Source organism: Allobosea sp. 05T438, assembly GCF_056396025.1.
Genome location: NZ_JBFTKQ010000018.1, coordinates 1 through 56,564 on the forward strand (window position 1 = coordinate 1; position 56,564 = coordinate 56,564).

At 64.8% G+C, this 56,564-nt stretch carries 49 protein-coding genes and 3 pseudogenes (1 of these 52 running past the window's edge); 17 read left to right on the top strand and 35 right to left on the bottom strand.

All coding sequences use genetic code 11. The features are described 5' to 3' along the window. A pseudogene (locus AC1DIN_RS24700) lies at positions 1 to 217 on the top strand (ABC transporter substrate-binding protein); the annotation flags it as partial. Between the two features lie 379 nt (positions 218 to 596). On the opposite strand, the gene AC1DIN_RS24705 reads toward AC1DIN_RS24700, so the two are convergent. From AC1DIN_RS24705 to AC1DIN_RS24715, 3 genes and pseudogenes are all read right to left on the bottom strand, one after another. Further along, a complete protein-coding gene (locus AC1DIN_RS24705; RefSeq protein WP_476811671.1) occupies positions 597 to 728 on the bottom strand; it encodes a hypothetical protein in 132 nt (43 codons plus the stop codon). A gap of 37 nt (positions 729 to 765) precedes the next feature. Next, positions 766 to 936 (bottom strand): transposase, encoded by a 171-nt coding sequence (locus AC1DIN_RS24710; protein ID WP_476811714.1) that lies wholly within the window; start codon positions 934 to 936, stop codon positions 766 to 768. Next, positions 899 to 1,423, bottom strand: a pseudogene (locus tag AC1DIN_RS24715) (transposase); the annotation flags it as partial. The pseudogene AC1DIN_RS24715 and the gene AC1DIN_RS24710, both read right to left, overlap by 38 nt. On the opposite strand from AC1DIN_RS24715, the gene AC1DIN_RS24720 reads away from it, so the two are divergent. The 4 genes from AC1DIN_RS24720 to argC all read left to right on the top strand — a co-directional run bounded on the left by AC1DIN_RS24720 (position 1,333) and on the right by argC (position 11,544). Then, positions 1,333 to 2,310: a LytTR family transcriptional regulator DNA-binding domain-containing protein gene (locus AC1DIN_RS24720; RefSeq protein WP_476811672.1), complete on the top strand. Its 978-nt coding sequence runs from the start codon at positions 1,333 to 1,335 to the stop codon at positions 2,308 to 2,310. The pseudogene AC1DIN_RS24715 and the gene AC1DIN_RS24720 sit on opposite strands and share 91 nt — an antisense overlap. A 222-nt stretch (positions 2,311 to 2,532) precedes the next feature. Beyond that, positions 2,533 to 3,693 (top strand): D-alanyl-D-alanine-carboxypeptidase/endopeptidase AmpH, encoded by a 1,161-nt coding sequence (gene ampH / locus AC1DIN_RS24725; protein WP_476811673.1) that lies wholly within the window; start codon positions 2,533 to 2,535, stop codon positions 3,691 to 3,693. Between the two features lie 3 nt (positions 3,694 to 3,696). Then, positions 3,697 to 10,182, top strand: a complete 6,486-nt coding sequence (locus AC1DIN_RS24730; RefSeq protein WP_476811674.1) for an autotransporter domain-containing protein — start codon at positions 3,697 to 3,699, stop codon at positions 10,180 to 10,182. Between the two features lie 387 nt (positions 10,183 to 10,569). Then, complete coding sequence (gene argC, locus AC1DIN_RS24735) at positions 10,570 to 11,544, top strand: N-acetyl-gamma-glutamyl-phosphate reductase (protein ID WP_476811675.1); 975 nt, start codon at positions 10,570 to 10,572, stop codon at positions 11,542 to 11,544. A gap of 185 nt (positions 11,545 to 11,729) precedes the next feature. Here argC and AC1DIN_RS24740 read toward each other — a convergent pair whose 3' ends face one another. The 9 genes from AC1DIN_RS24740 to AC1DIN_RS24780 form a co-directional block, all read right to left on the bottom strand. Further along, positions 11,730 to 12,791 carry an ABC transporter ATP-binding protein gene (locus AC1DIN_RS24740; RefSeq protein ID WP_476811676.1) on the bottom strand — a complete coding sequence of 354 codons (1,062 nt, stop codon included), beginning with the start codon at positions 12,789 to 12,791 and terminating at the stop codon, positions 11,730 to 11,732. An 8-nt stretch (positions 12,792 to 12,799) separates the two neighbouring features. Beyond that, complete coding sequence (locus AC1DIN_RS24745) at positions 12,800 to 13,588, bottom strand: ABC transporter permease (RefSeq protein WP_476811677.1); 789 nt, start codon at positions 13,586 to 13,588, stop codon at positions 12,800 to 12,802. A 1-nt stretch (position 13,589) separates the two neighbouring features. Continuing rightward, positions 13,590 to 14,480 (bottom strand): ABC transporter permease, encoded by an 891-nt coding sequence (locus AC1DIN_RS24750; protein WP_441473186.1) that lies wholly within the window; start codon positions 14,478 to 14,480, stop codon positions 13,590 to 13,592. Continuing rightward, positions 14,465 to 15,526, bottom strand: a complete 1,062-nt coding sequence (locus tag AC1DIN_RS24755) for an ABC transporter substrate-binding protein (RefSeq protein WP_476811678.1) — start codon at positions 15,524 to 15,526, stop codon at positions 14,465 to 14,467. The genes AC1DIN_RS24750 and AC1DIN_RS24755 overlap by 16 nt, the downstream gene beginning before the upstream one ends. Positions 15,527 to 15,538: 12 nt before the next feature. Further along, positions 15,539 to 16,504, bottom strand: a complete 966-nt coding sequence (locus AC1DIN_RS24760) for a dipeptidase (protein ID WP_476811679.1) — start codon at positions 16,502 to 16,504, stop codon at positions 15,539 to 15,541. A 12-nt stretch (positions 16,505 to 16,516) separates the two neighbouring features. Continuing rightward, entirely contained in the window at positions 16,517 to 17,212 is a 696-nt protein-coding gene (locus AC1DIN_RS24765) for a hypothetical protein (protein ID WP_476811680.1), read from the bottom strand. After that, a complete protein-coding gene (locus AC1DIN_RS24770) occupies positions 17,209 to 18,939 on the bottom strand; it encodes a hypothetical protein (RefSeq protein ID WP_476811681.1) in 1,731 nt (576 codons plus the stop codon). Before AC1DIN_RS24770 ends, AC1DIN_RS24765 begins: the two co-directional genes overlap by 4 nt. 1 nt (position 18,940) lies before the next feature. After that, positions 18,941 to 19,657 (bottom strand): IclR family transcriptional regulator, encoded by a 717-nt coding sequence (locus AC1DIN_RS24775; RefSeq protein ID WP_441473181.1) that lies wholly within the window; start codon positions 19,655 to 19,657, stop codon positions 18,941 to 18,943. Between the two features lie 501 nt (positions 19,658 to 20,158). Further along, complete coding sequence (locus tag AC1DIN_RS24780; protein ID WP_476811682.1) at positions 20,159 to 20,761, bottom strand: M15 family metallopeptidase; 603 nt, start codon at positions 20,759 to 20,761, stop codon at positions 20,159 to 20,161. A gap of 619 nt (positions 20,762 to 21,380) precedes the next feature. On the opposite strand from AC1DIN_RS24780, the gene AC1DIN_RS24785 reads away from it, so the two are divergent. Continuing rightward, a complete protein-coding gene (locus tag AC1DIN_RS24785; protein ID WP_476811683.1) occupies positions 21,381 to 21,602 on the top strand; it encodes a hypothetical protein in 222 nt (73 codons plus the stop codon). A gap of 854 nt (positions 21,603 to 22,456) precedes the next feature. On the opposite strand, the gene AC1DIN_RS24790 is transcribed toward AC1DIN_RS24785, so the two are convergent. The 7 genes from AC1DIN_RS24790 to AC1DIN_RS24820 all read right to left on the bottom strand — a co-directional run bounded on the left by AC1DIN_RS24790 (position 22,457) and on the right by AC1DIN_RS24820 (position 31,000). Further along, entirely contained in the window at positions 22,457 to 24,784 is a 2,328-nt protein-coding gene (locus AC1DIN_RS24790; protein ID WP_476811684.1) for a xanthine dehydrogenase family protein molybdopterin-binding subunit, read from the bottom strand. Then, positions 24,777 to 25,250, bottom strand: coding sequence for a (2Fe-2S)-binding protein (locus tag AC1DIN_RS24795; protein ID WP_476811685.1), 474 nt, complete (start codon positions 25,248 to 25,250; stop codon positions 24,777 to 24,779). The genes AC1DIN_RS24790 and AC1DIN_RS24795 overlap by 8 nt, the downstream gene beginning before the upstream one ends. Before the next feature lie 13 nt (positions 25,251 to 25,263). Continuing rightward, the gene (locus AC1DIN_RS24800) at positions 25,264 to 26,562 is read right to left on the bottom strand and encodes a cytochrome c (RefSeq protein WP_476811686.1); all 1,299 of its coding nucleotides are present in this window, start codon (positions 26,560 to 26,562) and stop codon (positions 25,264 to 25,266) included. A 499-nt stretch (positions 26,563 to 27,061) separates the two neighbouring features. After that, positions 27,062 to 28,105, bottom strand: a complete 1,044-nt coding sequence (locus AC1DIN_RS24805) for an AI-2E family transporter (RefSeq protein ID WP_476811687.1) — start codon at positions 28,103 to 28,105, stop codon at positions 27,062 to 27,064. 111 nt (positions 28,106 to 28,216) lie between these two features. Continuing rightward, on the bottom strand, positions 28,217 to 29,041 hold the full coding sequence (locus AC1DIN_RS24810; RefSeq protein WP_476811688.1) for an LssY C-terminal domain-containing protein: 825 nt from the start codon (positions 29,039 to 29,041) through the stop codon (positions 28,217 to 28,219). A gap of 279 nt (positions 29,042 to 29,320) precedes the next feature. Next, positions 29,321 to 29,887 (bottom strand): hypothetical protein, encoded by a 567-nt coding sequence (locus AC1DIN_RS24815; protein ID WP_441473173.1) that lies wholly within the window; start codon positions 29,885 to 29,887, stop codon positions 29,321 to 29,323. A gap of 111 nt (positions 29,888 to 29,998) precedes the next feature. Further along, on the bottom strand, positions 29,999 to 31,000 hold the full coding sequence (locus AC1DIN_RS24820; protein ID WP_476811689.1) for an AraC family transcriptional regulator: 1,002 nt from the start codon (positions 30,998 to 31,000) through the stop codon (positions 29,999 to 30,001). Positions 31,001 to 31,389: 389 nt separating this feature from the next. On the opposite strand from AC1DIN_RS24820, the gene AC1DIN_RS24825 reads away from it, so the two are divergent. From AC1DIN_RS24825 to AC1DIN_RS24855, 7 genes are all read left to right on the top strand, one after another. Continuing rightward, a complete protein-coding gene (locus AC1DIN_RS24825) occupies positions 31,390 to 31,665 on the top strand; it encodes a helix-turn-helix domain-containing protein (RefSeq protein ID WP_476811690.1) in 276 nt (91 codons plus the stop codon). An 85-nt stretch (positions 31,666 to 31,750) separates the two neighbouring features. After that, a complete protein-coding gene (locus tag AC1DIN_RS24830) occupies positions 31,751 to 31,972 on the top strand; it encodes a hypothetical protein (RefSeq protein ID WP_476811691.1) in 222 nt (73 codons plus the stop codon). 196 nt (positions 31,973 to 32,168) lie between these two features. Beyond that, positions 32,169 to 32,390 carry a hypothetical protein gene (locus AC1DIN_RS24835; protein ID WP_476811692.1) on the top strand — a complete coding sequence of 74 codons (222 nt, stop codon included), beginning with the start codon at positions 32,169 to 32,171 and terminating at the stop codon, positions 32,388 to 32,390. 112 nt (positions 32,391 to 32,502) lie between these two features. Next, complete coding sequence (locus tag AC1DIN_RS24840; RefSeq protein ID WP_441473169.1) at positions 32,503 to 32,898, top strand: hypothetical protein; 396 nt, start codon at positions 32,503 to 32,505, stop codon at positions 32,896 to 32,898. 124 nt (positions 32,899 to 33,022) lie between these two features. Further along, the gene (locus AC1DIN_RS24845) at positions 33,023 to 33,748 is read left to right on the top strand and encodes an outer membrane protein (protein ID WP_476811693.1); all 726 of its coding nucleotides are present in this window, start codon (positions 33,023 to 33,025) and stop codon (positions 33,746 to 33,748) included. A gap of 147 nt (positions 33,749 to 33,895) precedes the next feature. After that, positions 33,896 to 34,252 carry an HdeA/HdeB family chaperone gene (locus AC1DIN_RS24850; protein ID WP_441473167.1) on the top strand — a complete coding sequence of 119 codons (357 nt, stop codon included), beginning with the start codon at positions 33,896 to 33,898 and terminating at the stop codon, positions 34,250 to 34,252. Positions 34,253 to 34,576: 324 nt separating this feature from the next. Continuing rightward, positions 34,577 to 34,882: a hypothetical protein gene (locus AC1DIN_RS24855; RefSeq protein ID WP_476811715.1), complete on the top strand. Its 306-nt coding sequence runs from the start codon at positions 34,577 to 34,579 to the stop codon at positions 34,880 to 34,882. 198 nt (positions 34,883 to 35,080) lie between these two features. Here AC1DIN_RS24855 and AC1DIN_RS24860 read toward each other — a convergent pair whose 3' ends face one another. The 8 genes from AC1DIN_RS24860 to AC1DIN_RS24895 form a co-directional block, all read right to left on the bottom strand. Further along, entirely contained in the window at positions 35,081 to 36,703 is a 1,623-nt protein-coding gene (locus AC1DIN_RS24860; protein ID WP_476811694.1) for a DUF1254 domain-containing protein, read from the bottom strand. 275 nt (positions 36,704 to 36,978) lie between these two features. Further along, the gene (locus tag AC1DIN_RS24865) at positions 36,979 to 37,818 is read right to left on the bottom strand and encodes a hypothetical protein (RefSeq protein WP_441473164.1); all 840 of its coding nucleotides are present in this window, start codon (positions 37,816 to 37,818) and stop codon (positions 36,979 to 36,981) included. Positions 37,819 to 38,620: 802 nt separating this feature from the next. Continuing rightward, complete coding sequence (locus AC1DIN_RS24870; protein WP_476765746.1) at positions 38,621 to 39,742, bottom strand: ABC transporter ATP-binding protein; 1,122 nt, start codon at positions 39,740 to 39,742, stop codon at positions 38,621 to 38,623. 1 nt (position 39,743) lies between these two features. Further along, positions 39,744 to 40,478: a tyrosine-protein phosphatase gene (locus AC1DIN_RS24875; protein ID WP_476811695.1), complete on the bottom strand. Its 735-nt coding sequence runs from the start codon at positions 40,476 to 40,478 to the stop codon at positions 39,744 to 39,746. Continuing rightward, positions 40,478 to 41,365: a carbohydrate ABC transporter permease gene (locus AC1DIN_RS24880; protein WP_476765745.1), complete on the bottom strand. Its 888-nt coding sequence runs from the start codon at positions 41,363 to 41,365 to the stop codon at positions 40,478 to 40,480. Before AC1DIN_RS24880 ends, AC1DIN_RS24875 begins: the two co-directional genes overlap by 1 nt. Then, positions 41,355 to 42,320 (bottom strand): carbohydrate ABC transporter permease, encoded by a 966-nt coding sequence (locus AC1DIN_RS24885; RefSeq protein ID WP_476811696.1) that lies wholly within the window; start codon positions 42,318 to 42,320, stop codon positions 41,355 to 41,357. The genes AC1DIN_RS24880 and AC1DIN_RS24885 overlap by 11 nt, the downstream gene beginning before the upstream one ends. Before the next feature lie 76 nt (positions 42,321 to 42,396). Then, positions 42,397 to 43,701 carry an ABC transporter substrate-binding protein gene (locus AC1DIN_RS24890; RefSeq protein WP_476811697.1) on the bottom strand — a complete coding sequence of 435 codons (1,305 nt, stop codon included), beginning with the start codon at positions 43,699 to 43,701 and terminating at the stop codon, positions 42,397 to 42,399. 23 nt (positions 43,702 to 43,724) lie between these two features. After that, positions 43,725 to 44,609 (bottom strand): metallophosphoesterase, encoded by an 885-nt coding sequence (locus tag AC1DIN_RS24895; protein WP_441473157.1) that lies wholly within the window; start codon positions 44,607 to 44,609, stop codon positions 43,725 to 43,727. Between the two features lie 113 nt (positions 44,610 to 44,722). On the opposite strand from AC1DIN_RS24895, the gene AC1DIN_RS24900 reads away from it, so the two are divergent. Next, complete coding sequence (locus AC1DIN_RS24900) at positions 44,723 to 45,337, top strand: TetR/AcrR family transcriptional regulator (RefSeq protein ID WP_476811698.1); 615 nt, start codon at positions 44,723 to 44,725, stop codon at positions 45,335 to 45,337. Positions 45,338 to 45,410: 73 nt separating this feature from the next. On the opposite strand, the gene AC1DIN_RS24905 is transcribed toward AC1DIN_RS24900, so the two are convergent. Beyond that, positions 45,411 to 46,313: an AraC family transcriptional regulator gene (locus tag AC1DIN_RS24905; protein ID WP_476811699.1), complete on the bottom strand. Its 903-nt coding sequence runs from the start codon at positions 46,311 to 46,313 to the stop codon at positions 45,411 to 45,413. A gap of 96 nt (positions 46,314 to 46,409) precedes the next feature. Here AC1DIN_RS24905 and AC1DIN_RS24910 point away from each other — a divergent pair, with 96 nt between their 5' ends. Then, positions 46,410 to 47,159: an SDR family oxidoreductase gene (locus AC1DIN_RS24910; RefSeq protein WP_476811716.1), complete on the top strand. Its 750-nt coding sequence runs from the start codon at positions 46,410 to 46,412 to the stop codon at positions 47,157 to 47,159. 102 nt (positions 47,160 to 47,261) lie between these two features. Here AC1DIN_RS24910 and AC1DIN_RS24915 read toward each other — a convergent pair whose 3' ends face one another. Both AC1DIN_RS24915 and AC1DIN_RS24920 read right to left on the bottom strand, forming a co-directional pair. Continuing rightward, entirely contained in the window at positions 47,262 to 47,483 is a 222-nt protein-coding gene (locus AC1DIN_RS24915) for a hypothetical protein (RefSeq protein WP_441473154.1), read from the bottom strand. A 196-nt stretch (positions 47,484 to 47,679) separates the two neighbouring features. Next, complete coding sequence (locus AC1DIN_RS24920) at positions 47,680 to 47,871, bottom strand: hypothetical protein (RefSeq protein WP_441473153.1); 192 nt, start codon at positions 47,869 to 47,871, stop codon at positions 47,680 to 47,682. 502 nt (positions 47,872 to 48,373) lie between these two features. On the opposite strand from AC1DIN_RS24920, the gene AC1DIN_RS24925 reads away from it, so the two are divergent. Next, positions 48,374 to 48,835, top strand: a complete 462-nt coding sequence (locus AC1DIN_RS24925; protein WP_476811700.1) for a Ros/MucR family transcriptional regulator — start codon at positions 48,374 to 48,376, stop codon at positions 48,833 to 48,835. Between the two features lie 579 nt (positions 48,836 to 49,414). Continuing rightward, positions 49,415 to 50,299: pseudogene (locus AC1DIN_RS24930) on the top strand (sulfatase-like hydrolase/transferase). 9 nt (positions 50,300 to 50,308) lie between these two features. Here AC1DIN_RS24930 and AC1DIN_RS24935 read toward each other — a convergent pair. The 5 genes from AC1DIN_RS24935 to AC1DIN_RS24955 all read right to left on the bottom strand — a co-directional run. Next, positions 50,309 to 51,280 carry a M14 family metallopeptidase gene (locus AC1DIN_RS24935; RefSeq protein ID WP_476765740.1) on the bottom strand — a complete coding sequence of 324 codons (972 nt, stop codon included), beginning with the start codon at positions 51,278 to 51,280 and terminating at the stop codon, positions 50,309 to 50,311. A gap of 73 nt (positions 51,281 to 51,353) precedes the next feature. Further along, a complete protein-coding gene (locus tag AC1DIN_RS24940; protein ID WP_441473150.1) occupies positions 51,354 to 52,559 on the bottom strand; it encodes an NAD(P)/FAD-dependent oxidoreductase in 1,206 nt (401 codons plus the stop codon). Between the two features lie 19 nt (positions 52,560 to 52,578). Beyond that, positions 52,579 to 53,679, bottom strand: a complete 1,101-nt coding sequence (locus tag AC1DIN_RS24945) for an ABC transporter ATP-binding protein (RefSeq protein ID WP_441473149.1) — start codon at positions 53,677 to 53,679, stop codon at positions 52,579 to 52,581. Then, positions 53,676 to 55,643 carry a dipeptide/oligopeptide/nickel ABC transporter permease/ATP-binding protein gene (locus AC1DIN_RS24950; RefSeq protein WP_476811701.1) on the bottom strand — a complete coding sequence of 656 codons (1,968 nt, stop codon included), beginning with the start codon at positions 55,641 to 55,643 and terminating at the stop codon, positions 53,676 to 53,678. The genes AC1DIN_RS24945 and AC1DIN_RS24950 overlap by 4 nt, the downstream gene beginning before the upstream one ends. Then, positions 55,640 to 56,564, bottom strand: the 3' portion of a protein-coding gene (locus tag AC1DIN_RS24955) for an ABC transporter permease (protein WP_476811702.1). Its footprint extends 2 nt past the window's final position; the window shows 925 of its 927 coding nt (coding positions 3-927); only part of the start codon is in view: it crosses the right edge, with 1 base visible at position 56,564; it ends in the stop codon at positions 55,640 to 55,642. The genes AC1DIN_RS24950 and AC1DIN_RS24955 overlap by 4 nt, the downstream gene beginning before the upstream one ends.

Consider the following 56,564-nt stretch of genomic DNA (forward strand, 5'->3'; position numbering starts at 1 on the left):
CGCCAAGATGCGCGAATTGCCGATCGAGGACGACGTCGTCCGCAACGCCAAGCTGCGTGTGGACGGTCGCATGGTCCATGATTTCTATGTCTTCCGCGCCAAGCAGCCATCGGAAGCGAAAAGCGAATGGGATCTCTACGATCTCGTCGTCACGCTTCCGGGCGACCAGGCTTTCCGCCCCCTGAGTGAAAGCGCCTGTCCGGCGATCAAACGCTAAGACAAAAGACCGGTGTCGCCGCGGGATTTCTCCCGGTGCGCCTCTCGCGGCGGGTGACGTTGCGGTTCGAGTTACGGCGTTGCAAGACCAAGTGCGTGCCCCCGCGCGAAGGTCCTGTGTGGATGGATCCCGCGTTGCAAGGGTTTGTGACGGTCTGGCGTGCTGGTCGGGTGCAGCCTTGTGTCCGGCCTGTTCGCGCGGTCATCGACCGCTGGCCCTGATGGTTTCCGCGGATAAGGTCCCATTCTGCTTTGCGGGCTTTGACGCCTTCGACATTCGGCGGGTTGTCCTCATCCCCAGTTTGAACGGTGCGCCATCATTTCACATGGTCCTCGCAACCTCCTTCGCGCGGATTGCGCGCAGTTTTGGAGGCTGACTCTCAGGTTGCTGCCGAGCCGAGCGCCGGCATGCGGTAAATCTCGCCGCGAACCATGATGGCCCAGATCGCCCGTGCCGCCCGGTTCGCCAGGGCGACGGTGACGAGCCGAATCTGCTTGCGGGCGAGCAGCACGTTTACGCGAGAATCCCCTGCCTCGGGGTGATACTTGTTACGTCTTACGAGCGACGTCATGCCAGTGACCAGAAGGCGCCACAGGTACTGATCGCCCATTTTTGGAGATGCGGCCGAGGCGCTCCTTGCCGCCGTTGGAGTTGCTGAGCGGCGTCAGTCCCAGCCAGGCCGCTCGCGAACTGGCGCCCGGAGCGGAACTGGGTCGGATCGGTCACAGTGGCCGCCAACGCGCTCGCTCCGAGCAGGCCCACGCCCGGAACGGTGGCAATGCGCCGCGCGAGATCGTTCGAGCGGTACCGGGCCAGCAAGTCTCGTTCGAGCTGGCGGATGCGGTCCTGAGCCTCGATCGCTTGCTCGGCCAAGGTGCCAATCACCTTGGCGGCGAGATCGGGAACCTCGTGCGCCCCGCCGGCGACTGCGCGTCGCACGAAGGCCAGGGCGTCGGTGATCCCCTTCGGGACATCGATGCCGAACTCGGCCAGGAGCCCACGGACCCTGTTCATGAGCTGCGTACGCTGACGAAGATCGCGGCGTTTCCTCCTCAAAGGAAATGACCACACCCATTCAGCAATCCGGTGAGTGTTGATTTTCTGTAGGATAGGCCGTGAGTAGACTTGGTGGCCGACAGCAGGAGGTTCTTTCCAGCATGGAGTATCCGGCTCCCGCGGTCGACGCCGTCTACGAAGTCTATCCATCAGCCGGAAGCGGCGACGGGACGGTGCCGAGCTGGCCTTATCACATGGCCCGGTGGCTGTTTCGGGAGCCGATCGACATTGCGATCACCGCAGCGCTAGCCGAGATCGGCGAGCTCGCCGCAGCGGATCGGGCCTGGATGTTCGAGTATGATGCCGAGTTGCTCCGTTTCCGCAACACGCACGAGTGGAGCAGGCAAGGCGTCCGGTCATTCGTCGAGGATCTGCAGAATACGCCCGTGACGATGATCGCCTGGCTCCACCAGTTTCTGGTGAAGGGCCGGGCGGTGATGATCAACCGCGTCGCCGACCTGCCTCGCCCGGCCCGCGCGCTCCAGGTCGAGATGCTCAGGCAAAACGACAAGAGCGTCCTCAGCGTGCCGGTCTTTCACGAGGGGCGATTGCGCGCCTGCATTGGATTCGATGCGACCACCACGATCCGGCGCTGGCCGCCCGCCGATATCAAGGCGCTCTTTCAGTGCGCCGAGCTGATTGCGCTGGCGCGCTATGGTCCCTTCCAGGACGGGCGCTCCCTTGCCGGTACTTCGAGACCGTTCGTCCCGCTGATCTATCTGCGCCGACCGGGGCAGACCATCGGGGTCGAGCCGCAAACCATCCTCGGCGTCCGGTCTGCGCGTGATTATGTGAAGGTCTGGCTGCACGACGGTTCGGCCGTGCTGGATCTGCGCCCCCTCGCGCTGTGGACGGGCATGCTGCCCTCGGCGTCGTTCCTGCGCATCCATCGCACGGCGATCGTCAACCTGCAGCATGTCAACGGCCTCGACCGACGCGCGGGCGATCGCTGGACCGTTGGCCTCAACCGCGTGGCCGAGGGCTGGCCGGTCTCACGACAATATCGGCAGGAGCTGCGAAAGCGCCTCGGCGTCTGAGAGCCGCGGCCGATTCGCGGGGTCTCCATATTCGGTCATTTAACCGATTCCTCACGATGAGCTCGGCTCGGAGCGTCGTTCGTCGAACCCGCATGTCCGTTCGTCGAACAGGGCTTGCCGCCCGGCGGGCGGGTGATCTCAATGCGGACATCGTTCGACGGACCCGCCCCGCCTATGCCTTTTCGCCGCCCGCCTCGCTTCGACGAACCGAAACCGAGATCCATGCCGGCGCGCAAAATCGCACGGCTCTTGCTTTGCTCCCTGTTTGCGATCGCATCGACCGCGCGCGCGCAGCGGGCGGAAGCCGACGATCTCGCGCTACGCGATGCGGCGTCGATGGCCGGCGTCGGAATGTTCCTCAATGCGCGCGCCCCTGGCCTGATCCTCGCCGTCGTCCGCGGCGAGGACAGCTTCATTGCGGGATATGGCGAGATCGCTCCGGGCAGCGGCAGGGAGCCGGACGGCCGTTCGATCGTCCGCGTCGGCTCGGTCTCGAAGGTTTTCGCGACCGATGTGCTCGCCGCCATGGCGGCGACCGGACAGGTTTCGCTCGATGCGCCGCTTGCCGGCTATGCTCCACCGGGCAAGACGCCGCTGGCTTTCGAAGACAGGCCGGTCACGCTGCTCGACCTTGCGACGCATTCGGCCGGCCTGCCGCGCGAGATGCCCGATCCGGCGGCACCGCCTGACGAGAAGAACCCGTTCGCGGCCTACAAGGCCTCGTATTACTGGGATTGGATGTCGAGCCATCGGCCCGCCTATCGGCCGGGCACGACTGCAATCTACTCGAATTTCGGCTTCGGCCTTCTCAGCGAGGCGCTTGGCAAGGCCGGCGGAAAGCCGTTCGCGGAACTGGTCGGCGAGCGCATCACCAAGCCGCTCGGGATGGCAGATACGACCTTGCGCCTCTCGGAGGCACAGAAGCCTCGGCTGATGACCGGGCTCGACCCGTTCGGAAAGCCCGACCCGAACTGGGAGGCGAGCGAGGTGATGCAGGCCAGCGCGGGCATCTACACCACCGCCGAAGACATGGTGAGGTGGATGCGCTGGCATCTTGCCGACGATGCGGCCGGGCGGCCGGCACGGACGCTCGCGCATGCGCTCTGGCGACCGCATGATGGGCTCTCCCGCCTGGTCGGCGTCGAGGCGACGGACTCTGAGGGGATGGGGCTTGGCTGGATCGTCAGCCGGCCGAAGGACAGGGTGCCTCTCCTCCTCGGCAAAAGCGGCGGAATCGGCGGCTTCATGAGCTATGTCGTGCTCTCGCCCAATCGCAGGCTCGGCATCTTCGTCGTCGCGAGCAAGGTCGATTTCGCCATGTTCGAAGGGCTGAGGACCGCTGTCCGCGATCTGGCGGCGGAACTGGCCCCGGCGAACCCGTAGACGATGGCCGCGTCCCGTCCCGTCCGCGGATCGAGCCACCTCGCCTGCTCGACCGCAATGCTGCGCGTCTGGCTCGCTCTGGCCGGAACAGCCGCTTACTGCGGGCCGCTCGTGCTGGCGCTGCCCGCCTGGGGGCAAGTCAGCGGAAAGGGAGGAGTCGGCGGTGCCCACGGCATCAGTCGCCCCACCACGGGACAGGCAGGTAGCCTCGGTGGCGAATATTCCGGCGGTGGTGGTGGCGGAGGGGGCGGGGCCAATGCCCGGCCGAGCGGCGGATCCACAGGCGGCAAGGGTGGCAGCGGCGTGGCCGGCCATGGTGGCGGCGATGGCGGCGACATCAGCGGCAATTCATCCGTACTCCAGTCGATTCCACCTGGATATCTCGGCCATGTCGGGCAATCCGGATCGGCAGGAGGCTCGCCCTCGCATGGCGCTGCCGGCGCCCCGGGACATGATGGCGGCAGTGGCGGCGGCGGTGGCGGGGGAGCCGTCGGTCTCGATTTCTACGGGGCATTGCTGACGGCAAGCCAGACGATCAACCTGGTCGGCGGCAATGGCGGCAATGGCGGAACCGGAGCGAACGGCGGCAACTCCTACAGAGACCCCTTCATCGGACATGGGGGCGCTGGTGGAGGCGGTGGCGGCGGCGGCGGCGGCGGTGCCGCGGGGTTGTCTTTGCCGGGTCAGGAGCTCGTCTTCAGCCCTTCGCCGGTCGGGTTTCACTGGGTCCCACCGCCCAACCTTGTCGTGACGACCACGAATGCGACTCTGCAGGGCGGCAATGGTGGCCGAGGCGGAGACGGCGGCGACGGAGGATCGGGCTCGGGGGCCTATGTGTCGCAAACCTGCCTTCCGGGAGGTCGGGGCTGTGTGCCGATCCGCATGTATCCGGGCGATGGCGGACCCGGCGGCTCCGCCGGAGACGGTGGTGCCGGCGGCGCCGGTCTGCTCTCGCTCTACGGCCGGCAGATCAGCCTTTTTGCGACGACCGCTCAGGGCGGCAACGGCGGAGACGGCGGCGGCCTCGGAGGCGGGGGCAATGGCGGCTCGAGCTACGGCTATAGCGGCATGACGGATGGCGCTCGCGGCAATTTCGGAACGAGCGGCAACGGCGGCCGTGGCGGGGCCGGCATCGAGGTCGTCGCGACAAGCGGCGGCAGCACGATCATCTCGCTGTCGTCGGATAGCCATGCATTGGGCGGCAAGGGTGGCAGGGCCGGCTATCTTGCTTCGCCCGGCTGGGGAGGCGACGGCATTCGTGTAGCCGGGCCCGCGACCATCACCGTGGGCGGAACTGCGGCCGGCGGCGGCGGTGGCGATGTCAACGGTGCGTGGTTCGGCGGCGGCGGAGGTGCAGGCATTTTCGTCGACGGCCCGGCCAACGTTACGGTCCAGAACGGCGCGCAAGTGTCGGGCGGACGCGGCGGGCTCGGCGAGCAATCATCCGCGGGCCGCGGAGGCGATGGCGGCTCGGGCATCGAGGTGCTGCGCGGCGGGACATCCCTGATTATCGCCGGAGAGGTGCGCGGCGGCGACAGCCAGGGCTTTGTTCCCGGCTCGCAAGGCGCGGCGATTGCCCTCAACGGCAGCGGCAACTCGGTCGAGTTGCAGGCGGGATACGATCTGGTCGGCAAGGTAATCGGAGGCAGCAATGCGACGCTCATTCTCGGCGGCGCGACGAATGCGAGCTTCGATCTCAGCGGGCTGGGTTCGCAATATCTGGGCTTCTCGGATTTCAACAAGGGCGGCGCGAGCACCTGGACCCTGTCGGGTGCTGCGACGGCCTTTCGCGGCGACATGGCTATCAACGCCGGAGCGCTCGCCTTCGCGGCTGGAGCGCAGCTCACGGCGACGAATGCTCAGATCGCAAACGGCGCGGGTTCGACCGCGGCCGTCTCGGTCACGGGGGCTGGAGCGAAATGGACCGTCGACGGTCCGCTTGTCGTTGGCAATCAAGGCCAGGGCGGCCTGACGGTCGCCGACGGAGGCGCCGTTCTCGCCGGCTCGATCAGGGCCGGAACGGCGATCGGCGGGGCCGGCACGATCAGCATCAGGGGCAACGGCTCGCATCTGGGAGCCGGCAGCCTCGTGCTCGGCGATGGTGGCACGGCATCGGCCCTGGTGTCCGGGGCCACGTCGAGCCTGACGGCAGATACGCTTACGATTGCGAACCTCGGCAGTGCCGAACTTACCGTCGCCGACGGCGGCCGAGCCGGCGCTGGCGGGGGCCGTAACATCGAGGTCGCCAAGACCCTGGGCAGCGTCGGCACCATCAATATCGGCGCGGCTGCCGGGCAGGCCGCCAGCGCACCTGGGACACTCGCCAGCGACATCCAGTTCGGTGCCGGCACCGGCAGGCTGGTCTTCAACCACACCTCCAGCGGCTACACATTCACCAAAGCGGTATCGGGCGCAGGCGCGATCGACTTCCGCGCCGGCACGACGATCCTCACGGCCGATAGCGGGGGGTTCTCAGGGCCGACAACAATCGCCGGCAGCACGCTTCGGATGGCAGACAGCGCACGGCTCGGCGGCACCGTCAGCATCGATGGCGGCGGCCGGGTCGAAGGCGGTGGCAACATCGGCGCGACGACCGTCAACAACGGCGGCACGCTCGCGCCTTCCGGCTGGAACGCGCTCACGATCGACGGCGACGTGACCGTCAATGGCGGCGGCACCCTCCGGCCTTCGGATGCTGCCGGCCTCATCGTCGATGGCACGCTCACGCTCAATTCCGGCAGCGCTTACGACTACCGGCTGCATGGCTACGGATCGTCAGCCGTCGGCTCGGCGACGACGCGCGTCAACGGCAACCTGGCCCTCAATGGCGGGACGTTGAATCTCGCCAGCAGATCTCAGCCCGCGCTCGGCTATCACCGCGCCTTCACCTATACGGGAACTCTGTCCGGTGCTGGCCTCCCCGTCGGGACGGTGCCCAACACCGGGCCGTTCGCTTACAATTACAGCGTCGACACCTCGCAAAGCGGCAAGGTCGACGTGCTCGTCGGCGCCAATGGCGTCAACATCCTGCAGCTCTGGGGCACGACATCGGCCGGTGGCGCCAGTGGGAGCTGGACTGCCACCGATCAGAACTGGCTGGACCTCGGCGGCGCAACGCCGACGCAATGGGGCAGCGGCTATGGCGTGTTCCGGGGCCCGGGGGGCGCCGTCACGCTCGACAGCGTCAACGGTGCGCTTGGCGCCGTCGGGCTGCAATTTGCCGGCGGCAGCTACACGCTGACCGGCGACAGCCTCGACCTGCATGGCTATAGCGGCGGCGGCATCACCATCACCACGCCGGAAATCAGGGTGCTCGACGGCGAGACGGCCCGGATCGACGCAACGCTCACCGGCACGGCCGGTTTCGAGAAGACCGGCGACGGCACGCTCATCCTCGGCGGCGCGAACAGCTACAGCGGCGGCACGATCATCTCGGGTGGCAAGTTGCAGGTTTCGGCCGACGCCAATCTCGGCGCGGCCAGCGGCGGGCTGACATTCGACAGCGGTGCGTTGCGCACGACGTCGAACATCCTCTCCACCCGCAACGTCACGCTGCGCGGCACCGGCGCGATCGAGACGGATGCCGGCACCACATTGACTTTGTCCGGCCCGGTCAGCGGCGCCGGCGGGCTGATCAAATGGGGTGACGGCACGCTTCTCCTCACCGGCACCAACAGCTGGACGGGCGGCACCCTGCTCACTGCCGGCACGATCAGGGCTGGCAGCGCCGGTGCCCTGCCGACCATGACCGACTGGATGCTGACCGGCGGCAAGCTCGACCTCGCCGGCCATGATCTCTCGATGGCCTTCCTGGCGAGCACCGGCGGCGAGATCGCGCTGGGCGGCGCTGACCTCACCGTCAATCAGGCGCAGGACAGCCTCCATGCCGGAACCATCACCGGCGCGGGGCGCCTGCTGAAGGATGGCCCCGGCGCATTGCTGCTGACCGGCACGAACAGCTATTCCGGCGGCACGGTGATCCGCGACGGCACGCTCGCCATCGTCGCCGACGCCAATCTCGGCAGCGCTGCTTCCGCCATCGCCTTCGACGGCGGCGGCCGCCTGATGACGCTGGCCGACATCACCAGCGGCCGCTCGGTCACGCTTGCCGGCACCGGCACGATCGAGACCGCTGCCGGCACGCGTTTCGTCCTCGGCGGCTCGACCAGCGGTGGCGGCAACCTGGTCAAGGAGGGTTGGGGAACGCTGACCTTGACCGGCAGCGCTGGCCATGCCGGAGGCACGACGATCGCGGCCGGCACGCTCCAGATCGGCGATGGCGGCACGACGGGCGAACTCGCCGGCGACGTCTCAAACGACGCTGTGCTGCGCTTCAACCGCTCGAACCTGTACAGTTTCGGTGGCGCCATCTCCGGCGCCGGCATCGTCCTTCAGTCCGGCTCCGGGATGACGAGCCTGACCGGCACGAACTCCTATTCCGGCGGCACCTTGATCGAGGCCGGAACCCTGCAGGTCTCGCACGACGCCAATCTGGGCGCCGGCGGAACGGCCGTTACCTTCCTGGGGGGAGCGCTGCGGTTCGGTGCCTCGTTCAATACCGATCGCCCCATGCTGCTGATCGGCAACGGCACGGTCGACACCAACGGCCACGATGCAACGCTGACAGGTGGCGTCTACGGTTATCGCGATCTGATCAAGGCCGGCGCGGGCACGCTGACGCTGAGCGGAACGAACTCTTATCGCAACACGTTTGTTACCGCCGGCACCTTGATCGGCGACGCCGCATCGATCTCCGGCGATATCGCCAATAGCGGCGCGGTCGTCTTCAACCAGCGAAACGATGCCAGCCTGGCGGGCGTGTTGTCCGGCACCGGCAGCTTCACCAAGGCCGGCGGCGGAGCCCTTGCCTTGACCGGCGACAGCTCCGGCTTCTCCGGCTCGACCACGGTGTCCGCCGGCACGCTCATCGTCAACGGCGCGCTCGGCGGCGAGCTCGATGTCCTGTCCGGCGGCCGGTTGCAAGGCAACGGTACCGTCGGGCCGACCACGATCCATGCCGGTGCGACCATCGCCCCGGGCAATTCGATCGGCACGCTCACCGTCTCCGGCGACATCCGCTTCGAGCATGGCGCGACCTATGCGGTCGAGGTCAGTCCGGGCGGCTCGTCGAGCGACCTGATCCGTGCCAGCGGCAAGGCGCGCCTCTCGGGCGGCTCGGTGGTCCATATCGGCGAGGACGGGCCTTACTGGGCGAACCAGCGCTACACCATCCTGACGGCCGGTCAGGGCGTCGAGGGCCGCTTCGACGACGTCAGCTCCAACTTCCTCTTCCTCGATCCGAGGCTGGAATACGACACCAACAATGTCCGGCTGACCCTGCTGCGTAACGACCTGCCGTTCGCCGCGATCGCGCAAACGCGCAACCAGGGCCAGACGGCCCTCGGATTGGAAAGGCTGGGTGATGCCCACCCGTTATGGCTGAGCTTCACGCAACTGCGCGACGAGGGAGAGGCCCGGCGCGCCTATGACAGCCTGTCGGGCGAGATCCATGCCTCGGCCAAGACCGTGCTGATCGAGGGCAGCCAGGCAGTGCGCAATGCGGTGTCGGACCGGATCCGCGCCGCCTTCGACGGAATTGGCGCGCCGCGGATCGCGACACTGGCCTATGCCTCCAGCCACGGGGCGGTCGCGGCGGGGGCGAGCGAGGGGTTTGCCTTGTGGGCGCGTGGCTTCGGCTCCTGGGGCCAGACACGTGGCGACGGCAACGCCGCCTCCCTCACACGCTCGAGCGGCGGCCTCCTTGCCGGTTTCGACATTCCGGTAGCGTCGGAGGCGCGGCTGGGCGTCGTGGCGGGCTACTCGCGCTCGACCTTCGAGGTCGCTCGGCGCCGCTCCCGCGGTGAGGCGGACAATTACCATATCGGCCTCTATGGCGGAACCGAACTCGACCGCTTCCGCTTGAGTGGCGGGCTCACCTATGCCTGGCATGAGCTGGACACCCGGCGCAGCACCGCATTCTTCGGCTTCGGCGAAGAGCTGCGCTCCGACTACGACGCCCGCAGCCTCCAGGCTTTCGGTGAGATCGCTTATCGTTTCGACCTGGGGCGGGCCACCTTCGAGCCCTTCGCCAATCTCGCCTATGTCAACCTCCGCAGCGCCGGCTTCACCGAGACAGGCGGCGTCGCGGCGCTCACCGCCAGGGCGCAGACCACGGCCGTCGCCTTCGCCACGCTCGGGCTGCGCGCTCAGATGAGCTTCGATCTCGGCAGCAGCGTCGCGCGGATCAGCGGCACGCTCGGCTGGCGGCACGCGGCGGGCGACGTTACCCCCTTCTCGCTCCAGGCCTTCTCCGGCGGCGCGCCGTTCTCGATCGCAGGCACTCCGATCGCCCGCGACGCGTTGGTCGTCAGCACCGGCCTCACGCTGAATCTTTCACCGGAAGCCGAAATCGGACTGTCCTATGACGGGCAGCTCGCGTCGCGCGCGACCGATCATGCCTTCAATGCCCGACTCGCAGTGAAGTTCTGATACCATCCGTGGGTCCTGCGACCCGCCGCGAATATCCACGTCATAGCATCAATTGAGTTTCTGCTGATGGCGCGGCGGAGACCGTCACGCCGTAGGCCATGTGCAGTTGGCTGCTTCAGCTTTCAGCCCACATTCCTGTTGACGATGGCTGTGGTGTAGCGACAGTGTCACAGGACATGCTCAGGAACCAGAACCTCTGTGACCGACGCCGACGCTGCTTCACACAAGCGGCGGCTCCTCGGGCTGCGCGCCGATCAGCGTCCTTCCGCATGATGACTGCCTCACCGTAGATTTCATCCGCCGAAGCGGCCCCGGCCCGCGTTCCTGAACCTCCGCAGCCCTCGGCTCCGGGGGTTTTCTTTTGCCCAAACTCAGAAGGACATCACCATGAGCATTCGCGTCGGCATTGTCGGAATCAGTGGCTTCGGCGGCGGCGAAGCGATGCGCTTGATCGCGAGCCACCCGTCTTACGAACTGGTCTACGCTGCGGGCGAGAGCAGCGCCGGCAGCCGGCTAGTGGATCGCTTCCCCGGTGTGCCGGCCAAGCTGGCCGAACTGGTGATCGAGAAGTGGGACCCTGTGACTTTGCCGAAGCTCGACGTACTGTTCGCGTCGCTTCCCACGGGCACCTCGGCCGAGGCGCTGGCGCGCGTCCCCAAGAGCGTGAAGATCGTCGATATCGGCGGCGACCACCGCTACGTCGAGGGTTGGGCGTACGGCCTCGCCGACGTCTGGCCCGCCCAGATCGGCGGTCAGACCCGCATAGCCAACCCCGGCTGCTTCCCTGCAGCGACGCTGAACGCGCTGGCGCCGCTGCTGGTCAACAAGCTGATCGAGCCCAGCAACATCGTGATCGACGTCAAGACGGGCATCTCTCGTGCCGGCCGGGGCGGCGACAGCAAGTTCGGCTACGCTGAGAGCAACGAGAACTTGATGCCCTACGGCCTGCTTAAGCACGTCCACATGCCCGAGATTGCCAAGACGATCGAGCGGTTGAGTGACGGCAGCGCGGCCGGGCTGGTGTTTACACCACACTTGGTGCCGATGACCCGCGGCATACTCGCCACCATTTACTGCCGCGGCCGCGCCACCACGGGCCAGTGCTTGGAAGCGGCCCGGCACTTTTACGCCGGGCGGGCGTTCGTCCGCGTGACCGAAAAGCCACCGCAGACCAAATGGGCGACCGGCTCGAACCTCGCGTTCGTCAGTTATGCGGCCGATCCGGAGCGCAACCTGGTGATCGCGATGGGCGTGGTCGACAATCTCGGCAAGGGAGCGGCAGGTCAGGCGGTACAGAATGCGAACCTGATCTGCGGCCTGCCAGAAACCACGGGGCTGGACGGCATACCTGTCTGGCCATGATGAGGTCGGAGCTTCAACAGCTGATCAATCCGCTTCGAGGGTCCGCTAAGGCCGCCAGCAGACGGCGATGGCGAGCGCCCGCCAACATCCGCTTTCCGGCTGTTGGCCAATGTCCGGAACTGGTGCGTATCGGATAGCTTCAGAATGACCTCAGGCGTCGGTCTCCGGGCTCTGCCGGACTGAGATCATCTTGGAACGACGTGCACACGCTCTTTGGGCCAACTGATACCGCAACGCTCCCCCCGGGAGAGCGCGGGCATATCTAGGCCTGGCACGCGGGCGCGCAGCTCCTGTCCACCACTCTTGCCGATGATCAGAAAGCTGTCCCCGTAATTCACGATCTCGTCGACGGTGAAAGCGAAGCCATCAGATAGCGCGCCTCCCTTGGAGAGCCGAATGATCTCGGGCCGCACGAGCACGTCAACCGGTGAGCCCGCGGCGAGATCGCTGCGGCCGGTCGCGACCGGACCGAAGCAGGCCAGCTCGACAATTCCGTCGCGGGCAACAACGCCTCCGATGAGATTGCTGTCGCCGATGAACGATGCGACGAAGCGCGTCTGCGGCCTGGCATAGACCTCGGCCGGGCTACCGACCTGCTCGATCCGCCCGCGGTTGAACACCGCGATGCGGTCCGACATCGCCATCGCCTCGCCCTGGTCATGCGTGACATAGACCATGGTCACTCCGAGCTCGCGATGGATGCGCTTTAGCTCGATCTGCATCTGCTCGCGCAGCGCCTTGTCGAGTGCGCCGAGCGGCTCGTCGAGCAGCACGACATCAGGCTCGAAGACGAGCGCCCGCGCCAGCGCGACGCGCTGCTGCTGCCCGCCGGAGAGCTCGGCCGGCTTGCGGCCGGAGAAATCGGCGAGGCCGACCATCGCGAGCGCCTCCGTGACGCGTTTCGCGGCCTGTGCTTTCGGGACATGGCGCATCCGCAAGGGAAAGCCGACATTGTCGGTGACGCTCATATGGGGAAACAGGGCGTAGTTCTGGAAAACCATGCCAATATTGCGATCATAGGGCTCGACGCTGCCGATCTTGCGCCCGCCGATCGCGATCTCGCCGCTGCTCGGCTTGGCGAAGCCGGCAATCATCATCAGCGTCGTCGTCTTGCCGGAGCCGGACGGGCCGAGGAAGGAGACGAACTCGCCGGGCTTGATTTCCAGATCGATGCTGTCGACGGCGTTCTGGCCGGCAAGGTAGCTCTTCGACAGGGCACGCAGGGAGAGGGCGCGGGCGTTCTTCATGATCTGTCCTAGGCTTTCGCGCGGGCAGGCTGCGGTTTGACGAGGCGCGCGGCCCAGCGCGCGCCGATGACGACGAGCACGGCGGCGAGCAGCAGCGAGGAGGCGGCGGAGATCGCCGGGTCCGCCTCCATCTGGAAGCTGTTGAACATCTGCCGCGGCAGGGTCGCGCTGTCGCGGCCCGAGATGAAGATCGCGATCACGGTCTCGTCGAAGGAATGGATGAAGGCGAACAAGGCCGCGACCAGGAAGGCCGGGCGCAGGATCGGGAAGGTCACCAGCCGGAAGGTGGTGAGCGGGCGCGCGCCCAGACCGGCGGCCGCATTCTCGACCCGGCGGTCGAAATTGGCGAGTGCCGAGGTCAGCGTCAGCACCACCACGGGGATGGTCAGGCAGGTGTGGGCGAGGATGACTCCGGTCATGCTCTGCACCAGTCCGAGCGAGCCGAAATAGCTGTAGTAGCCGAGCGCCATCACGATATGCGGGACGATCAGTGGCGACAGCACGAGCATCCGGAAGACGCCGCGGAATCGAAAACGATGCCGCATCAGCGCGAAGGAGGCGGGCGCCCCGAAGAGCATCGCCAGCACCATGGTCCCGAAGCCGATGGCGAAGCTGTTGAACAGCGGCCCGGTCCAGTTCGGATCGGAGAAGAAGCGCCGGTAATAGCCGAGCCAGAAGCCCGGCGGCGGGAATTCGAGTGAGGGCGCCGTGCTGAACGACATCGGCACAACGATGAACATCGGCCCCGCGAGCAGGATCGCGATCAGAACCGCCAGGACGATCGTGGAGCGGGACATGCTACCTCCACATCCTGTCGATGCCGAAAAAGCGATCGTAAAGCGCAAACAGCGCGAGCGCGGCGGCGAGCAGGATCATCGAGGTCGCCGAGGCCGCGCCGAAATCGAGCAATTGCTCGATCTCCTGCCCGATCCGTCCGGCGATCATCTTGTCCTGCGGGCTGCCGATCAGGGTCGGCGTCACGTAGAAGCCGAGGCAGGTTATGAAGACGAGTGTCGCGCCGTTGACCACGCCGGGCAGGCTCTGCGGGAAATAGACCGTGAGGAAGGCTCGCAGGGGCCGGGCGCCGAGGCTTGCAGCGGCGCGCATGTAGCTCTCGTCGATCCGCTTCATCACGGCATAGAGCGCGAGCACCATGAAGGGCACGAGCATATGCGCCATCGCGAAGGTGGCGGCGAAGGTGGTGAAGAGCAGGCGAGGGGGCGGGCTGACGCCTAGCGCCGTCAAGAGCCCGACGACCGGCCCCTTGGCTCCGAGGATCACCATCCAGGCATAGGTCCGCACCAGGAAGCTGGTCCAGAAGCTGAGTGCCACGACGCCGAGCAGGAAGCCGCCGACGGCGCCGCCGCGCCGGGCCGCGACGTAGGCGATCGGGTAGGCGAAGACGAGGCTCGCGAGCGTGACCACGAAGGCGGTCTGGAAGGTCCGCGCCAGCACGGCGAGGTCGTAGCGCGAGGCGAAGAATGTGGTGTAGTTGCCGAAGCCGAATTCCGGGTCGCTGACGCTCGTCCAGACGACGAGGCCGAGCGGGACGAGAAAGAAGGCGGTGAGGAACAGCGCTGCCGGCACATAGAGGATGAAGGGCGGGCGCAGGAGCGCAGCCAGAGGCGCCCGCGCAGGGAGCGCGGAAGCCTCGGCCGCGAGTGCGGGGCGCGTCAGCTCGACAGCCATTGCTCGAAACGCTTCGCCATGATGTCGAATTGCGGGCCGAGCTTTTCGGCGTTCAGGACGACGGCCTTGGCCAGATTTTCCGGCGAAGTCGGCATGCGCGCGACCACATCCGGCGGCAGACTCTTGAACGAGGCCGGGTTCATCGGGCCGTAATTGTTGCGCTGGGCGAACTGCGCCAGCCGCTCCGGCTGCACGGCGAACTCGATGAAGCGCCAGGCATTGCGCGTCCGCGGCGTGCCGCGTGCGACGACCCAGGCCGCGACGTCGATCACCGCCTGGTCGTAGTTCAGCGCGATCGGCACCTTCTGGTCGATGAGCTGCTGGGCGCTGGTGTTCCACATGCCGATCAGCTCGATCTCGCCGTCCCGCAGCAATTGCTGGGATTGCGGGCTTTGGCTCCACCAGACGCGGACATCCTTCTTGATTCGGTCGAGGGATTTGAAGGCGCGGTCGAGGTCGTAGGGGAAGAGATCGGCCGGGGCGACGCCGTCGGCCATCAGGGCGAAGGCGAGGACGCGGGCAGGGTAGTTCTGCAGGCAGCGCGAGCCCGGAAACCTGTTCGTGTCCCAGAACTCGGCCCAGTTCTTCGGGCCGCCTGTGGGGAACTTGTCCTTGCGATAGGCGATGATGTTGGCGAAGGCGTGCGAATTGACGCCGTTGAGCGTCACCGCGCCCGACCAGAGCGATGCGGCCGGGATTTTGCTCTCGTCATATTTGTCGAGAAGATTGGCGTGATTGGCGCGGGCGAGTTCCGAGACGCCGAGCGTCGTCACGTCGAACTCATAGACGCCGGTGCGCACCTGCGCCGCGAGCTTGGCGAAGGAGACCGGGGCGATCGTCTTGATCTCAATCCCCGTCGCCTGCGTGAAGGGATCGAAGAGCACGGCGCGCGCCGCCTCCTCCCAGGGGCCGCCCCAAGTGTTGACATAGATCGCTTCCGCCGCCCGGGCGCGATGGACGAAGGGCATGGACAAGCTGCCCGCGCCGGCGGCGACGAGCAGTTTCCGTCGTGAGAGCCGTAGGCTCGAAGCGTAGTCGCCGCTCATGGTTCTCTCCTATCAGCCGAACACCGTGCGATAGACCCGCAGCCAATTCCCGGAGGTGATTTTGTCGACTTCTTCCGGGTTGAAGCCTTGTTTCGCCAGCGCCGGCGCCACGGCGGCGAGGCCGCTGATCTTCTTGAGCCAGGCCGGTTTCTCGCTCGGAGCGGTATTCGTCGCGGAGCCCGCGCCGTACTGGGCTGTCCGCGTCCAGCGCCCCTTGCGCATCCAATCGAGATAGGTCTGGCTGGTGTGGTGGCTGAAATCGGTGCCGAGGCCGACATGGTCGATGCCGGCGATGTCGACGGTCCGCGCCACCATTTCGGCCCAGGCGTCGACGCGATCGCAGGCCTCGACCGGCGTGATGTTGCGATAGGCGGCGCAGCCGATCATGCCGCCCTTCGCGGCGAGGGCCTTGATCACCTCGTCGCTTTTGTTGCGCTTGTGCGGGAAGACCGACGAAGGGTTGGCGTGGGTAATCGCGATCGGCTTATGCGAGCATTCGATGGCGTCGAGTGTCGTCCGGTCGCCGACATGCGAGCAATCGACCAGCATGCCGCACTGGTTCATCTCGCGCACGACCTCGCGGCCGAAGCGGGAGAGGCCGGGGTCGATCGCCTCGTAGCAGCTCGAGCCGATATCGTTCTGGTTATTGTAGGTCAGTTGCAGGACGCGCACGCCGAGATCGGCGAAGAGCTCGACATAGCGGATGCGGCCGTCGAGCAGGTTGGTGTTCTGATAGCCGAGCAGCAGCGCGGTCTTGCCGTCGCGATTGGCTGCGAGGATGTCGTCGGTCTTGAGCGCGATGGTGACGAGGTCGCTGTTGGCGCGCGCCATGTCGCGCCATTTGCCGATCGCGTCGAAGGATTCGATCGCACCTTCCCAGAAGCCCAGCGTCGGCGTGACGCAAGTGAAGCCGCCCGCCTTCAGCTCCTCGAACACGTCGCGGCCATAGAAGCCGCATTGCAAGCCGTCAATCAGCATCGGTTTGAACCTTTACGGGATGGAAGCGGGGTGCAGCCGCGAGGGATCGGCGGCGAGCATGGCGAGATCGGTCTCGTCCTCGTCGTTGCGGCCGATGATGCGGCCATCGGCCTCGACGCGGATGGTGCCGGCATGGCGGCGGCTCTCGAAGGAATCGGGAGCCAGTGCCGCATGCGAGGCGTGATAGAGCGGCCACCACAGGCCGACTTCGACGGTGCAGCCTTCGTACCGAATGCGATCGAGCAGACTTATGGCCTGTGCCGGGCGCGGCCGGATTTGCAAGAGCATGCCGCCCGCCGTCTCGGAGCAGGTTGCGGCCAGGCCATATTTTTCGGCGAGCCCCTTGACCACGCCGAACTCGCGCGGGCTCACGGCACCGCGTGCCAGAACCTCGCCACGCCCCGTCAGCCGGAACCGCTCGACCGCTAGATCGAGCAGGGCCTCGGCGACGAGCCAGGGATGCTGGCCGGCGACATCGACGTGCAGGACGCCGTCTTCGCCTTCGCTCAGCCTCGCGGGCTTTGCGGTCGAAGCGGCCAGCGCGGCGATTTCCGTTGAGAGGTTCGCAAAGCCTGCGACAGGCAGGACCGCCGACACCACCGCGGCATCGCGCGCGGCGAAGAGCAGGCCCGGCGTGACGCCTGCCGCCTGGACCATGCGTTCGATGATCAGGCGCATCTCGCGCAGGGTGAGGCGCAGCTCCGTCATGTGCGGGGCTCCGAAGGATAGAACCAGTGGGGATCGGCCGTTCCTGCCGCCAGATCGGCCGGTGTCGGCGCGCCATGGAAGATCACGCCGCGCAGGTTGCGGTTGAGGAAGTCGCGCGCCTTGTCGATGCCGTGGATGCCGACATTCAGCAGGCGGGTGATCTGCGCCGGCACGAAATCCTCGCTCATGATGTCGGCATGCGGCGAATGGAACGGCAGCCCGGCCAGCGCCTGGACGCGCGTCGCGACGAGTCGATGCTCCGGGTGCTGGAGCAGGAAGCGGGCGACGCTGGTTTGCGGATTGGCCTCGCGCAGGTCGCGATCCAGGGCGACGATCAGCCGGGGCAGGTCGAGGCCGAGATTATGGGCTTCGCCGATTTCCTCGCGCGGTCCGCGCCGCGGCTCCTCGGCGGTGCGCGATTTGTACCAGACGTAACGCTGCGAGCGCTCGGAGGTGAGGTCGAGGTCGAAGGCCCAGCGATAGTCGCTGCGGACGATCTCGCGTAGCCGCCCGAGCCGCATTTCCGGCCGCCCGGTCAGCTCCTCGTCGAGGATCAGCGTTTCCGACAGGCTGTCGGCGACATCCGGAACCAGCTCGATCACGAGCGAGAGCAGCGTCTCGAAGGCTTCGTCATGGACGCGGCCGTTCAGCGAGGCCGTGAAGGCGACGAGCGGCGCAGCCTCCGACTCGCCGGCCTGGACGCGCCCGATCAGCGCTTCGAGCTCGCGGCGAATGACGATTAAGTCCTCAGCGACCTGCAGGCTCGGCGTGAAGGACTCGTATTCGGACCGGTCCTGCTGGCGCGCCAGAATTGCCTTGTCCAGCAGGGCCGCGAGCGTCCGCAGCGGCGCTGCGTCCAGTCCCACTGGCACCAGTTTGCCATGGGCGATTGCCGTCTCGCGGATTGTCAGCCACTGGTTGATCAGGCGCGGATGGTTGTTGACGAAGAACATCAGGCCGAGCGCCGAGCCGTTGCCGACGCCGAGGAAGCGGGCGAGCTCCGGCGCGAAGCCGACCGCTTTCGCTCCCCCGTGCAGTCGGGCGAAGTGCTGGACCAGATCGAGGGCGAAGACCCGCATCATATAGGCGGTCAGCATCTGCGCCTGAAGCGAGGCGCGCAGGGGGTGATCCTTCTCATAGGCCAGGAAGGACTTGGTCCCGAACGTGCCGTTGCCGTCGATGCCGGTGTTGCGCATCAGGTAGCAGGTGCCACCTAACGCTTCCACGGCCGGTTGATAGCCCCTGGCCAGGGCATTGACCGCGAGGTCGAACAGGCGTCCCGAGCGGTTCGAGCGCGCCCAGGTCAGGGTGTCGGGCGTAGCGCGCCCTTCGTAGAGCTTCGGCAATTCGCCCTGCAGCGCCGCGATTGCCGCCGCCGACATCTCACCTTCGACAAGGGCGCCCATCATGTCCCAGGCGCGGCCGATGATGCGCCCGGTGCGTTCGCGCGCCGAGGGCTCGAAGGAGAAGATCGGGAAGGAGAAGCGCGAGCACCCTGCCTCGATCGCATAGCGCGCGTGGCCGCGGCCCTTCTCGTCGATATCGAAGGCCTTTTGCGTGATCGTCCAGCGCTCGCGCGACGCCCGCGCGATCAGGTTGCGCGAGGCGCTGACGCGCGAGGGCTGGATGGCGGCAAGCCGCTCCGGCCGCATCAGTTCCTCTGGGCCGCGCATCAGCGCATGCGGCAGCAGCGGGCCTTCCGTGGCGAGAAGGGCGGAAACCGTCATGTCACGAATGTCCAAACTGCGCGCTGAGGCGCCGTGCGCCGGCGACGACGATGGGGCCACAGCGGTCGTGGTCGAAGCGGAAGATCGGCCCGGAGATAGCGAGCACCGCCACGCATTGGCGCGCGGCGTCGAAGACGGGGGCGGCGACGGCGGCGACGAAATGTGGGTCTGTTGGCGCGAAGACGGCATAGCCCCGCTCGCGGACCGCCTGCAATTCGGCTTCCGGCGGTAGCGTGACGCCCTGCTGGCGCAGGCTCTCGCGCATCTCCTCCGAACCGAAGGCGACCAACACGGCGCCCGAGGCGCTGCCGCCGAGCGTCAGCTTGGCGCCCACGCGCAGATCGGCCCGCAGAACCTGCCGGGACTCGACGCGGTTGATGATGACGGCGTGATAGCCATCGGCGACCGAAATCGTGGCGGTCTCGCCGCTTTCATTGACGATGCCCTGGAGCAACTCGCTGCTGCGCTCGCCGAGATTGGCCTGCTCCAGCGCGCGTACCGCATAGAACTGGAAGCGCAGCGCCAGCCGGAAGGCGCCGTCCTCGGTCTGGTCGAGCAGGCCGGCCTCCACCAGCGTCCGCAGCCGCTGATAGACGACCGCCCGCGCATCGCCGCTGGCCCGCACGACATCGGCCAGCCGTAGCGGCTTCGGCGAAGCCGCGACGATATCGCAGACCGCGAGTGTCTTGAGCGTGGAGGAGAGGGAGCGAACCGCCATTTGTATTCTTATAGAAGACAACGTATGATATAAAAATCATACCGCGCGAGCCCCATGTCAAGCGCGAAATTGCGAGTTCGGCTCGGATGGACGAATTGCGATGCTGGTTTGATTTATGGTGGCGCGATCGCGAGAATCGTCTGTTTGCTCAGGAAGTCTTTTTTGAGGGCTCTTCGAAGCGCGATTGATCGCTTGCCCCGCCGTTCAGGTCGTTAAATGCGGCCCCTGCATGACGTCGGACCAGAGGCAAGTCAGCGCAAAAGTCCAAACTCCGAGCTGGCTCGCTTTTGGCGGCACAAGCCACCAATCGGAGGTCCGCTTTCGGGCTGAGAGGCAAGTTCGCTCCTGGCGCAGCCTGGACGCGGCCCATGAAAATAATGAGCTTGGCTGAATTACTGAACCTCAGGGCCCAAACAGCTTCTCGAAAATGTTCTTCTGGCGTTCGGTGCGCTGCAGGGATTAGGGGCCGGCGACGGCTGCGCCGATCACCGCTTGCCGGCGCTACGGCGAGACGAGCTCGAAATGGGAGCGGTCCATGTGCTTGTAGCCGTGGAAATGACCACCCCATCGTAGCGATACGCCCAATTCACGTCCGGCCCGCTCCAGCGCGTCAGCAATCCGGTTCTGAACTTCCGGATCGAAGATGATCTGTCCCGTCTGATCGAGCGGCCATAGGTCCACTGCCTTGCCCAACCGGTGCGAACTGGCACGTGTCATGGACCAGCCCCAGGCAACCGCCATGCGTTGCTGTTTGCGGTCACGTTTCCCGGAACCAATCACGAAGCGCAGCCCTGGATTGTCAGCTTGCGCCTTCCGTACCACCTTGGCGAGGATTGGTCGGATGGCGCGAAGGTTCGCCTCGTGATTTGCCAGTGGATCCGGATTCCATGCGCGAAACATCGCGCGTTGGTCCCGCCCGAATTCATCCCGAGGGGGAATTTTCGCGTAGATGCCGCCCGGTCCGTATCGCAGCGGATCGACAAGGACACCCGGTGACGTACGCAATCCACTGCCTGGTTCGCTCTGAACTCCGCTGTTCAGGCCGAAGCTGAAGAGCGCAATGCCCCCTAATCTCAAGAGGTAACGTGCCTTTCCACGCATCATGGCCCGCACAATCGCAGTCCGATGGTGCCAAAGGAAGGCAGGGCCGCTTGAGTTTGAGTTCAGGCAAAGTTGAGCGCCCGCGAATGAAAAGGCCGCTTTCGACCCGGCCTGGCATGTCCGGATCCGGGTGAACGCCCAATGTCCGATTCTGGCGGAATTAATAAGAATGGCGATGGGCAATGTATTTCGGTTAATGGAAATCTCAGCGCGACAGTCGATGCCAAAGGTACCATCGCGGCGTCAAAAAATCGACCAGCCGGCGCGGACTGATACGGAAAGACCTTGTCCGAGATACGTTCTACTGGATGTATTTTGGAGCTATAAGATTTCATGTGAGTATTTTTATTAACGTGTGTGCGAATTCTTTTTAGCAGTCCCCATTTTTTTCTATTATACAGCCACGCCTTGCTCGGGTTGCGCGATATTTGTTCAGTCAACTCTTGCGTAATCAAGTCCGTAATCAGTGAGCAGCGATTCGACTGTGTCGAGTGTCTCAATGGGGTCGGGAGTCAACATTACCGGCCCGGTCTCCGAGAGGGGTCGAGCTTAGCATTTGACATTGCCATGCCGTGGCAGCGCGCTAATTTCCCCGTCCGGTATCCTTACGAGGGTGGGAGTTATGCCGTTCTCATCGCTGAGTGACCCTGTTGACCTCGCCCGCGCGCAGGCGGCCTTGGATGCCGCATGGGACGAAGTCAGATTGACCCTTCCAAATCCATGCGATGGACGCGAGCGCACCAAACTGGCCTACATCATTGCCGCGCTGGCGCATGTCGCCGAAGACGAAGATGATCTGACCCGCCGGGCGATCGACCGATACAGACAGTCCGACGCGGCATGAGATCGGCGCTGCCAGCTCCGGCTGGGGGGCTTTTTCGTTCGGGAGCGCGGCGCGGCAGATAGCTGTCAGCGAATAGCCAGCGGCAGCACCACAACCGCGGCTAGAGCAAGCACGATAGCCGTCCGGATCAAAACGCCGTGGATGCGGGCCATTGAGGCCTCTGAGGTATTGGGCGCACGCATGACAAGTCCTCCCATAAACGAGCTTTGCTGATCAGCCCAGGTAGAGCAACACTTTAACTCCGCTCTGGCCGCATCCGCCCAGCGCTGTGATGGCGCGGTCACAGTTAGCGTTCATGCGACTTCGTGGAGGGGCTAGCCAGTTCGTAATGTACAGGCAGCAGATTCAGGGTCTCGTGCAAGACCGCTCGGCGACTCGCTGCGGGGCTTGTAGCCTGCCTGCTTGGCGACGACGAATGGAGCAGTTCCGGTCGATCGCTCAGGAGCCAGTTGTTTAGCCCTTCGACCAATCGTCTTCTTTAATGCGCTGAACTGCAAGGACGGCGTTGTGATCAGCGGCAAGGGGCGGATCGCGCGCCGGCTGCCCTGGTGGCAGGTGGCTTGAGCGCCTGGCTCATATTGAGATCGTTGCTGTCGGCTTGCGGCTTTGACAGCCGCCACGACTAATTGTGGAGCTCCTGTCTGGATATCAGGCAACGTCCGCTTTTCGACACCGACCCAGCTTCCGGATCTGGCGCAACTCACTATCCGCCGGACGAGCATCCAAGCTGCTCTTCGTTACTGCGTGACGGTCCGCAGCTCCCGGACGCCGCGACCCAGCCGCTTTCGCAAAAGTGACCGCAACGTCGCTGCATCGGCATAGCCGACTTCGGCTCGCCGGGTGTCGGGCACTCCTCAGGAACGGGAGCGGGCCAGCGCCGAGAGGATGGCGTCCGGCGTGATTGGCAGATGCCGCAGCCTGACGCCGACGGCCTCGAAGATCGCGTTGCCGATCGCCGGCGCGATCACGGTCGTGCCTGGCTCGCCCAGCCCCACAGGCACCTCCGTGCTCTCGACGAACTCGACGACGACCTCGGGCGTGTCGACCATGCGCAACGGCGTATAGCTGTCGAGATTACGATCGCGCACCTGTCCGTTCTCGAACTCGGTCCCCTCGCAGAGCGCCATCGACAGGCCCCAGAGAGCCGCGCCCTCACATTGCGCATGCGCGCCGTCCGGATCGACCAAGATGCCGCAATCGACGACGAGCCAGATCTTCTGCACGTCGACATATCCGCTCTTGCGGTCGACATGAAGCTGGACGGCACAGGCAACCCAGGTCGGCATCGATCGCGCCTGACCGTAGCTTGTTGCTATGCCGATCGCGCTGTCGGCGGCCGGCTTGCCCTTACCGTAGCCGGAGAGTTCTGCAACGCGCGCCAGCACTTGCGCTTGCCGCGCCGCTCCCCCGACAGCATCCGGCGCCGAGCCGGCATTGCGCCCTTCCGCCTTCAGCAGCCCGAGGCGGAACTGCACCGGATCCTTCCCGGCCTTGACGGCAGCCTCGTGCATGAAGCTTTCGACCGCCCAGTTGATCCAGCCGGGCGAGACCGACCGGAGCCAGCCGGGCCGGAAGGTGCTTTCCGCGAGATCGTTCGAGATGGCCCGAACACGCTGGGCGCCTACGGAGTACCAGTGATCGGCGCCGTCGCTCGCGAACGGGTCGTAGGGCACGCCGTTCACGCCCTTGGGCATGAAGCCCGGAATCATCGCCTTGGTCGGCCAGCCGGCAGCCACGGCCGTGTCCATCGCGATGACGTTCCGCTCTTTGTCGAAAGCCATGCGCAGGCGCTGCACCGAGGGCGAGCGCGGGCTGTCGAAGAGCAGGTCCTGCGGCCGCGTCATCACCATCTTTACCGGCTTGCCGCCGAGGGCCTTCGAAGCCAGTGCGACCGGCACTGTATAGTCGCCATTCAGCCGGCGCCCGAAGCCGCCCCCCAACATGTAGGAACGCATGACCACGCCGCCGGGCGCGACGCCGAGCGCCTTTTCCAGCCAGGGCAGGGCCAGCGACTGCCACTGGTTGCCGCTATGGATCTCCCAGATTCCCTCGCTATTGCGGAAGGCGAGCGCGTTCACGGGCTCGAGCTGGAAATGCAGCACCGTGGCGGTGGTATACTCGGCCTCGACCGTGTCGGCTGCGCGCGCGAAGAACGGGGCCACGTCGTTGTCGCCGGTTTCGAGCAGCGCGCCGGTCGTCTCGTCCGCGATCAGGGCACGGGCGTGGTTCTGAATATCGGCCTCGCTGACCCGTGCGGCTTCTCCAGCCTCCCACTCGACCCTGATCGCGGCTGCCGCTTTATGTGCGGCCCACAGGCTGTCGGCGATGACCATGCCCCAGCCGGGCGTGGTGCCCGACGGATCATCGAGGGAAAGCGTCTGTCGGTACCCCTTGATCGACTTTGCCGCGCCGTCGTCGATCCGCACGATGCGCGAGCCGTAGCGCGTCGGCGGCAGGAGCGGCGCCGCATGCAGCATGCTCTCGACCTTGGCGTCGATTCCATAGATGGCCTGCCCGGTTGTCTTGCCGGCGATGTCGAGCGCGGTCACGTCCCGCCCGACCAGCTTGAGCTCCGCATGGGGCTTCAGGGGCAGCGCCTTCAGCTCGGCCTCGGTGAAGCTGCGCGAGATTCCCTGTGCGACGATCTCTCCGAAGCTCGCGCTGCGTCCTCCACCGGAGATCAGACCATCAACGACCGTGACCGCGGCGGGGTCGATGCCCCAGAGCTCGGCCGCCCTCGCGGCGAGGGCGACGCGCCCCGCTGCGCCGGCCTGTCGGTAGACCGGCCAACTCTGCCAGACCGACCAGCTTCCACCGGTCACCATCAGCCCCCATTTGGCGGCGCTATCGACGTGTTCGATACTGACATCGTCCCATTTCGCGCCGAGCTCGTCGGCGAGGATGCGGGCGATCGCAGTGCCGACATGCTGGCCCATCTCGGCGCGGATGACATTGACGTTCACGCGCCCGCGCGTATCGATCCAGTACCAGATGGTCGGCTCGAACCGGGCACCTGCGGCCTGCATCGGCGTGCCGCCGGCAACCGCCGGGTCCATTGCCGCAAGACCTTGCTGGGGAAAGCCGAAGACGGCGCCCGCCGCGGCCATCGTGACCAGAAAGCCGCGGCGACTCGGCTCCATGGCCCTGGGTCCGCGGGAATGCAGGACGAGGCCGTCAGCCATGGTTTTTCTCCCCGCGCAGGGCGGCGGCCGCTTCCCGGACGGCGGCACGAATGCGGTTATAGGTCATGCAGCGGCAGAGATTTCCCGTCATCACGGCGTCGATGTCGTCGTCGGTGGGATTGGGCATGTCTTTCAGGAAGGCGGCAGCCTGCATGATCTGGCCGGACTGGCAGTAGCCGCATTGCGGCACGCGCAGGTGCCGCCAGGCCTGCTGGACCGGATGGTCGCCCTTCGGATCAAGCCCCTCGATCGTCGTGACCTCCGCCCCGGCCACGTCCCCGACGGGGGTGATGCAGGAGCGCGTCGCCCTGCCGCCGACGAGGACGGTGCAGGCACCGCACATGCCGATGCCGCAGCCGAACTTGGTTCCGGTCAAGCCGATCTCGTCGCGGATGGCCCAGAGAAGGGGCACATCGGCTTCGATGTCGACCCTGACGGCGCGTCCATTGATGGTGAAGGCGATCATGCTGCTGCTTCCGTCAATGTCCGGTTGCTTCGGCGCGCACGCGGCCGACCTTCGCCGCGAGATCGGGCCAGGGCGCGAGCCCGGCCCGCTTCTCGCGAAGGTAGCTCGCGACGGCTGCAACATCGTCGTTCGAGAGCGCATGCCGGAATGCCGGCATCACGATGCCTGACGTGCCGTCCTGCGCGCCGATCCCGTCGAGGATGACGTGGATCAGGTTGGTCGGGTCCGGCAGCCGCGTCGACGTGTTGATGCCGAGTTCCGGCCGGTCGGCAACGACCTTCTCCGAATTGTAATGGCAGGAGGCGCAGGCGGTGAGGTAGAGCCGCTCGCCACGGTCCTTGCGATAGGCGGGATCCGGCCGGCCAGCCGCGAGGCTCGCCGCCACCGCCGGAATCTTGGCGGGATCGGCGGGAGGAGCTGGAAGTGCCGCACCGAGATAGGTGCCGATAGCCTCGATATCGGCCTTCGGCAGTTCGCGCAGCCCGACATGGACGGGCCCCATCGGCCCGGCCGCGACGCCGTGATAGACGCCGGCGCCGGTTTGCAGATAGCGCGCGAAGGACGCCGCGCTCCACGGCACCGCGGAAGGGTTCGCGGCGGTCAGTGCCGGCGCGGTCCAGTTGTCGATGTCGGCTCCGGCAAAGCGTTCGCCCTTTTCTTCGGCACCCAGAGGGTTGCGCGGCGTGTGGCAGGCCCCGCAATGCGCCACGCCCTCGGCGAGATAAGCGCCGCGGTTCCATTGCGCCGACCGGGTAGGGTCGGGCCGGTAGCGGCCGAAATCCACGAAGAGCAGCTTCCACCCGGCCTGCAGAATGCGCAGGTTGAGCGGGAACGGCAGTTCGCTCGTCCTCGTCACCTGCTTTACCGGTGCGACGCGGGCCATCAGATAGGCATAGATCGCATCGACATCTTCGTCCGTCATCTTGGTGAAATGATCGAAGGGGAAGGCGGGAAAGAGGTGAGACCCGTCGCGCGCGACGCCGTCATGCATCGCGCGGCGGAAGGCGGCGAGCGACCATGTCCCGATGCCGGTTTCGGGGTCTGGCGTGATGTTCGACGCGTAGATCGTGCCGAAACCCGTGACCATCGGATAGTCGCCCGCGAAGGGCTGCCCGCCCTTGGCGGTATGGCAGGTCGCGCAGTAGCCCGCAGAGGCGAGCACACGCCCTTTCTCGATGGTCGCCGCGTCGGCGGCGGGCCGTTCGGCCGCCGCTATCGCGGGCAGAGCTGAACGATAGGCATACACGCCGAAGCCCGCTAGCGCAGCCACGCCTGCAAGCGCGATTCCGGCCAGCACCGTCCTCAATCTCATGACACTGGCCTCCGATCGTGTGAGTACACGATTACACCCGCTCTAAACTCCGATCCACTCCTTATGCAAAGGACGCGTCGGAGGTCCGGTCATCCGTCCGCCGCGCAAGAAGCGACAGCGCTCCGACCGCGGAAACGTTTCTCGTCGGTGCCGGTTGCAGCTAGGGCTCAAGCTTGCGCGGCGCTGCATGCGCGGACGACGGGCTCCGGTCCGTCGCGTCTTCTCGCGGTGGCCATGCGGCCGGGCCGTTATGGTGAGGTGCAGGACGTGGAACGTCGCGATTGTGATCGCATGTTCGTCGCGATGCTCGAAGTCGGCAGTTTCGCGGGCGCGGCCCAGCGGCTGGGAACCAGCGCAAGTCAGGCCTCCAAGATCGTGTCCCGCTCGAAGCCGATCTCGGTGTCCAGCTCGTTGCCACTCGCTACGACAAGCTCCCCGCAAATTTCCTTGCATGGTTCAGCTCGCATCAAAATGCGGCTTTGGCTTCGCACTTATGAGGCTACGACCTAACCAGAGACTGACGCCGCGCAAACCGCAGGATCACGCCCAGCGATGCCGCGAGAGGTATCGCCAACAACACGCCGATGAAGCCGAACAGCCATCCAAAGGCGAACAGCGCAAACATCATCCAGACCGGGTTGAGGTTGACGCGGCGACCGATGAAGCGCGGCGACAGCACATAATCGGCAAGCATTTCTCCGACGACGAAGATGCCGCCCACCACAGCGACGGGTGCCCAATTCGGCCAGAATTGGGCCATTGCAACGCAGGCCGCAACTAAGCACCCGGTGGCGGCCCCGAAATAGGGAACAAAACTGATGAGGCCTGCTGTCACTCCTATCAAAATGGCATGGTTGAGCCCTGTCATTTTCAGAGCTGTCGCATAAAGCACGGCAAGAACGAGACAGATGACGACCTGCCCGCGCACGAAGCCAGCGACCGTATCGTGGATTTCACGCCCAAGCGCCCGCATATCGTCGCGGTATGCCGGGGGGAACCAGCCATCGACCGTCGCGATCATTCTTTGCCAGTCAATTGCGAGATAGACGGAGATGATCGGCGTGACGACGATGAGCGAAAGAAGGGAAATCAAGGCCAGTCCACTCGACCACAACGAGCGAAGGACGCCATCGAGCCAGTTGCTGCCCATCGTCTTCGCGATTTCGGCGGTGGATTGCTCGATGTGGAGTTCGTCGCCCATGACACTGCGCAGCCAGGGGCGGCTTGCATCGCTCATGAGCGACTGGAGTCTTGTGACGTAGCCGGGGAACTCCTCAACGAAAAATCTGAGCTCGCCAATGATGGCCGGGAGCATCACGAGCAGAAAGGCGACAAGAGCCGCGACCAGCGGGAGGAACACGGCCAGAGCCGCAAGGGAACGGCTAATCCCGAGCCGCTCCAGCCTGTCGACCACTGGAACGAGCAGGTATGCGAGCAACGTACCGACCACGAACGGCAGCAGGATTTGGCGCAACAGCACCAACGTAACCAACGCGAGCGCAGAGACCGCGAGCCAGAACGTCGCTGGTCGTGTAATTCTCATCGGCCTTCGTCGCACATGCGGTTTCGAGCTCGACTGCCGGCTTCGGTGCCCGCCGATTCCCAGCGCGGATCCCCGAATCCGAGCGAGAGTTGCGGTCGTACAGATCCTTGTTCAATTTTCCATCAGGCTGGCGAACGCGATCTCGCCATCGGTAATGTAGTGGTTAACCTTTCCGGTCTGCAACCGTGATCCGGATTGGTGCAATGCGACATCCCCGATCACCCGATTTGCCTTTAACTGGGTGACGACGTAGTTGCGTTCCGCATTCGTGTCTGAATCGGTCGCATGGGTCACTTGGAGCGTTAGTCGGGCCAGTGATAGGCCGGTGTCTCTGGTGCCCGCCCCGACCCAAAGCACGCGCTGATCGGTCGACGGTTTATCCGTGTTCAACCAGAAGCTCGCTGCTGCCATATCGTCCTCCGAGTGGGCGAGGCTCAACGCCCAGAAACGGACGTGATGGCGCTTGCGCGGGCTGTTGTTGATGGGCTCTTGGAAACCGATGTCCTGCCTCCGTCCAAAGAGATAGAGGGAGCTGAAGGGAGCTGTGGGATACGGGGAGTTGAGTAAAAACGCGCGTATCATTCGCCACGAACTCGCGATTCCCAAACGATCGGCTGTTGACCAACCGGCCGTCGCAAACGCATCGCAGAGTTGTTGAAGGGTGCCGATGAGGACGAGGTTTACCGGATCGCCGGGTAAGCCATCTCCGGTGATCGTGTATCTAGGGATAAGTCTCCGATGGAGAACCTTCAGCCCCATTCGGACCACGATTGGCAAAATGACATAGGCTGCCAGCCCGTAAGTGAAGCTTACTGCTAGGATCCATGGAAGTCTGTGGTCCGCCGTATCGAATACGACGAAGACTATCAGCCATACGCTGAATGCGCCCAGGCAGAAAATGAGTAACCTCTGAAATAGGCGCGCAAGCAATCTCACTATTCTTTGTCCTGTCTGGCAGGAGATGAGGTCGTCGCAGTTCTGTCCGTTCGTATGCGGGTTTCACCGTCCAGCGTTACATTAGGCCTCGAATCCGACGCCCGTTCAACCGGCAAAGGCGAGCGAGGCCACGCATATTCGCCCGCGCCCCCCCTGCTTGTGTCACCTGTTGCGGATCACTTCCGCCGCTGCTTCTCTGGCTGCAATCGACCGTGGCCGCATTGAATGGGTTAGGCCGCGCACCGTGGCTCAATTTCTTGAAGGTGTTGGGGGCGGGTATCAATCAACGCGGCCGGCGCTTGAATCTTTGTCGCGCCGCGGATTTACCCGCTCCGGCGGCTGTTGCAACGGCCACACCGCCTGGAACATGGCGAACATGAACGCTGTGGTCAGGCCAAACAGAAGCAGTCCGGCGAGCGATTGCAGAACGCCCATCATTTGCCAGTGAGACGGCAAGGAAATGTTCCCAACCCCGAATCCGGTCATCGCGCCGAGCGAATAGAGCATCGCGGTCTTGCTGTCCGACACCGCGCCCAGAGAGAGGTATGCGACAGCCCACGTGATCGCCTCCAGACCATGCAGAACGACGATCAGCAACACGGAGGCGCTCATGACCTCGGCAAATCGGATCATGAAACGGCGGCGAACCGTCACCTCCCGCAAGAGAAAGGTGAACGCGTCGTAGATGAACGCAAGGCCGAAGACATGAATGATGACATTCAGCAGGATCAGCGGCAGGCCCCAGGCCCAATCGCTCCCCCATGGGGTTGCATCTAGAACATCCATAACACCGCCGCGAAGCCCGGTTTGCCAGTTGTACAACGTCGCCGCCGTGCGGCGGCACAACCACGCTGCTCTCTCCAACTCATAGCGGGCTTGCGTCGGCTAAAATTGCCATCTCGCGCCAATTGAGAGCCTACGTCCGTTGCTGAGCATATAGCAGAGGAATGACCACGCCTATTGCGGTCTCCACGTCTCACGATATTGCCGTGGCGCAACCCCGGAAATCCGGCGGAATGCGCGGGCAAAATGCGCAGGGTCCGTATAACCGGAAGAGAAAGCGACCTCGATAATCTTGGCGTCCGTCTCGCGCAGGAGTTTGGCCGCGTTTTCAAATCGGGCCGCGCCTAGCAGGTCGGAATATGTAAGGCCCGCGCCCGAGAGCTTCCGTTGAAGACTCCTGACGCTCATGCGGGCCATCTCCGCGATTTCAGCGACCATGGGGATTCGTTCGTCCAGGTATGATGGCAACATCAGCTTGAGCGTGCCAATGATGTCGTTGCCGGTCGGCCCGGCTTCGTCGTCGGTCGGATCGGTCAGCACCTGGCTTGCCACGTTGGGAAGACTCAAGTGCGAGATCGGCACGTCGATCCACGAGGCTCTTTGCCCAGACAAGAAGCGCGTATTTGGCCAGAACGACCGAGTCCCAGAGCTTGGGGTATACCGGGATTCGAAGGCGATTGTTGCTGGAACCCAGCTTGATCCGGCGAACTGTCGGACAATGTGAATGGTAAGCACATTCTGAAGCCACTGCGAGTGTTCCAGGTGCGCTATTCCGGAGGTCCCGAACAGCCTGCTGCAAATCTTCACGTGATCATCGCAGCGTTCGAGCCACATCTTCAGAACAGTGTCTTCAAAGGCCGCCCATTTGCACGTTTGCTGAAGTGCGGCGAACAGCGTCGGGGAATATCCGATCACTGTCCTGAGCTTTTCGCTGAGATGGCAAAACTGCAACCGCTGCGAGGCCTGAAACCCGAGATCCGTAATGCCTTGCGATCTTTGCGCAGCTTCCACGAAGCGGACGGCGGGCAGTAGTGGTAAAAAGTGGTTGGCTTTTTCAGCCAAAGATGTCGGCAGCCGAAACTTTGTCAGCAGTGAGTCGGTGGGCGCTCCGATCTCGTCGTGGACGTCGGCGAAGGGAATTAGGAACTGGCAACGGATTAAGGGAATTCCGCCCACGCTTTTTGCCCCCCGGCTGCGGAATCGATCGTTTTGCTGTCTATCCTTTGCTTCGGCGCTGTTGCCCCACCGGAGCAAAGGATAGACAGCGGGCTCTCAACGACGCGCTGTCAGATTCTGCATGCTTCGCTGTGGCGCAGATGCGTTGTCCCCGCCATCTCCAAGTGATGCTCGTTCCAGTTTAATTTTGGCGGCTGATGGCCAGACGGCCGATACTTTTGGGCCTTGACTGGCGCAATGACTCGAACGGGAACGCAGAGGCTTCGACCTTTCACGGCGTGGCTATGAAGCTTGTCCAATTTCCCTCCCGATGCACGGTGCGAGCAGCGATCGCTGCGTCACTGCAGCACAATGGCGCATCTCTGCAATGGACCGCAAGTCAACTGGGAATGAGCGCACGCTCACTGCAGCGCCATCTCGCCGCGAGAGGTACCACTTACAGAGAATTGGTTATAGACGTGCGTCTCGATACAGCGTGCCATCTGCTTGCCGAAACCAGCGAGCGCATTTCGCACATCGCCTTGCGCCTTGGTTATACCGGCGCCAGCAGCTTCAACCGCACCTTCATGCGTATGATGAAAGTTCAACCTGCCACTTTTAGGCGGCAACACAGGGACAGCGGCATGTCCCGCGGCGAGGGACCGAATTCGAGCTGCCCACGCTGAACCGCCGCGTTTGGCGCGAAATGGCAGGACTAGTTCCTGTGAGCTAGCGAGAGATGGCCAGGCGACGTTCGCAGGAGAACCGTTCATGAAAGCTCTAATCTCGGCGGCCGGCATGTTCGGGCTGGCCGTAGTCGTCATTCCGGTGGATGCGAACGCCGTCGTCTGCGCGCGGGGCGTCGTGAGAGCGGGATGCGCCGGCCCGAACGGCGCCGTCGTCGCGCGACGCCCTGTTCCAAGGGCCGCCGTGGTGGTGAGGCCGGTGCCGGTCCGCTGTGCGATCGTCAATGGACGACGGGTCTGCCGCTAAGCCTGGCGCTGGGTCACGGCGCTCAAAGCCTGCCTTCCAGGCGACGACGACAGGACCTCGAGGGGGCGACGCGCGCTCGACACCGATCGCGGTTGGACTTCAGCAGAGGGCCGCCCTCATCGATAGCTGCCCGAACCGAACACAACGGCCCGGTACGCATAGCCCGATATAGTCGGCTCCCAAGGGGAAACCCAAGATGAAACCGGTTCAATTTGTCTGCTTGTTGCTTATCGCCGGACCTGTTCTTGCCGGATGCCAGACGGCGCAATCAAGGCAGGCGCAACTCGCCGCGATCTGCGCCGATCCCGCCAATCGGCAACCCAAGACCTTCTATTGGTCGGAATGCCAGACGCTTTACCCGTCGTCCGATCAGGCCTTGCAGAAGGACTATCTGCTCGGCGCGGCCGTCGGCAACTGAGGCCATGCCAGGCTTTTCCCCCAGCCAATGCGATCTGGCACGCTCGCGGCAAGCCCCGCTGCTTGCCCAGCGCTCAAACGGATCCGAGTCTAGCCCTTATCAGGAGAATGTCATGACATCGCGCGTCGTCACCGCCCTTGCCGTTTGCTTCGGGCTGGCCTTGGCTGGTTGCCAGTCCACGCCCCAGGCCGTGCAGCAGAAGGAAGACCTGCTCTCGGCGGCCGGCTTCGTTCCACAGCCCGCGAATACGCCGCAGCGCATTGCGGCCATGAAGAAGTTGCCCCCCAACAAGTTCGTTCAACAGGCGAAAGACTCGCAAATCGTCTACGTCTATGCCGATCCGGTCGTCTGCCAATGCGTCTACTTCGGCAACCAGGCGGCTTACGCCCAATTTCGCCAGATGGTCTTCGCGCAGAAACTGGCCGACGAGCGCCAGATGACTGCGGTGATGAACCAGGACGCCTTCGATTTCGGCCCATGGGGTGGGCCAGGACCATTCATGTACTGAAATCGACGTCAATCTTGGAATAAATGAAATAAAAATTGAACACGACGCAAGTTTTAGCCGCGCCCTATTGGTAGGCGAGCCAATACGCGCGATCGTTTTGCCATTCACTAGGGGTGTATTAAAGATGTCTGCCTTTGCTGCAAGATTCTATGCTGGAATTGCCTTCGCGGCGTGCTCGATCACCGCGCAGGCTGCAGACTTGCCATCGCGGAAAATCGCGCCTGTCGTTCCCTTAGCCCCTGCGTTCACCTGGTCCGGCTTCTATATCGGCGCTCAGGCCGGCTGGGCGCAGACCAGAACCGAACTGACGGCAGGCGCGGCGATCGCCGGTGGGGCGGCCGCTACGTCATTACCGAGCCTGAACAGAAACGGTGCCGCTGTCGGCCTGCTGCTGGGCTACAACTACCAGATCGGCCATCTTGTCCTCGGTGGCGAGATCGACGGCGCCGCCCTCATCACTGGTAAGCAGCGATACACCGCGCTGACCGGCGATTTCATCACCGCCCATACCAACTGGGTCGGTTCGGCCAGGCTGCGTGTCGGTTATGCCTTCGACCGGTTCATGATCTACGCTACCGGCGGCCTCGCATTGGCTGCTCCCAAGTCGACGGTGACGGGCACAGGTTATTCCTTTGGTGCGGGCGACAGCACCCGTGTCGGTTGGACGCTCGGTGCCGGCGCCGAATACGCGATCACCAACAACTGGATCGCCGGCCTGGAGTATCGCTACTCACAATTCGAGGAGAATACCTTCACCTACCCGAATGGCGTCGGCGGACTCGGGATCGTCGGTTTCAAGCAGCAGTTGAGCACCAATCAAGTTGTCGGGCGGCTGCTCTACAAGTTCTGATCCGCCTCGGAACAGAAAATGACCGGGTCGGCAGGATTGCCCTGACAGGCTCGGTCTAATCAACGCCGTCGAAGTGTCCCTAGCATCCCGCGTTTCCCAGGACACCTTCGGCCGGTCTCGTTCACTAAAGCAAAGGAGAATGCTGTTATGTCCCGAACTCTCGCAGCAATGACTGCCTCGATCGTCCTTACCGCGTCGGGCATGGCGACAGCCCAGGTTCCGCTCACGAGCTATGCCGATGCGAACGGTTTCATCGATGTCCAGGAGCTGACCTGTGCTCAGTTGGCCGGCACCTTCCAGGAGGACGCCGATGCGCTCTCTGCATGGTATAGCGGCTGGTATAACGGCCTCGCCAAGAAGCACTTTCTCGACCTGAAGAAGGGCAAGGTCGTCGAGCACGAGGTCATCGTCTACTGCAAGGCCAATCCCGGGAAGAGGGTCATCGAGGCGCTTGCGGTCGTCTTCAAGGACGAACGCGCCAAGCTAGGGATCCACATGAAGTGAGAGCGGTGGCGTCGCCAATGCGGGGCGCTTTAGGGACATCATAGCGCCTTCGGAGCAAAAGAGGGGCGCGCACGCGGCGCGCCCCATCATGGGCGATCGCTTCGCATCTGAGCGGGCCGCGCGCTCACGAGGCGCATGAAGCCGACAGCCCCGCGATTTCATCGGGGGGCTGTCGGCTTAACCACGTTGTGCGCATCCAACGAGGACGCCGTGAGAGACGCCGGCGTTCCAGACCGCTTACTGGCTTCGCTTCCCGGGGATCAGGTAGACATCGGAGCCGCGCCGCCTCCCGACATAGTGTTCATTCCCGGCGGGACGTTCCGCATGGGCTCGGACCGGCACTACCCGGAGGAGGCGCCGGCGCGTCGCGTCACCGTCGACGGGTTCTGGATGGACCGGATCTTTCCCGATGCCCAACCGGCAGTTCAAAGAGTTCGTCAGGGCTACCGATTACGTCACCTTCGCTGGGGTCGCCCCCGATCCGAGGGACTATTCCGAGACGCTTCCGCAGATGATCGACGCTGGATCGCTCGCGTTCACGGCAGCGAAGGGCCCGGTCCGATCCGCGCGATCTGGGCAATAGTGAAGCCCGCCGAAGGGCGCGAACTGGCGTCGTCCCTGCGGCCGTAAGAGCAACATCAACGCGCTCGACAATCGCGCGGTCGTCCATGGGACCTGTGCCGACGCGCTCGCCTTAGCCAAGCCGACGGTGTGTGGGCTTGCCAGGCGCCTTCAGCCGGTCACGCACTTCCATGTCGTCCGAGTGCCGCCGGGGGCGCGGACGGAACCGGCGAGCCGGCCTGCGGAACATCGCAGGCCGGCCTTTGATCACTTCACCAGTGCGATTTCGCTCGGCCGCCAGCTCTTGTCGAAGAACGACGGCAACGGGCTGTACAGGCGCAAGATCGTGAACCAGCCCTTGCCGGGGTCGGTCTGGATCCAGTTTCCGCGTGCCACGCCCTTCGGCTGCGTCGGTCCGAAATAGACCGTGGTCGTGCCATCGGCGGCAGCTTCAGCCGCGGGCGAGGGATAGTCCTGGCTGCCGGCGCGCGGGTATTTCTGCGGCGTCTGCAGCATCGATCGCGTCTGGTTGTCGTAGAGCGTGAACGACCAGAATGCCGCGGCTGGGATGTCCTTGGGCAGCGTCACCTTGTAGGTCTTGGCACCGTCAAAGGGGGTTCCCTCGGGATCGAGGAAGCCCATGAGATACTGCGAGCCGACACCCGGAATGCGCATGATCATGCCCGGGGAGTCCAACGTGTAGCCGTAGTAGAAGGCCGTGCGGGAATCGAGCGTGCGCGCGCCGGTCGGTGCAAGCGGCTTGAACATGCCGTCCTTGAAGATCGGCGGCGGGGTTTCAAAAAACGCGCCGCCCTCCCACAGCATGCTGCCCCACTGCGAGCCTTCGTAGTAGGCCCAATCCGGGTGCTTCATCGCATAGCGCCAGTTGAGCGACCGCCCGCTCGCCTGGCCGACAACGGCCGCGTCCGACAGGATCTTCTTCATGCGCTCGTCGGGCGCGAACTTCTTGCCATGCACGATGCCGATCGCGGCAAGCTGTCCTGCGAGCTCGACATCATAGCTGGTGGCGGGCTCGCTCTGGACGTTCTCGTTGATCAGTTCGAAGAAATCGTACCCGCTCGGCGGTATCGTGTTGAACGAGCGCCCGCTGGCCTCAACGAACTTCATCTCGGGAATCTTCGGCTCGCCCGCGATGTGCACCTTACCCTCAAGGGCCTGGGCAATGCTCGTTCCGAAGGAACCCGGCTTGTAGGGATAGATCTTCAGGTTTCGCTTGACGTTCTCGACGGCCGGTTTCGGATCGCCACCGACGAGATAGGCCCGCGCGGCATAGAGTGCGAGGTTTGTCTTGGAACGGGCGACAAAGTAGCCGCCCTCAGGCAGCGGGCCGTCATAGTCAGGACCCACGATCAGATATTTGCCGCCGAGGCCACGATCCGGGCCCGGCGTGCCGATGTCGATGATCCAGGAGAACCACATGTCGTTGATGGTACCCACGGCGTTCGGCGGCTGCTCTAGCACCACCGGGCCTTTGCTCAGATCGAGCGCTGTGAGGTAGTAAACGGTGTCCGCATTCGCCGTCAGGAACAGCGAGCTCGAATCCATGAGCTCAGAAAAGATGGCGACATCGCCCGGCTTGACGCCGAGGCCTTCAAAGCCCTTGACGATCGCCAGCGCCGAGGCGCCGCGGAAGCTGTTGTTGTAGACGTTGAGCGCACGGGTGAAATCGAGCGTGTCATATACTTTGCGAGCAGTTTCGGCGGTCGGTGCACCGTCCTTGAACTCCAGCGTGCCGATGCGCGTCTGTGCCGTATCGGGCGCGCCGAGAGATCGAACGGTCTCTTGTGGAACCTGCGCAACGGCAGCGGCAGAGGGCAGCGCGAGGGCACCGACCACAGTAGCGCCGGCCAATTTCAGGTAGCGTTTCATGGTTTTTCATCCTTTGTCGCAGTTCGGGATGCCCGGTGCCGCACCCAGCACCACGCGTCAGTATGGTCGGAGATAATTATTGCGCCAGATTGATAGCGGGCGGCTGCCGTAACACCGGCGCCCATCTACTTGGCATAGTCAGAAATCGATCCCGCCGCCGCCGGCCCCACCGTAATAGACGACGACACGAGACGGATTTCAGGTCCGCCAATACCGGCGCAAGATCATATCAGTAACAGGGCGGGTAGAACGTTCGACGCGGCTTGCTTGTCCTCCTACTTCGGGAACAGGAACTGGAGCTGAGCCCTGAGCTGCCAATCGGCTGCTCCGGAGGGCTTTGCGACATTGTAGTAGGCTGCGAGCTGCGCGTTGACGGGCTGATGCCCGATCTTGAACACGCGCCCAAAACCGCCTCCGATCGGCACCGTCCAGCGGTCGCCACCGCCGGCTTCCCAGTTGGCGGTGATGATGGGAGACGAGGTCAGATACCAGCCGCCGTGGAGGTTGTAGTTCACGAAGGGCTGTAGGGTCATCGCGTTGACCGCGCCGCGGTTGCTCTTACCCGCGAAGGACCAGACGTTGTTGACGAGGACGCCGACAACCCAGGGCCCTTCGATCGCCAGGGCCACGAAGGCCGGGCCCGCCGAGTACTTGCCGGCCGTGAGGGTCTTGTCAGTGCCGGTCGGGAGCACGAAGGTCGGGCCTATGCCCCAGATGATGCCGCGCGTCGGCTGCTTCGGCGAGAAGAAGAAGCTCGGGTTGATGTCGCCCAGGCCGAACTCGCGGTCGCCATTCACCGTCAGGGCCGGTTGCGCGATCACCGGCGTGATCCAGCGCGTGATCAGATTCCAGTCCTTGCCCAGCGTGATCGGGATCACGGGCTGGATGTTGAGGACATTCTGCAGTTGCTTGTGTGGGCCGACGTTGAAATTGAAGTTGTTCTGGAAAGGCAGGCTGATCATGTCGGCAACGGGGTTCTGCGCCGCCTTGGCCAGATCGTCGGTGCTTTTCCCGTGCTCCTCCTGCGCGATAGCGAAAGAGCTGCCACTGCCCGCCAGGATGGCGAATGCGAGCCAGAATCCTAATCGCCGGCGGCCCCTGTGCAATTCAATCATGAGGTGCTCCATCTGACCTCCAGCCCGCTGTAACCGGTGGAACAGCGTGGCCCAGCGATAAGCAGCAGGCGCACTGATTGAACCGGGCGCATCCTCAGCATTGGTCCGCCACTCCCTTCAGGCTCAGCGCGAATAATCGGCGCGTCGGCGTCGGTGATGCCGGATAGCCCGCTGTGGTGTTGCGAGAGTTCCGAATGCTCGTCCGATGCCCCGCACGTCCCGCCGCTCACCCTATCCTCCGTTAGTCCGCGCAATCTCGACAGGCACCGACAGCACCAATTGGCGACCGCGCTTCCGTCTCGCCATCTCGTATCGGCTCACGGAGGCAAGTCTTGCCATCTCGCGCCAAACCCTGCGGCTCGGAACCGCCTGCATTCGGACTTATGTCGCGCCATCTGTCTTGAACAGCGGGGGCCGGTGCGGTTGATCAGCGTCGATCAGGCTTCCCAGCGCGGAAAGCCACGGGAAGACACTTGGTGCCTGACGAAACGTCCGCATGGGGCGTGATCAAACGCGATCTCAGTCGATCGGCAACGTCCGGTGTCTGGCAGCGCCTCAACGTCTGCAGATGGCGCGCAACAGTTGGCCTTCTCTCTGGCGGAGCCAATTCGTGAGCGCGATCATCCGTAGGATTTCGGCTTGCGCCGATTTCGCCTGCGCTGCTCGACCATCGATGAAGTGTTGCCGATCAACTGGCGCAACACGAAACAGCAGGCAATGTCCGGGACAATGCTTGAATGGGCAGCTCCGCTGTCAGCGCAAGCCCGAAAAGGCAAGTAATCACGGCCCTTCTCGAAGCCGGTCAAGCAGCGACGCTTTCTCCTGCCCCAGAGAGCCGCAGCTCGCCCGTCGACCGCAGGCGAAACCCGCTTGCTGCATCGAAGAGGTGGGCGGCCCCTGCCGGAATCGTCAAAGCGAGCGCTCCGGCGTGGTCATAAGTGCAACCCTTAGGTAGGATGACGGCCACCTCATGCGGCCCGACCGAGCAATAGGCTGCGCGGCTGCTCCCGAGTTCTTCGACGAGATCGACCGTGCCAGAGAGCGTGCTGCCATCGATGCTCGTCGCGACCAGGATATCCTCGGGCCGGATGCCGAAGGTGAGCTTCGTCCCCGGTGTCGCGTCACAGCTCGCGATCTGGATCGAGGAGCCAGGGACGCCGTCGATGCCGATGCGCCCCGGCTCGATGACCGTCGCTGGCAGCAGGTTCATCGCAGGCGCGCCCATGAAGCCGGCGACGAAGGTCGAGGCCGGCCTGTCGTAGATCTCCGCCGGTGCGCCGATTTGCTCGACCCGGCCGCCATTCATCACGATCAGCGTATCGGCGAGCGTCATCGCCTCGACCTGATCGTGGGTCACGAAGATCGAGGTGGCTTTCAGCCGCTTGTGCAGGCGCTTGATCTCGATGCGCATCGAGACCCTGAGCTTGGCGTCGAGGTTCGAGAGCGGCTCGTCGAAGAGGAAGAGCTGCGGCTCGCGGACGATCGCCCGGCCCATGGCGACGCGCTGACGCTGCCCGCCCGAGAGCTGGACCGGGCGGCGGTCGAGATAATCCGAGAGGTCGAGGATCGCGGCTGCCTCGCGTACGCGCCGCCCCCGCTCGGGCTTGGGAATCCGCGCGATCTTGAGCGGGTAGGCGATGTTCTCGGCGACCGTCATGTGGGGATAGAGCGCATAGTTCTGGAAGACCATGGCGCAGCCGCGATCGGCCGGGTCGAGATCGTTGACGATCTGGCCGTTGATCGCGATCTCACCTTCGGTGATGTCCTCCAGTCCAGCGATCATGCGCAGCAAGGTGGACTTGCCGCAGCCGGACGGGCCGACGATGACGACGAACTGGCCCTGATCGATTTCGACGTCGACGCCGTGCAGGACCTGCTTGCCGGCATAGCTCTTGCGGAGCCCGGAAAGGGAAAGCTGGGCCATGTCAGGCATCCTCCAGCAGGCGCGTCTTCAGCGCGGCGATAGTGGCGTCGGTGAGGCCGATCGCGAGCAGATAGGCTTCGACCGAGCCGTGATTATCGCCGATATGTGAGATGGTGGCCGCCATGGTCCGCGGCTCGCAGGCGAGCAACGGGCGCAAGGCCGCGATATCCGCTCCGCGCTCCTCGGCCTCCGCGATCAGCCGATCGAGCAGCGGCGCGATCATCCGCTTGGTCAGGGCGTAGTCGTCGAGGATGGTCTCCGTCTCAACGCCGGCCAGTGCCAGCAGCAGCGCGGCGATGAGGCCGGTGCGGTCCTTGCCGGCGGTGCAGTGGAACAGCACGACGCCCTGCGGCGCCTCGGCGATCAGCGTCAGCACCTGCGAAAGCGCTGCATGCCGGGTGGTGAGCGCCTGGATGTAGAGATCGAGCAGGACGTCGCCGGCGGATAGGTCGCCGGGCGCCAGCCGTTCGAACAGCGAGACATTGTGATAGGCGATAGCCGGATGCGCGTGGAAGGGGTTGGGCCGGCTTTCCAGCTCGTGATCGTGCCGCAGGTCGATGACGGTGGTGACGCCCTCTCTCATCAGCACGGCCATGCCGACTTCGTCGAGATGGTGCAGGCCGTCGGCGCGCAGGATGCGGCGCCAGCGCGTCTCCCCTGGACCGGCGGCATAGCCGCCGAGATCGCGGATATTGAAGGTGCCGGGGACCGGCAGATGGCGTTGGCTGACGGGCATCATCGGATTCCGGATTTCATGAAGGACTGGATCACCTGCCGCTGCAGGACGACGTAGATGACGAGGATCGGCAGGCTGGCCATGGTCGAGGCGGCCATCAGCGGGCCCCATTGCGTGCCCTCCGAGCTCATGAACATCTGGATGCCGATCTGGACGACGCTGTTCTGCGGCGAGCGCGAGAGCAGCAGCGGCCAGAAATATTCGTTCCAGGTCGAGATGAAGATCAGGATCGCCAGCGAGGCGATGGTGCCGCGCAGATTGGGCGTGACGATCTCCCACAGGATGCGCCAGCTCCGGGCTCCGTCCATCCGTGCCGCTTCCAGCACCTCGCGTGGGAAGGAACGCATCGACTGTGCCAGCAGGAGGATGGCGAGCGCCGCGGCGAAATGCGGCAGGATCAGCGCCAAGAGATTGTCGAGCAGGCCGAGATTGGCGACGAGCAGATAGTTCGGGATCATCACCACCTGGAAGGGCACGAGCCAGGTCAGCGCGATCAGCGTGTAGATCAGCTTGTCGAAGGGAAAGCGCCAGCGGGCGAAGGCATAGGCCGCCAGGAGCCCGGTGAAGAGCTGCACGACCGTGACGGTGGCGGCGACCACCAGCGTATTGATCAGCATCCGCAGGATCGGGATCGCCTTCAGCGCATAGGCGTAGTTGTCGAGCGAGGCCGTGCTCGGCCAGAGCGTGGTCTCGAAGATCGCGTTCGCCGGGCGCAGCGACGAGACGATCATCCAGTAGACCGGGAACAGGCAGAAGATCGCCAGCACCACCATCACCAGATGGCCGGCGGCGGTGTTGCAGCCCCAGCCCGCTTTCACTTTGCGCGGGCGGCGGGCCGGCCTCGGCAACGGCCGCGCCGGCGTGAGCGTCATCGCGTCAGTTGTCATGGAAGGAGTACCTGTCCATCAGGCGGAAGAGCACGAAGGCGAGCGCGCCGAAGCCGAGGAAGAGGATGACGGCCGCAGCCGAACTCCAGCCCACCGAGAGGGTGGAGAAGCCGAAATCCCAGAGAATGTAGAAGATATTGGTGGTGGACCCGAGCGGCCCGCCGCCGGTCAGCACGTGGATGTAGGAGAAGCTCCATTGCGCGCCGAGCAGGATCGTCATCAGCGTCAGGAAGAGGATGGTCGAACGCAGCAGCGGCAGGCGGATGTCGCGGATGATCTCCCATTTCGAGGCCCCGTCCATGCGCGCGGCCTCGATCAGCGACGGGTTGATGTTGGCGTTGGCGGCCGAGAGGATCAGCGTCGAGAAACCGATCAGCTTCCAGCCCGTCAGGACGATAATGGTCCAGATCGCGACGGCAGGATCCTGCAGGAAGCGGACGGGGCGGAAGCCGAAGAGCGTGATCGCTTCGTTGACCATGCCGTGGCCGGGATCGAGCAGCCAGCGCCAGACCGCGGCGGMGACCACGGGAGCGATGATCATCGGCACGAAGATGATGGCGCGATAGATGTTGCGGGAGCGGGCCGGCAGGTCGTGCGTGTAGATCGCGACCGCCACCGGGATGATGACGGCGAGCGGCACAAGGCCGAGGATGTAGATGCCGGTGTTGCGCAGCGCCAGCCAGAACTTCGGCAGGGCGAAGATGTTCTGGTAGTTCGTCCAGCCGACGAAGGTCATCGGCGCGCCCGGCAGCATGTTCCAGCGGAAGAAGCTGAGCCGGAAGGCATCGAGCAGCGGCCAGTAGATCCAGAGGATCAGCGTAACGACTGCTGGCGCCAGATAGAGCCAGGGCGCAATCCGCCCGGCCGAGGCGCGCCGGGTTGGCGCGGCAAGACGGGCCAGGCGCCGGGGTTGCGACGGGGCCTGCATGGGGCCGCTCAACGTGGCGTCCGACATCGGGGCTCTCGATAATGGGGGTGAAAGACGTCTTGTGAGCACGGCCCAGCGCAAGCTGGGCCGGCGTCGTCGTTGATCAGTGCGGCATCAGGGCCTGGGCACCGTCCTGTGCAGCCTTCATGGCCTCGGCAGGCTTCATGCCGCCGAACACGGCCATCTCCGCACCTTCCATCATCATCTTCTGGATCTGGCGGTAGTTCGGGCCAGGGAAGGAGACCCAGGGCTCCAGCATCGCGAGCTGTTCGAGATTGGGCTTGATCAGCGGATGCTTCTTGACCCAGTCGCCGAGATATCGCGGATCGTCGACGATGTCGGTGCGCAGCGGCAGGTAGCCGATCTGGGAGGTGATGACGGTATAGGCCTCCTTCGAGGTCATGAACTTCATCAGCTCCCAGGCGGCGCGGCGCTTGAGCTGATCGCGGCTGAGGATCACCAGCGCGCTGCCCGAGTTGTTCGGGCGCTGCGGCTTCTCGCCGAAGCGCGGCATCGTCGAAGCGCGCAAGTCGAACTTGCCCTGCGCGCCGCGGATCAGGAAGCCCTGGATGGCGGAGGTCTGCAGGTACATGCCGATATTGCCGGCGGCCATGCCTTCCATCGCCGCGTCGATCTCCAGATTGGTGTAGGCGCCGCTCTCATAGAGGTCGCGCAGCATTGCAACGGCCTCGACCGAGGCCGGCTCGGCGAAGGAGAGCGTCTTGCGGTCCTGCGTCAGCAGGCTGCCATTATTGGAGCGCAGCACGCCCTGGAACAGCCAGTCGCCGGCCGAGGGGCCGAAGATGCCGGTCGCGATGCCGGCCGCCTTGGTCTTCCTGGTGATGGCGAGCGCCGCGGTCTTGACCTCCGCCCAGGTCTTCGGCGGATTGTCGGGGTCGAGGCCCGCTGCCTTGAACAGGTCGGCGTTGTAGAACAGCACCGGGGTCGAGAAGGTGTAGGCGAGGCCGTAGGTCTTGCCGTTCATCATGCCGAGCTTCAGCCCGTTGGGCGACATCCCCGCGAAATGCGCCTTGCGCTCATCCTCCGGCACGATGTCCTCGAGCGCCGCGACGCCGAGATTGTCGACGCCGAAGGCGAGGTCGGAGAACACCAGCTGCACGACGTCCGGGATGCGGCCGGCGGCGACGTCGGCCTGCACGCGGCTGGTCAGCTCAAAGGAGCTCGCGCCGACCGGCTCGACTTTGATGTTGGGATTGGCGGCTTCAAATTGGGCGATCAGCCGTTTGGTCGCCTCGGCGCCGTTGCCGGCCGAGGCGAGGTTATAGTTGTAGTAGCTGATCGTCACCGGGCGGTCGACGGTCGTTGGCACGGGCTGGGCGAGCGCCGGAAAGATGGCGCCCGCAGCCAGGAGCGCGAGAGCGCCCTGCAGGAAAGACCTGGCGTTCATGATCATGGTTCCTCTGGGGAAGGTCATTCAGCAGCCAGCGCCGCGGCGTGGGCCTCGGCCTCGTAGCGCTTGATGATCTCGGCCATGCCCGAGAAGCTGTGGACCTTGAGCTCGCGGCGCTCGGCCGGCTGCGGCACGAAGGAGATCGTCAGCCCCGAGGGACGGACGGTCCCGATCGCGAAGGAGGCGCCGGAGACCATGCGCAGCTCCTCGTGCAGGCGCAGCACGTCGGTGGCGGCGTGCTGGCCGATGCCGACGATGACCGGGATGCCGTGCCAGTTGCTGACGCGATCGTAATGGATATGGCCGGAGAGGATGCCGAGTACGTTCCTGCGGCCGTCTAGCAGCGCGCGCAGCGCTTCCGTATCGGCGAAGGAGAGGGCCTCCCACTCCAGATCCGGCTGGTCGGCGTCGAGTGCCGGCGCGTGGTGCATTGCGATCAGCTTCGGCAACTCGGGCTCGCGGTCGAGCTCCGCCGCCAGCCAGTCGAGCTGGCCCGGTTCGAAATGCCCGCCGATCTTATAGGGCGTGCTGGTGTCGACGAGGATGACATGGACGCCGTCGATCACGGCAGAATGGTCGTAAGGCGCGGACAGGTCCTCGGTCCGGCCGAGCATGGCCGGGTAGAAACCCTGGCGCTTGTCATGGTTGCCGAGGGTGAAGAGCACCGGCAGGTCGAGCGCAGCCTCGGCCAGGATGGCCTTGAGCTGCTCGTAGCTGCCGATGTCGCCGCGATTGGTCAGGTCGCCGCTGGCGATCACGAAGCTTGGCTTCGGCTCGACGCGCTTAACATCGGCGAGGATCGCCCGCAGCGTGGCGGAGGTGTCGGAATAGAGATGGTCGTCCTGCACGGCCGGGTCGCCGATATGCAGGTCGGTGAGGTGGACGAAGGTCAGCGGGTGCGACATGGCGGAGCTCTGCGTCAAATCGAGGGGGCGCAGACGGACACGCTTGCCGGAGGCCGCGTATTCGCTCTTGCGCGAGGACGGCGGCACCGCTACCTAGGCATCATGACAACCGAATGAACGTTCATTCAATCATGGATGCCATCGTTTTCGACAAGCGCGAGCGAATCCTCGCCGCGGCCGCCACGCTGATCGTGCGCAATGGCTTGCAATGCTCGATGGCGGAAATCGCCGCGACGGCGGGCGTCGCCACCGGCTCGCTCTACACCTACTTCAAGTCGAAGGACGTCCTGATCCGCGGCGTCTATGCGCAACTGACCGAGGCCGTCGCCGCGGCGCTGATCGTCGAGCATGATGGCGCAGCCGCCCCCGAGGCGCGGCTGCGCCGCTATATCGAGGACTATATCGCGTTCATCTGGGCGGATGCCGACCGGGCGCTGCTGTTCGAATATCTCTCGAATGTGCCGCTCGTTCCGGCGGCCGAGATGCTGCAGATCTTCGCACCCGTCACAGCCTTCACCAACGGCGTCATCCGGGATGCCCGCGAGGCCGGCGTGCTGCGCGACTTCGGTAGCCACGACATGGGCGCGTTCATCGGTGGCGGGCTGCGCAACACCCTGAAATGGATGCGCGCCCGCGGCGAAGAGCTCAGCCCGGAAAGGCGCCGGCAGCTCGCAGCGATGTGCTGGTCGGCGATCGCTGCCGAGCCCACGATGGCCGGCAAGGATTGACCGCGCCTAGGCGCACTCGGGCGTTCCGGCCCGACACATCGACAAATATTGCGACGGCGGATGCTACGAGTCGTTACCTGAGCTCCATTCGCGCATATCGACCCGGTGGCTGGCCGACGTGGCGGCTGAAGGCCGTGCTGAACGTGCTCGCGGAACCATAGCCGACACGCTTGGCGACTTCGTCCAGCGCAACATCCTGGCCGCGCAGAATGTCCTTCGCCACAGCCATGCGCCAGGCGAGAAGATATTCCATCGGACGAAGCCCGATCGTGCGCGCGAAGCGGTCGAAGAAGGCGGAGCGCGACATTCCCGCCGCATTGGCGAGTTCGACTACCGTCCAGGCGCGTTGCGGATCGTCGTGCATATCGCGCAATGCCTTTGCGACGCGTGCGTCCGACAGTCCGCGCAGCAGGCCGGGCGGCGTATCCTTTCCTTGCGACGAGCGAAGCGCTTCGATCAGCAGCACTTCGACGAGACGGGCCAGAACGAGGTCGCGTCCGACATTCTCTGCGTTCGCCTCCTCGCCGACGAGCCGCACAAGCGTGGACAGCCTCTCGACGCCGCGGATGTGCGCGATCGTCGGCAGCAGCGACACCAGCAGAGCGCTATCCGGCGAACCGAATTCGAAATAGCCACCGAGCAGGCGGACATCGGGCGGGCCATCGGGGCGGCCATGCCGGACCTCCTCCGTCGGGGCAGGCGTCGCTTTGGGATCGATGCGCTTTGGCGTCGCCCGCTCGAAGCCCGACATGGTGAAGGCTGGCGTTGCCGGCAGCAACACGAAATCACCGTTCTCAAGCGTGACAGGCTGCTCTCCATCGACCGCAAGGCGGCATCTGCCCTCTAGGACGGCACAGAAGCCTGGTTGGCCGAAGGCGGAATATCGAACGGCCCAGCAACCTGCGCCGCTGATGCTTTTGGAGAAGACCGCGCGCGGTCGCAGCAATTCAATGAACTGAGTGAGTGGATCAGGCATTCGGACTTTCGAAAACTAATCTCGGACTTATGATTGATGATAGTCCTGATTGTGGAGGCTATTTCTCTATCGTCAACACGAAAGAGGATCCTCCTTATGAAAACCGTGCTCATCACCGGCTGCTCGTCAGGCTATGGCCAGGAGACCGCGCGCCACTTCCATGCCCAAGGCTGGACCGTCATCGCCACCATGCGGAATCCGCGCGAAGGCATCCTGCCGAAGTCGGACCGGCTGCGCGTGCTGCCGCTCGATGTCACCCGTTCCGAAAGCATCGCTGCTGTCCTTGAAGCGAGCGGCCCAATCGACGCCCTCGTCAACAATGCCGGGATCGGTGTGGTGGGTGCCTTCGAGGCCACGCCCATGTCGCATGTGCGCAAGGTCTTCGAGACCAACACGTTCGGCGTGATGGCGATGACGCAGGCAATCATCCCGCAGTTCCGCGCGCGCCGCTCGGGCGTCGTCGTCAACGTGACATCGAGCGTGACGCTTGCCGCTATGCCGCTGGCAGCAGCCTACACCGCGAGCAAGCAGGCCATCGAAGGCTTCACGGGGTCCCTGGCGCACGAACTTGGACACTTCGGCGTCCGGGCCAAGCTGGTCGAGCCGGGCTACGGGCCGACGACACGCTTCGCGCAGAACACCAATGTGCGCATCGAGGATCTGATTCCGGAAGCCTATGCCGCCTTTGCTGCCCCGATTTTCGAGGCGTTCGCAAAGCCGGCAATGGTGACGAAGGAGACCGATGTGGCAGAAGCTGTCTGGCAGGCGGTCAACGACGTCTCTGGGCAGCTCCGGTTTCCCGCAGGCCCCGACGCCATAGCCCTGGCGCAAGCCCTCCCGGGCTGAGAACCGCCCTGAGATAACGAAAGGCGGCGCGGCTTAAACGACCTTGCCGCCATCGTGGCCTTTCAGCGCAACAATCCATCGACGATGCCGGCGGGCTTACGTTCAAGCCGCTTTTGATTGTCGGTACCGTTCGATCGCCCGGTCCCTCAGCTCGTCCTCATCCTCCGCGACAGCTACCAGCGCGGCAACGATATAGGCCAGCCTGACACGTTCTCGCTCGTCAAAGGCATCGGGAATGCTGTCTCTGACTTCGTTCCAAGCAGCCTCCAAGGCCCCCTGCGCCCGAGCGAGGTCGACAGGATCACTCAGCGATGAGAATGGCATAACTCCCACCTCCGTAACGATAATGGACGGAGGAAAAATTAGCGCGCTGCTTCGACATGGCAATGTCAAATGCTAAGCCGGCCCCTTTTCGGAGACCGGGCCAAGCTTGGTGCGGCCGTCCTTTGATACGCCGCATATTCGACCACTTGGACGACCAGGCGGTTCTCAACAGAATAGGCATCCCCCAGCTATCCGCTTAGTCGTCGTAGTGGACGAGGTGATCGCCGAAGTACGCGTTCTTCATCAGGCTGCCCATGGAGCTCAGCGTGTCGCCGAGCTTCACGAGCGCCTTGGAATGGAGCAGGCCTCCTTCATCGAACAGGCCGCCGCCGTTGATGGCCTCGAGGTCTTCGTCATTCAGGGCAACGTTGTTGAGTTCTTCGTTCATGACCGGCTCCTTTCGACTGGGTGTGATGTCGTTGGGGCGGTTATAGGAGCCTGCGACTTACACCGGCCTTACAGCTCAGCTCTCGGTCGATCTCGCAGAACACGGCCTCTTTCGCAGCTCATGTTGACTCGCTGGACCGGCAGGAATTTCAGCAGGTGGCTTGGGAAATCGCACTACGTTCGACGGACGATCGGCGGCCTCCGTTCGCACGACCGCCTCCATCAAGAGACCGATCGCGCGCCGCAGCCGATCATGCTCCTGCGTTTCGGCCACCAAGGTCTGAGCGGCTTTGATTAAGTGCGCGCGCGTGGCCGCGTAGTCGGTTTCCATTCGGGGTCCCTTTCGAACATCGGGACGCTGCCACCGGACATGTAAGGCCCGGGAAAGAGATAATCTAAAGTTTTACGTACATCGAATCCGCGACGATCTTATCGGCAGAGGTTGCCGCGCAGACTCGATCTGCTAAAGCCACCTTATCGCAAGTGAATATTGGCAGGGAACCATGACTGATAGCAACACGGAACTGCTTAGCCTCTCCGCAATGGTCGTGGCCGCCTACGTCCAGCACAACAGCTTGCCGCAGTCTGACCTCGCTGGATTGATCCAGCAGACGCACACAGCTCTAACAGGATTGGGCAAAGCGTCACAGCCGATCCCGGAGGAGGTCAAGCTCGTTCCCGCTGTGCCGATCAAGAAGTCGATCACCCCTGACTGGTTGATCTGTCTCGAGGACGGGAAAAAATTCAAATCCCTGCGGCGCCACCTGACCTCTAAGTTTGGACTGACACCGGCGCAATACCGCGCGAAGTGGGGGTTGCCGTCCGATTACCCGATGGTAGCGCCCAACTACTCCGAAGCTCGAGCGAAACTGGCGAAGTCGCTGGGACTTGGCCGGAAGGCAGCCGCGCCGCTGCCTCCCGCAAAGCCCACTCGCGGCGGCCGAAAAGCTCCAACAGCCAAGTAAAATGGGCCAGCTCAACCCAACCTGACCAAGCGAGGTCGAAAGGGTCCGGATCGCTCTTGCTATGGCCTTCAGAACCGAAATAAAAAAGTCCCCGCTGGCTTCGGCCCGCGGGGCTATGATGCGTGCGTGACAACTGACCCCTGCCGGATATCGGATGCCCCTTCCGCCGCGCCGCAACCATGGCATCCAGTTCCACCATTGATACATTGCCGCAACCGGGTCGTCGGCGGTATGGATCGGTTGAACAGGAGAAGATGCTTCGGGTTGATGCTCGACGGCATCTAGCTTGGCAATGGCCAGCCTCTCCACGAAGTTAATGTGACATCACCCTCTAGTATCGGAAATACCGCAATCGATGAGGCGCTTCATTGTTGCGACGGGCTTTCTTGATGCAGATTAATAAACGCGCGTGACGCCCTGTTAAAAAATAGCCCTGCAGCGCGCACGGCATAAAGGCGGCCCCCCGATTATTGCTGTCGCTGTCGTCCGGCCGCGCGTCATGCGGAGCCGATGGACGCCTCCACGAGCCATGTGGTGGGCGATGCGTCACCAGAAATTAAGAGAAAGGGTGCGCACGTCATGAATAAGGACCAGCACCTCGGAAAGCCGCAAGATGGTGTCGCGGCGAACAGTGAAGACGTCAGACGGCGCGACATTCTCTTGAGCGGCACGTCCTTGGTGGTGGCGTCGGTGCTCACGGGTGGCCTGGCGGACTCCGCTTGGGCTCAGCAGGCCAACAGGCCGAACATCGTCATCATCCTTGCCGACGATCTCGGCAATGCAGACCTTGGCTACCGCGGCAGCGACATCGAGACCCCCAATATCGACAAGCTCGCAGCCGAAGGCGTACGGGCGGAGTCCTTTTACGGAATGCCGGTCTGCACCCCGTCACGGGCGCAGCTGATGACCGGCCGTTATGCCATGCGATACGGCTTGCAGACGCTGGTCATCTTTCCGAGCCATACCTTTGGGTTGGCGACCGACGAGCGCACGCTGGCGTAGGCCCTGAAGGACGTCGGCTATCAGACGGCGATGGTCGGCAAGTGGCACCTCGGCCATGCCGATCGGAAATACTGGCCACAGAGCCGCGGCTTCGAGCACTTCTACGGCAACCTCGTCGGCGAGGTGGACTATTTCTCCAAGGAGCGAGGCGGGATCATTGATTGGCAGCGGGACCGCAATTTCGTCGAGAAAGACGGTTACTTCACGACACTGATCGGCAACGAGGCCGTGAACATCATTGAGAAGCACGACACGTCGGGGCCGCTGTTTCTCCACGTTGCATCGCTTGCCCCGCACGCTCCCTGTCACGCTCCTAAGCAGGACATCGAGGCCTACAAGAATGCGCCGGGAGATGTGCATCGGCACACCTATGCCGCGCCTCCTGATGCCACAAACGCGCGTCAACTTTTGGCGCCCTGGTCCAATGTCCTGATTGTCAACGGCGCTTCCGCGTCGCGCTGAACCAACCATTCAGGTCGCATCGATTGGGCTGCCGACGTTCCCGATCAGCTGCCCTTTGGCGACGAAGGCGTGCTCAGTTTGGCGCAGGATATAGCCCGGCATCGGCGCCTTGATCTCCAGCGCCGCTGCCGATCGGCCGCCGGTCGGGTGTAGCCGGGCGACGAGCTGCCCGCTCTCGACCTTGTCGCCGAGCGCGACGCAATGCTCCACCAGCGCCGGCCACGGCGCGAGATACTGCCCCTCCGGACCCGCAGTGAAATGCACGCCTGAAAACGGCGCCGGCGCGAGCTGCGGCCTGATGGCGCCGAAATCGGCCAATGCCCGCAGCAGGCCGTCCTCCATGATCGTCAGCTCGGCGGGCTTCATCCGGCCGCCTCCGCCCTCGACCTCGATCGAGGCGAGGTCGGCCAGCTTGGCCGCGCCGCAGGCCGTCTCGTCGATGCCGTCGACATGCTGGACGAAGCGGTAGCCCCAGGCTTCCATCAACCGGTTGAGGCGGGTGTCGTCGACGACGCTCTTCTCCGTCGCGAAGCCGAAGACCATCGGCACCACCGAGACGTCGCCGCCGCCAGCATGGACGTCGATCAGAATGTCGACGGCGGGGAAGAGGCGCCTCGTCACGAAGGCGCAGAGCCGTTCCGTGGGCGTACCGTCGTCCTTGCCGGGGAAGCAGCGGTTCATGTTCTGGCCGTCGAAGGGCGAGAGGCGCTTGCCCTTCTGCGCGGCTGGGAAGTTCAGCGAGGGGATGATGATGACGCGGCCGGTGACATCGGCGGGCGTCAACCGTTCGGCCAGCCGGCGCAGCACGATCTGCGCCTCGTATTCGTCGCCATGGATGCCGCCGAGCAGCAGCACCGAAGCGCCCGCGCCATTGTTGATGCAGCAGATGATATCCCCTGCGATCCCCTCCAGCGGCCCCGCGATCGGGCCGAGGTCCTGGATGATCTTGCCCGGACGGGCCGGGTTGAAATCGGTMAGCATGAATCCAAATCCTGTCTTGCAGCGGATGGGGTCTTCCCCCGTCCGCTGGTTGGCATGGGCCACGTAGGAAGGCTCAGGCGGCGGCGCGGCCGAGCGCGGCGGCCTTGAGCATCTCCGCCGGCTTGTGGAAGCGCAGCGGCGAGAACGGCTCGAGCGCCTCCGGCTTCTCGCCGCTCTGGATCCAGTCCGCGAACAGCTTGGTGAAGCCGAGCGAAATCGCGAAGCCGTGGCCCGACCAGCCATAGCCATAGGTCAGGTTCGGCAGCGCCTCGGCCCGCCCGATCAGCGGTATCTGGTCGACCGCTACCGCCTCGACCCGGGAGGCATCGACGCTGAGGAAGCTGGAATTGTCGATGAAGGGCAGGGTCAGCACCGCGTCGGTGATGTTCTGCGTCATCGAGCTGAGCGAGCCCTTCCACAGCCCCTCCGGGGTATGGCCGACATGGGCGCCGCCGGACAGCATGATCGTGCCGTCGGGCAGTTGCTTCACCGCGAGCCGGCGATGGGCGTGCGAGAGCAGATGGTTGACCGTCTTGTTCAGCGGGTTCGAGACGAAATGCATCTGCGGCATCAGATTCCAGATCGGCCCGAGCTCATGCGGCTTCAGCACCGGCTTCAGCAGCGCCTCAGCGCCGGCATTGGCCACGACGACCAGTTGCGATCCCACCGGCACGCTCTCGCCGCTGGAGAGCTTGACCGCGGTCACCGTGCCGCGGCTCTGCACGATCTCGGTGACCTTCGCGCCCGTGCGGATCACGACGCCGGCCTTTGCCGCCTCCTTGGCGAACTGGCGGGTCGCAAAGCTGTGGTCGCCGACGCCGTCATTCGGGCACCAGATGGCGCCGAGGATGCCGGGCGCCAGTTCCGGCTCGCGCGCCAGGGCCTCGTCGCGCGACAGCACCTGGGAGGGCGTGCCGAGGCTGGACTGGGCGGCGGCCGTAGCTTCCATGCGGCCGCGCACCTCATGCTCGCGATGGCCATAGGAGACGTCGTAGATCTTCAAGCCGCCGACGCGCCGATAGCCGACACCGCCTTCGATCTTCGCCTGGTAGTCGGCCCAGAGCTCCTGCGCCAGTGCGCAGATCGGCAGCTCGCGCAGGTCGCGGCCGCAGGCGCGCACGCCGCGTTCGCCCGGCCCGCCGGAGGCTCCGCCGGCGATCTCGCCGGCTTCGAGCAAGGTGACGCTGCGGCCCGCCTTCGCCAGGCGGTAAGCCAGGCTCGTTCCGTAGATCCCGCCGCCGACGATGACGACTTCGGAGGCGCTGTTGTGATCGGACATCGATCGAATCCTTCGTCTTTCAGCTCGCTTGGATGTGGGGGCGTTGATCCGCGAAATGGCAACTTGCGGCGCTGCGGCCCCCGGGCGCAGGGTGGAGATCGGGCGTTTCCTCGACGCAGCGGCGGGGTAGACGCCCGTCGGGCGTGCCGACGCTCGGCGCGCCGCCGGCCGCGAGGTCGCGGGCGAGAGGGCACCGCGTATGGAAGCTGCAGCCGCTCGGAATGGCCAGCGGACTTGGGATCGAGCCTTCGAGAAGGGCCGGGCGCGCATCGCGCATCGACGGCGCGACCGGTGCGGCGATCGCCATCAGGCTACGCGTATAGGGATGGCGTGGGGTCCCGCAGACCTCCGCCACATCGCCCTGTTCGACGAAGCGCCCGAGATACATGACCCCGACCGCATCGGCCATATGGGCGACCAAGGCGAGGTCGTGGGTGATGACGATATAGGTCAGCGCCAGGCGCGCCTGCAGCTCGGCCAGCAGATTGATGATCTGCGCCTGGACCGAGACGTCGAGCGCGCTGACCGGCTCGTCGAGCACGAGGATTTCCGGTTCGCAGATGATGGCGCGGGCGATGGCGGCGCGTTGGCGCTGGCCGCCCGACAATTCGTGCGGATAGCGCTCCAGATGCGCCGCATTGAGGCCGACCATGGCCATCACCGCGTTGATGCGCTCGATACGGGCGTTGCGCTCTCGATGCAGGCCGTGGACGGTCAGGGCCTCGGCCAGCGTGTCGAACACCGTCATGCGCGGGTCGAGCGAGGCACGCGGGTCCTGCAGCACCAGTTGGACCTTGCGGCGCAGGCTGCGCAAGCCCGCCTTGTCCAGTGCCGAGAGCCGGGTGCCGTCGATCGTGACCTCGCCCTGCGTCGGCTGCAGCAGCCCGACGATCAGCCGGGCGAGCGAGCTTTTGCCGGAGCCGGATTCGCCGACGATGGCGAAGCAGGTTCCGCGCGGCACGCTGAAGGAGACGCCGTCGACGGCGCGGACCACCGGCGCGGCGACGCGGCTCAGGAGTGCCTTGCGGCCGCCGAAATGACGGCTGACCTCCGCGACGACGACGATGTCGTCGAACTCGCCGTCGGCGCGGCGCGGGGGCAGGCGGAAGGGCGCGTTCACAGCTGCCCCTCCTCGGCGAAGAAGCAGGCAATCTCGCGCCGGGCGACCGGGCGGGGCGGCGGCTCGTGCTCGGCGCATTCGGCCCGGCCCAGCGTGCGTGGGCAGCGCGCCCGGAAGGCGCAGCCGGCCGGAAATCGGCCGACCAGAGGCGGCTCGCCGGGGATGCTGCGGAGCGGCTGGCCGCGTGCCTCTCCCCTAGAGGGAGCGGAGGCGCGCAGCGCCAGGGTATAGGGATGCAGCGGGCGTTCCAGCACGGTTGCGACCTCGCCGCTCTCGACGATGCGCCCGGCGTACATGACCGCGACATCGTCCGCGAAGCGCGAGACGAGGTTGAGGTCGTGGGTGACGAGCAGCACCGCCATGCCGCGCTTCATCTGGATCTCGCGCAACAGGGTCAGGATCTGTTGCTGGATCGTGACGTCGAGAGCGCTCGTCGGCTCGTCGGCCAGCAGAACCTGCGGGTCCTGGGCGAGGGCGATGGCAATGACGATGCGCTGCTTCATCCCGCCCGAGAACTGGTGCGGATACATGTCGAGGCGCCGCTCCGGATCCGCGATCCGGACGTCCTTCAGCAGGGAGATGCAGCGCTGCCGCACGGTCCGACCGTCGATCTGCGTGCCCGCCCGCACCGCCTCGGCGATCTGGGCGCCGATGGTAAGAACGGGATTGAGCGCGCTCGCAGCATCCTGGAAGACGACGCCGATCTTGCGCCGGCGCAGCGCACGCAGAGCCGCAGCGGACAAGCCGATCGCAGGTTCGCCACCGATGCGGATGCTTCCCGCCGTGATCGCGACTTCCTGCGGATTGGCCAGCGTGCCGATCGCCCGCAGCAGGGTCGACTTCCCGGAGCCGGACTCGCCGACCAGCGCCAACGTCCGGCCGGGCTGGATCGTGAGATCGACACCGCGGACGACGTCGAGCAGTCCGTCGCGCGCCCGGAACGCCATGCTCAGGCCTCGAACCGAGACGGCGCTCCCGGCTGCGGGCTCGGACACCGTCGTTGTAGGCGCGCTCCGGGTGCCACGCCGCAGGAAGGCGAACAATCGCGCGCGCCCGGCACTGCGGCGGCTGGTCGGGTCGTAGATCACGCGCAGCGCCTCGCCGAGCAGGTTGAAGGCGAGAGCGGAGACGGCGAGGAACAGCCCCGGAAAGGTCGCGAGATAGGGATGGCTGCGGATGTAGGACCGGCTTTCGCCGAGCATCGTGCCCCATTCGGGGAAGGGCGGCTGCGTCCCCAGCCCGAGGAAGCCGAGGCCCGATGCCGAGAGCAGCGTCGAGGCGAAGAGCAGGGTCGAGAGCGTCAGCAGCGTGCCCGCGATGTTCGGGAGCACATGGCGCAGGATAATCCGAGCGGGGTTGGCCCCGAGCGCGGCGGAACCTTCTATGTAGGGTTCGGCCAGGATGCTGAGCGTCACCGCACGGGCGGTGCGCGCGAAAACCGGGATCGAGACGACGCCGACCGCGATGATGACGTTTTGCGTGTTGGCGCCGAGGATCGCCACGACCGCCAGCGCGAAGACGATGTCCGGAAAGCTCAGCATGATGTCGATGACGCGCATCAGCACGGCCTCGATCCAGCCGCGCCGCCAAGCGGCGAGGATGCCGAGCGGCACGCCGATGAGAAACGCCATCGTGACGCCGCCGACGCCGATCCCCAGCGTCGCGCGGGCGCCGATCAGAACGCGGCTGAAGACGTCGCGACCGAGTTGGTCGGTGCCGAACCAATGCGCGGCAGAGGGGGCGCGCAACGTCTGCGCGAAGTTCTGGCGAAAGGCGTCCTGTGGCGCGAGCATCGGCCCGAACACCGCAAGCAGCAGATAGAGGATGACGAGCGTCAGCCCAATCGCGCCTTTCGGCTGGGCTAGGATGCGCCGCAGCAAAGTCCAGCGCTGCCGCGGCGCGGCTCGGCTCGTATCCGCGAGGGGAGGGGCAAGGTTCGCCGCCATGTTCTGCACCAGGCTCATGCCGGCCTCTCTTCCTCGCGCGTGCGCGGGTCGAGCCATTGCGTCAGCAGGTCGGTGACGAGGTTGATGAGGACGAAGAAGACCGCGAACATCAGGATCGCGTATTGGATGACAGGGTAGTCGGCGCGCGATACCGCATCGACGAGCAGGCGGCCGACGCCGGGAATGCCGAAGACCGTCTCCGTCACCACGGAGCCGCCGAGCATGCCGCCGAACTGGACGCCGGCGACGCTCACCGCCGCGATCAGCGAGTTGCGCAGCGCATGTGCGAGCACGACGCGCGTCTCGCTCAGCCCCTTGGCGCGGGCAGTGTCGAGATAATCCTTGCCCATCGTCTCGGTCAGGCTCGCGGCGACGAGCCTGCTGAACATTGCGGCCGGGCGCGTGGCGATCACCAGGATCGGCAGGACGAAATGCGCGGGCGTGGAGGCCCCCGCCGCGGGCAGCCAGCCGAGATTGACCGCAAACAGCCAGATGCACAGCAGGCCGAGCCAGTAGATCGGCATCGAGATGCCGGCGAGTGTCAGCACCGTGATGGCGGCATCCGCCAGACCGCCCGGCCGCATGGCGCTGACGATGCCGGCGAGCGTGCCGACGACGACACCGATCAGCAGCCCGCCGATCGAGACGATCAGCGTATTCGGGAGCCGCTCTGCCAGCTCGACGACGACCGGGCGATGGGTCCGGAAGGAGGTCGCGGCGGCAGGGTCCCAGATGCCGCGCAGGAAATGCCCGTAGCGGGAGACCAGCGGCTCGTTCAGGCCGAGGAACTGGCGGATGCTCTCGATCTCCTCGTTCGAGGCGGTCGGTCCAGCGAGGATCTGCGCCGGATCGCCCGGGATCAGGTCGACGAACAGGAAGACCAGCAGCGAGACCGCGAAGAGTGTCGGCAGCGCACCGCCGAGGCGTCTGAGAACGAAC

What these genes read in the sequence shown, in the direction of transcription:
- AC1DIN_RS24805 (WP_476811687.1), bottom strand. Translation starts at nt 28,105, where the DNA reads ATGAGAATTACACGACCAGCGACGTTCTGGCTCGCGGTCTCTGCGCTC.
- AC1DIN_RS24870 (WP_476765746.1), bottom strand. Translation starts at nt 39,742, where the DNA reads ATGGCCCAGCTTTCCCTTTCCGGGCTCCGCAAGAGCTATGCCGGCAAG.
- AC1DIN_RS24775 (WP_441473181.1), bottom strand. Translation starts at nt 19,657, where the DNA reads ATGGCGGTTCGCTCCCTCTCCTCCACGCTCAAGACACTCGCGGTCTGC.
- argC (WP_476811675.1), top strand. Translation starts at nt 10,570, where the DNA reads ATGAGCATTCGCGTCGGCATTGTCGGAATCAGTGGCTTCGGCGGCGGC.
- AC1DIN_RS24730 (WP_476811674.1), top strand. Translation starts at nt 3,697, where the DNA reads ATGGCCGCGTCCCGTCCCGTCCGCGGATCGAGCCACCTCGCCTGCTCG.
- AC1DIN_RS24865 (WP_441473164.1), bottom strand. Translation starts at nt 37,818, where the DNA reads ATGATTGAATTGCACAGGGGCCGCCGGCGATTAGGATTCTGGCTCGCA.
- AC1DIN_RS24795 (WP_476811685.1), bottom strand. Translation starts at nt 25,250, where the DNA reads ATGATCGCCTTCACCATCAATGGACGCGCCGTCAGGGTCGACATCGAA.
- AC1DIN_RS24770 (WP_476811681.1), bottom strand. Translation starts at nt 18,939, where the DNA reads ATGACGGTTTCCGCCCTTCTCGCCACGGAAGGCCCGCTGCTGCCGCAT.
- AC1DIN_RS24745 (WP_476811677.1), bottom strand. Translation starts at nt 13,588, where the DNA reads ATGTCCCGCTCCACGATCGTCCTGGCGGTTCTGATCGCGATCCTGCTC.
- AC1DIN_RS24740 (WP_476811676.1), bottom strand. Translation starts at nt 12,791, where the DNA reads ATGAAGAACGCCCGCGCCCTCTCCCTGCGTGCCCTGTCGAAGAGCTAC.
- AC1DIN_RS24755 (WP_476811678.1), bottom strand. Translation starts at nt 15,526, where the DNA reads ATGAGCGGCGACTACGCTTCGAGCCTACGGCTCTCACGACGGAAACTG.
- AC1DIN_RS24905 (WP_476811699.1), bottom strand. Translation starts at nt 46,313, where the DNA reads ATGCCTGATCCACTCACTCAGTTCATTGAATTGCTGCGACCGCGCGCG.
- AC1DIN_RS24845 (WP_476811693.1), top strand. Translation starts at nt 33,023, where the DNA reads ATGTCTGCCTTTGCTGCAAGATTCTATGCTGGAATTGCCTTCGCGGCG.
- AC1DIN_RS24800 (WP_476811686.1), bottom strand. Translation starts at nt 26,562, where the DNA reads ATGAGATTGAGGACGGTGCTGGCCGGAATCGCGCTTGCAGGCGTGGCT.
- AC1DIN_RS24940 (WP_441473150.1), bottom strand. Translation starts at nt 52,559, where the DNA reads ATGTCCGATCACAACAGCGCCTCCGAAGTCGTCATCGTCGGCGGCGGG.
- AC1DIN_RS24840 (WP_441473169.1), top strand. Translation starts at nt 32,503, where the DNA reads ATGACATCGCGCGTCGTCACCGCCCTTGCCGTTTGCTTCGGGCTGGCC.
- AC1DIN_RS24910 (WP_476811716.1), top strand. Translation starts at nt 46,410, where the DNA reads ATGAAAACCGTGCTCATCACCGGCTGCTCGTCAGGCTATGGCCAGGAG.
- AC1DIN_RS24890 (WP_476811697.1), bottom strand. Translation starts at nt 43,701, where the DNA reads ATGAACGCCAGGTCTTTCCTGCAGGGCGCTCTCGCGCTCCTGGCTGCG.
- AC1DIN_RS24780 (WP_476811682.1), bottom strand. Translation starts at nt 20,761, where the DNA reads ATGATGCGTGGAAAGGCACGTTACCTCTTGAGATTAGGGGGCATTGCG.
- AC1DIN_RS24925 (WP_476811700.1), top strand. Translation starts at nt 48,374, where the DNA reads ATGACTGATAGCAACACGGAACTGCTTAGCCTCTCCGCAATGGTCGTG.
- ampH (WP_476811673.1), top strand. Translation starts at nt 2,533, where the DNA reads ATGCCGGCGCGCAAAATCGCACGGCTCTTGCTTTGCTCCCTGTTTGCG.
- AC1DIN_RS24830 (WP_476811691.1), top strand. Translation starts at nt 31,751, where the DNA reads ATGAAAGCTCTAATCTCGGCGGCCGGCATGTTCGGGCTGGCCGTAGTC.
- AC1DIN_RS24760 (WP_476811679.1), bottom strand. Translation starts at nt 16,504, where the DNA reads ATGCTGATTGACGGCTTGCAATGCGGCTTCTATGGCCGCGACGTGTTC.
- AC1DIN_RS24855 (WP_476811715.1), top strand. Translation starts at nt 34,577, where the DNA reads ATGGGCTCGGACCGGCACTACCCGGAGGAGGCGCCGGCGCGTCGCGTC.
- AC1DIN_RS24790 (WP_476811684.1), bottom strand. Translation starts at nt 24,784, where the DNA reads ATGGCTGACGGCCTCGTCCTGCATTCCCGCGGACCCAGGGCCATGGAG.
- AC1DIN_RS24765 (WP_476811680.1), bottom strand. Translation starts at nt 17,212, where the DNA reads ATGACGGAGCTGCGCCTCACCCTGCGCGAGATGCGCCTGATCATCGAA.
- AC1DIN_RS24750 (WP_441473186.1), bottom strand. Translation starts at nt 14,480, where the DNA reads ATGGCTGTCGAGCTGACGCGCCCCGCACTCGCGGCCGAGGCTTCCGCG.
- AC1DIN_RS24825 (WP_476811690.1), top strand. Translation starts at nt 31,390, where the DNA reads ATGAGCGCACGCTCACTGCAGCGCCATCTCGCCGCGAGAGGTACCACT.
- AC1DIN_RS24835 (WP_476811692.1), top strand. Translation starts at nt 32,169, where the DNA reads ATGAAACCGGTTCAATTTGTCTGCTTGTTGCTTATCGCCGGACCTGTT.
- AC1DIN_RS24785 (WP_476811683.1), top strand. Translation starts at nt 21,381, where the DNA reads ATGCCGTTCTCATCGCTGAGTGACCCTGTTGACCTCGCCCGCGCGCAG.
- AC1DIN_RS24850 (WP_441473167.1), top strand. Translation starts at nt 33,896, where the DNA reads ATGTCCCGAACTCTCGCAGCAATGACTGCCTCGATCGTCCTTACCGCG.
- AC1DIN_RS24915 (WP_441473154.1), bottom strand. Translation starts at nt 47,483, where the DNA reads ATGCCATTCTCATCGCTGAGTGATCCTGTCGACCTCGCTCGGGCGCAG.
- AC1DIN_RS24895 (WP_441473157.1), bottom strand. Translation starts at nt 44,609, where the DNA reads ATGTCGCACCCGCTGACCTTCGTCCACCTCACCGACCTGCATATCGGC.
- AC1DIN_RS24900 (WP_476811698.1), top strand. Translation starts at nt 44,723, where the DNA reads ATGAACGTTCATTCAATCATGGATGCCATCGTTTTCGACAAGCGCGAG.
- AC1DIN_RS24950 (WP_476811701.1), bottom strand. Translation starts at nt 55,643, where the DNA reads ATGAGCCTGGTGCAGAACATGGCGGCGAACCTTGCCCCTCCCCTCGCG.
- AC1DIN_RS24860 (WP_476811694.1), bottom strand. Translation starts at nt 36,703, where the DNA reads ATGAAACGCTACCTGAAATTGGCCGGCGCTACTGTGGTCGGTGCCCTC.
- AC1DIN_RS24875 (WP_476811695.1), bottom strand. Translation starts at nt 40,478, where the DNA reads ATGCCCGTCAGCCAACGCCATCTGCCGGTCCCCGGCACCTTCAATATC.
- AC1DIN_RS24920 (WP_441473153.1), bottom strand. Translation starts at nt 47,871, where the DNA reads ATGAACGAAGAACTCAACAACGTTGCCCTGAATGACGAAGACCTCGAG.
- AC1DIN_RS24880 (WP_476765745.1), bottom strand. Translation starts at nt 41,365, where the DNA reads ATGACAACTGACGCGATGACGCTCACGCCGGCGCGGCCGTTGCCGAGG.